The organism is Streptomyces sp. SJL17-4 (assembly GCF_036826855.1).
Lineage (GTDB): Bacteria > Actinomycetota > Actinomycetes > Streptomycetales > Streptomycetaceae > Streptomyces.
This window is the reverse complement of the sequence record NZ_CP104578.1, coordinates 3,217,377-3,273,151: the sequence shown is the minus strand read 5'-3', so window position 1 is coordinate 3,273,151 and position 55,775 is coordinate 3,217,377. Positions and strand designations below refer to the sequence as shown.

Here is a 55,775-nt window from a genome sequence, read left to right as displayed (position 1 = left end):
CAGCACCCTGCGGTGATGCCGTGAACGCGGTAAGTGATCCACGGCTCCCGGGACACCGGAGGCCGGAGGGGACGGGGGGTCCGACGTGCCGACAGCGATCGCGGTCACCAGTGCCGACCTGGCGCTGCCGCCGACCGACCCCGGGACCCCGCACGCCACCGTCCTCCCGGCCCCCGACACCCAGTCGCTCGACGCCTCGATCGCCGACATGCAGCAGCTCCTCGCGCGGTACGGACACGTGGTCGTCGTCTGCCCCACCTCCGCCCCGCCCGCCGTCGAGCAACGACTGCGCGCCGTCCGCGCCCTGCTCGAAAGCGACCGGATCGCCCTGGTCGGAACCGACCTGCCACCCCTCGGAGCGGCCGTACTCGTCCGCCAGCTCCGGCAGTTGGCGGGCTGCGACTTCAGCCCCGGCGTCCTCGCCTCCGCCGCCCGGCTGCTCGCCCACTACATCTACGCCGGCGCCGTCCTCGGCTCCGTCTCCCGGCTCGACCGCGTCCCCGTCAGCCTCGGCTCCCACCTCAAGGGCTGGCTGCCCGGCGCCCACTTCGCCGTACTCGCCGGACCCACCGCGCAGATCACCCGCGTCGGCAGCGGGGAGGTGGCCCTTCCGGGACCGGAGTTCACCACCGAGCTCCTGCTCGCCCGGGGCCAGCTCCAGACCGACTGGCCCACGACCACGCTCGTGCCCGGGTGGCGGATCCAGGGCGCCGTCCTGGAGACACCGCTGCCCGAGGCCTCGCCCCGCTGGTGGGGGACGGGGAAGCTCGTCGAGTTCGCCGCGTACCTGCCCGACCTGCCCGTCCTCTACCAGCTCGTCTCCTCCGTACGGCGCGAGACCTGCCACTGGTGCGCGATGGAACTCATCGGCGACCGCTGCGGCTTCTGCGGGGCACCCCTCCAGGTCGGATCGGTGCCGGAGCAGGGCGGTCGCGCGCTGACCGGCGGCTCGGGGGGCGGGGGCGGGGGCGGCGGGCGCGACGGCGGCACGCGCGTACTCGGGCCCGGAGCGCAGACGACCCCACAGGCGGGCGCGCACCCGGCCCACCCGGCCTCGTCGTACGCCCAGCTCACCCCGGTGAACGTGCAGGTGAACCCGACCCGTGCCCTGCCGTGAGCAGCCCCGCGCCCCCTCCGCCCCCCCGCCTCGCCCCCTCCGACCCCCCGCCTCGCCCCCTTCGTGAACACTCCTCCTCCCGCCTCCGACCGCCCGCTCCCGTCCGCCCCGGACCCACGTCTCCGATCGAGGTAGTACGGCCATGAACTCCCGCCAGCGCCGCGGCGTGATCCTGCTGCTGCTGTCCGTCCTGTGCGCGATCGGCGCCTTCGCCGGTGTGCTCGCCGTCATCAGCGACGTGAACTCCAAGGTCGGCCCGGAGACCACCGCGTACCGGATCAAGCGCAACGTGGAGCCGTACGCCCCCCTGAGGGCGGACCAGTTCGAGAAGATCTCGATGCCCGAGCGGTGGCTCTCGGAGACCGCCGTCACCGACCTCCGCCAGATCGAGGGCCGGATCGCCGTCACCCGGCTCAAGGCCGGTTCGCTCCTCCAGTCCGACATGATCGTCGAGCGGCCCGAACTCCAGCCGGGCCAGCAGGAGATCGCGATCATGGTCGACGCCGCCACCGGTGTCGCCGGGAAGATCACCGCGGGCGCCACCGTCAACATCTACGCCACCTTCGCGGGCGACAAGAAGGGCGAGCCCTCCCAGTCCCGCATGATCGTCGCAGGCGCCCGCGTCCTGGACGTCGGCAAACTCACGTCGATCCGGGACAGCTCCCAGGGCTCGGCGCGCGCCAACGACGCCGTGCCGATCTCCTTCGCCCTCTCCACCCTCGACGCCCAGCGCGTCGCGTACGCCGAGTCCTTCGCCGAGCACGTACGCCTCGCCCTGGTCGCCCCCACCACCGGCGGCGCCCCCGCCGACCAGCGCGACCGCACCTACACGCTCGAAAAGGACAATTGAATCCTCCCCTCCCTAGCGGGAGGGGATTCCTGGCTCACGTTGGCTGTGGACCGGCGGTCCAACAGCACTTGCACGATCGGCACCAGCCGGGTTGAGACCAGCCCGGATCAGCATGACGCGGGCGGAGTTCTTGTCCCTGGGGGACACGGCTCCGCACGTGATGCAGTGATAGGTACGTTCTGAGAGAGGTAGCGCGTGCTTGGTTCTCGCTCCGCACTGTGCGCAGTCCATGGTGGAGTGCGCGGGATGCACGAGGCGGATGTCTCGCCCGTGCTTGCGGCCCATCTCGATCAGGGCTGCCTTGGTGGCGCCGATCGCAGCGTCCGCCGCCTTGCGTGCCATGGTCGTCTTCGCGAGGAACTTCGGCTGGAAGTCCTCAATGGCCAGGATGTCATGGTCGGCTACCACGCGCTTGGCCCACTTGCGTCCGGTGTCCTGCCGCTGGCGGGAGACCTTCTTGTGTACCTTGGCGGCCTGGCGGCTGGCTTGCCGGTATCCCTTCGACGCCGATTGGCCATGCTTGGGCCGGCGGCGGGCCATCATGCGCTGATAGCGGGTAAGGCGCTGCGCGGCCGCCCTCCCATGCTGCGCGTGAGCGAGGTCGTGGGTGTCCGAGGTGGTGGTGGCCGTCTCCCGGACGCCCCAGTCGATCCCGATCACACGGCCGGTGGTCGGCAGTGCCTCGACGGGCGCGGTCACGACGAACGAGGCGTACCAGTGGCCAAGGCTGTCGCGGTGAACGCGGACGGAGGACGGCGGGCCGGGGAGGTCGCGAGACCACACAACCGTCAGGTCGATGCCGCCTGCGAGTCGCAGGCGCCCGTCCTTCAGTCGGAACCCACGTTGCGTGTAGTTCAGAGTCGGGGCGGCCGCGCGCTTCCTCTTGTGCTTCGGCATCCCGGCCCGATGTCGCTGCGGCAACCCAGCTTTGATGTCCTTCAGCGCCTTCGCACGGGACTTGGCGAAATCGCGGATGGTCTGCTGCTGCGGGACGGAACTACCCTCTCGAAGCCAGCTGTTCGCGGAGCGGGCCTCTGTCAGCATCTTGTCCAGCCGGGCCGGGCCGCACGGCTCTTTGTCGGCGTACGCCCTCTTCGAGCGGGCGCAGCTCTCGTTCCAGATCCATCGGCACCGCGCCCACTCCGCGAGGAGTGCGGTACGAGCAGTCGTCGAGACGCGAAGCCGGTAGGTGTACCGGGCACGTCCGGTATTTCCGCCCACTCCGCCTCGTGTCGCCATGGTGTCATTATGTCACCATCTAGGCGTCGCGGGGTCATTACAGTGGAGCCATGGATGAAGAGAAGCGCATCACCCTCCGCCTGCCTGCCGACCTCCACGCGTGGTTGGCAGTCGAGGCGAAGTCCGCTCGCAGGTCTCTCAATTCCGAGATCGTCCACCGGTTGGAGTCCGAGCGGGACGTCGCCTCGCCAGGAGGCGAGCAGCCCTGACGGCAGCTCTTCCGTGCCCGCCCTGCTTGGCTGGTGCCGCAATGCCTCTCAGCTCCCAGGGCACCTTCGGATGAACCAGGTGAGGCCGGTATGACCACCAGGATCCTGCCGGCCGTCGGCGACCCCGACGCGGCCCGGTCCGTCACCACCCTCATCGGCCAGCTCCCCGACGCCGAGCCCGCCCTTCCGGTCACCGACTCCACCCAGCTCGTCGACACCCTCGCGCGGCTCGCCGCCGCATCGCTCGACGAACTCCCCGAGGTCGTCCTGGTCCACGAGCGGATCGGACCCGTCCCCGCGCTCGAACTCGTCCGCGAGGTCGCCCTCCGCTTCCCCGCCGTCGGCGTCGTCCTCATCACCGCCGACGCGAGCCCCGTCCTCTTCTCCGCCGCCATGGACTCCGGCGCGCGGGGGCTCGTCACCCTGCCCCTCGGCTACGAGGAACTCGCCAGCCGCGTCCAGGCCGCCGCCCAGTGGTCCGTCGGCGTCCGCCGCCACCTCGGCGCGGGGGCCGACCAGGTCACCGGCCCCGGCGGCACCGTCGTCACCGTCAGCGGCGCCAAGGGCGGCGTCGGCGCCACCGTCACCGCCGTCCACCTCGCCCTCGCGGCCCGCGCCTCCGGGCGTACCGTCGCGCTCGTCGACATGGACCTCCAGAGCGGCGACATCGCCTCCTACCTGGACGTCCAGTTCCGGCGCTCCGTCGCCGACCTCGCCTCCATCGCCGACATCTCGCCGCGCGTCCTCCAGGACGCCGTGTACGTCCACGAGACCGGCCTCTCCCTGCTCCTCGCCCCGGCGGAGGGCGAGCGCGGTGAGGAGGTCACCGACCGCGCAGCCCGCCAGATCGTCAGCGCCCTGCGCGGCCGGCACGAGGTCGTCGTCGTCGACTGCGGCTCCCAGCTCAACAGCGCCAACGCCGCCGCGATCGAGATGGCCGACACCGCCGTCCTCGTCGCCACGCCGGACGTGGTCGCCGTCCGGGCGGCCAAGCGGACCGTACGCATGTGGGAACGGCTCCAGGTCCGCAAGGCCGAGGAGACGGTGACCCTGGTCAACCGCCACCACCGCGCCACCGAGATCCAGCCGCCCCTCGTCCAGAAGATCACCGGCACCCGGGTCGCGGGCGTCGCCGTCCCCGCCCACTTCAAGGAGCTCCAGGCGGTCGTCGACGCGGGCCGGCTGCACGAGCTCGACGCCAAGTCGACGGTCAAGCAGGCGCTGTGGGCTCTCGCGGGCGAACTGGGCCTGGTCCAGGCCCCGTCGGCGGCGACGGCGGCCGGGCAGCCCGGCAAGCAGCTCGCGCGGGCGGGCGACCGGGGCTCGCTGGGGCTGCGGCGCCGCGCCGGAGGGCGCTGAACCATGCGTATCCACCAGGGCTCGGGCAGGGACGACAGGGGGCAGGTGGCGGTCGAGTTCCTCGGCATGGTGCCGCTGATCCTGCTCACCCTCGCGCTGCTCTGGCAGATCGTCCTGGTCGGCTACACGTACACCCTCGCGGGGAACGCGGCGGACGAGGCGGCGCGGGCGTGCGCCGTCGGCGACGACGGGCCGGCGGCCGCCGGCCGGCACATCGACGGCGCCTGGAGCGTCCGCGGCGGGGACTGCGGAGACGTGAGCGGCGGCATGGTCCACGTCCGGGTCTCCGTCGAGGTTCCGGTCCTCGTCCCCGGGATGGGAGGCCTCTTCCCGGTGGTGGGCGAGGCGGGAGCCGTGGACGAGGAGGGCCTCACGCGATGAGGAGAGACCTGAGCGAGGGACGGGGCTCGCAGCGGCGCGACCGAGGCCGGGCTGTCATCGCCGCCGTGAGCGGCCGCGAGCGAGGCCCGGCCGCCGTCGCCGCCGTGAGAGGCCGCGACCGTGGCCGGACCGCCGTCGTCGTCGTGAGAGGCCGCGACCGAGGCCAGGCTCCTGTGAGAGGCCGCGAGCGAGGCCAGGCCCCTGTACGCGGCCGCGACCGTGGCCAGGCTGCCATCGAGTACCTCGGCTTCCTGCCCATCCTGCTGATCGTCGGCCTCGCCGGGCTTCAGCTCGGCATCGCCGCGTACGCCGCCCAGCAGGCGGGCACGGCGGCCCGTGCCGCGGCCCGCGCGGAGAGCAGCGACGCGGAGGACGGGCCGGACGCCGGGGCGGCCGCCACGGCCGCCGTGAGCGGCTGGATCGATCCTGTCGTCGTCAGCTACCCGGGGGCCGACGAGTTCACCGTCTCCGTCACCGTCACCATCCCCTCCGTCGTGCCGTTCGTGGACGACTTCGGCGAAGTGACGAAGACCGCCACCATGCCCCTGCCCGACGAGGAGGACGAGTGAGAAGGGACGACGAATCATGAGTCTGCGGGCCCGGATCAACGCCCCCGAGGATCACGGTGGCGGCGCGGCGGCCAGGGAGGACGGCCATCTGGTCGCCGCCTTCCGCGCCAAGCTCCTGGAGGAGATCGACCTCACCGAGATGTCCGCGCTCGCCGCCGCCGAGCGGCGCGCACGGCTCGAACGCGTCCTCGGCCACATCATCAGCCGCGAAGGCCCGGTCCTCTCCACCGCCGAGCGGGCCCAGCTGATCCGCCGGGTCGTCGACGAGGCCCTCGGGCTCGGCGTACTCGAACCGCTCCTCGAAGACGCCTCCATCACGGAGATCATGGTCAACGGCCCCGACCAGATCTTCATCGAGCGGGCCGGCCGCGTCGAACTGCTGCCGCTCCGCTTCGCCTCCCACGACCAGCTGATGCAGACCATCGAGCGGATCGTCTCCACCGTCAACCGGCGCGTCGACGAGTCGAACCCGATGGTCGACGCCCGGCTGCCGTCCGGCGAGCGTGTCAACGTCATCATCCCGCCGCTCTCGCTCACCGGGGCCACCCTCACCATCCGCCGCTTCCCCCGGGCGTACACGCTCCACGAGATGATCGGCCTCGGCTCGCTCGACGAGCAGATGCTGCTCCTGTTGTCCGGACTGGTTCAGGCCAAGTTCAATCTGATCGTCTCGGGCGCCACCGGCACCGGGAAGACCACCCTCCTCAACGCCCTCTCCGGTCTCGTCCCCGACGGCGAGCGGATCATCACCATCGAGGACTCGGCCGAACTCCAGCTCCAGCAGTCCCACGTGATCCGCCTGGAGGCCCGCCCGCCGAACATCGAGGGACGCGGAGCCATCTCCATCCGCGATCTCGTCCGCAACTCGCTCCGCATGCGGCCCGACCGGATCATCGTCGGTGAGGTCCGTGGCGGCGAGACCCTCGACATGCTCCAGGCGATGTCCACCGGCCACGACGGTTCGCTCGCCACCGTCCACGCCAACTCGGCCGAGGACGCACTGATGCGGCTCCAGACCCTGGCGTCGATGTCTGAGGTCAAGGTGCCGTTCGAGGCGCTCCGGGACCAGATCAACAGCGCCGTGGACGTCCTCGTCCAGCTCACGCGGCATCCCGACGGCACCCGCCGGATCACCGAGATCTCCGTCCTCGCCTCCCACGGGCGCGAGCGTTTCCTGCTCGCCACGGTGTGCCGCTTCCAGGCGCAGCCGGTGGCCGCGGACGGGCGGGTGTACGGGCAGTTCACGTACCACCCGCTGCCGAGGCGGGTCGCGGAGCGGCTCTACCTGGCAGGCCAGCCCATTCCGCAGGCCTTCGGCGTGGCCGTGACGGAAGCCCACCTCACCACCCGCGAAGCGAAGTGACGATGACCGACCCCTTCTGGCTGACCACGGGCGTGACACTGCTCGCCTGCGTGCTGGGCATCGTCGGCGTCCAGCTGTACGCGAGCGGGGCCCGCCGGCACGCGGCGCTCGTCGCCCGGCTCGACGAGTCGGGCGCGCCCGAGGCCACCGGCCGCCGCAGGCGCCGCTTCCAGAGCGTCGACCGGCGGGTCCGCCGGACGGCCCTCGGCCGGAAACTGGAGCTGCGGATCGCGGCCACCGGCCTCGACATCACCCCGGGCGAGTTCACGGTGGCCCTCGCGGCGACGGTGGCCGTCCTGTGGGTCGTCGGCCAGGCGGCGCTGTCGCCGTTCTTCGGCCCGATCTGCGGACTGCTGGGCATCTGGGTCGCCATGGGCTATCTCGGCTGGCAGCGCCAGAAGCGCATCGAGAGGTTCATCAACCAACTCCCCGAACTCTCCCGCATCCTGGCCAACGCCACCCAGGCGGGCCTCGCGCTGCGGATGGCCCTCAGCCTGGCCGCCGACGAGATGGAGGCGCCGGCCGGGGACGAACTGGAGAAGGTGGCGCAGCAGTTGGCCGTCGGTACGTCGCTCGACGACGCCCTGGGGGAACTCGCCGAGCGGCTGCCGTCCCGCGAACTCGTCGTCCTCGTCACCACCCTGGTCCTCGCCAACCGGGCCGGCGGCACCGTCGTCTCCTCCCTGCGGAACCTCACCGAGACGCTGGAGGAACGCAAGGAGACCCGGCGCGAGGTCCGTACCCAGCTCTCCCAGGTGAGCATGACCGCGTACTCCGTCCCGGTCATCGGCGTCGGTTCGCTCCTGCTCATCGACAACATGCAGCCCGGCGCGCTGGACCGGATGACGGGCTCGGCCCTCGGGCAGTTCGCCGTCGTCGCCGCGTTCGCCCTGTACGTGGTGGGCTTCATCGCCATCCGCCGCTTCTCGAAGATCGACGTGTAGGGACGGACTGCCACCGTGGACCTCCTCCTCGCCCTCCTCGCCGGGCTCGCCGTGGCCGGGGCCGCGTACGGCGTCCGGCTCTATCGCGCGGACGCCAAGCTCCCCGACGACCTCAGGCTCGCCCTGGAGGTCGGCGCCACCCGCACGGGGGCCGTCGACTCGGCCGTCGACCGCCTGGGCATGCGCTGGTCGCCGACCGTGCTCCGGCTGATGGGCCCCAAGCGGGTCAACACCGTCCGGCGCCGCATCGACCTGGCGGGCAACCCCGGAGGCCTCACCATCGACCGGTACGGGGCGAGGCGGGCGGTCTACGGCTTCCTGGGCGGCCTGGGCGGCCTGCTGATGCTGAGCAGGGGCTCCTTCCTGGTGGCCGTCCTCCTCTTCGCGTTCGGCGCGTTCTGGACGGAGGTCGGCATCTGGTCGGCGGTCCGCATCCGCAAGGACCAGATCGAACGGACGCTGCCGGACTTCCTGGACGTGCTGGCGGTGGTGGTCTCGGCGGGCCTGGGCTTCCGGCAGGCGCTGGAAAGGGTGGCGGAGAAGTACGAAGGTCCGTGGGCGGACGAACTCCGCATCACGCTCCGGCAGATGGACATGGGCGTCAGCCGCCGCCAGGCCTTCGACGAACTGCGCCGCAGGAACGACTCGGAGCAGGTGGCGCAGTTCGTGACGGCGTTGCAGCAGGGCGAGGAGCTGGGCGCGCCGATCGTGGACACGTTGATACAGATCGCCAACGACATGCGGCGCACGGACGCGCAGAACGCGCGGAGGAAGGCGGCGAAGGCGGTCCCGAAGGCGACGATGGTCATCACGACGCTGATGGTCCCGGCGACGATGATCCTGCTGGGCGCGGGCCTGTTCCTGGGCACGGGGACGGACTTCGGGTCGGTGACGGGCGAGTGAGTTTCCGCCGAGGCGGCCGGTGACATATTCGGGGGAAAGACCTTCGCGCGCGCAACAGGATGTGCCACAGTGCGGACTGAGTGTGAGGGAGGGGGAGTGATGGACGTGGTCGCGACGAGCCTCGACAACCGTCAAACCGCCCCCCGCGCACGCGCCGAGGCCATAGCCTCCTGGCTGGGCACCAGGCCCACCCGATGACCAGGGCCCACACGGCCCACGGGCCCTGTCCGCCGACCCACCCGTCGGCGAACCGCGCCCAAGCACAGGCGTCTGAACGCGGAGGGGACCACGATGAACGACGCGATGCTGAAGGCCCTGACGAGGGCCAAGGTGGGAGTGACTGTGCGTCTGCTGCGAGGGGATCGCGGGCAGACGGCGGTGGAGTACTTGGGGATCATTGTGGTGGTGGTGGCGATTGTTGTGGCGATCACCGGCACGGACATCGGGCAGTCGATCAAGGATGCGATCGCCACAAAAATCACCGAGCTGACGGGCGGCTAGCAGTCGCGCTTCGGGGGCGGAGTGATGCGGGGCAGGCGTTCCCGGTGTACATCGCCGCTATCGGGGGCTTGCTGTTCCTGGCGTTCGTCTACTTCGTGGTGGGGCAGGCCGCGGCTACGCGTAGCAGCGCCCAGACGGCAGCCGACGCGGCGGCACTCGCCGCCGCAGAGGATGCCCGGACCCAGCTCCGCGAGGGGTGGCTCGGCGTGATTCTCGCCCCTGAGCAGTGGGACGGGTTTCTCCAGGGGAAGGCGTATGACACTTCCCCTGCGTGTCAGCAGGCAGCGGTCTTCGCAGCCAAGAACGGCGGAGCGCTCCCAGTCGACTGTGTACCTCTTGCGGGACAACAGGGTTTCAGCGTCACCGTGCGTACGCAGAAAAGCGTCGGTCTCCCGGGAACGGAGGCGCGGCAGGCCACGGCAACCGCGAAGGCCCTGATCGAGCCGAAATGCTTCTTCACACCTCCGGAGGAGCCGGAACCGGAGCAAACCGAGCCGGATCCCGATCCCACGGAACCGGAGGAGGAACCTGAGCCGGAACCGGAACCGGAGCCGATCACCGGGCTCACCTGCGGTGAGGAGGACTGGACGATCGACCCCGGAGACCCGGTACTGCCCAGCGCTGTAGATCTCTTCACTGTCCGACTGGCCGGCGACGACGAGTAAAGGAAGCGCGCTTCATGGATGTTCGGTACGCACGAAAGGGGCTGGCCTCCTTCGCGGTCGCGTCGGTGGCCCTCCTCGTGGTCGGCTGCGGGGCCGAGGAGAAGCCGAAGGCGGACAAGCCGGCCGCGACCACTGCCTCGCCTCAGAAGACCTCAGCCGGTCAGGAGCAGCCGAGTGCCGAGGAGCCGACGGAAGTACTGGCCCTCCTCAAGGGGCAGAAGGGCCTTGAGCTGGCCATCAACTCGGTGGAACGAGACGCCGGCGGTTTCCTTACGGTCAAGGGGCAGCTGAAGAACACGTCCAGCACCCCAACCATCATTTCCTCACGCTTGAGTGGTGACGAGACAGAGGTCGTGAAGCACGGCAACTCCCTTGGTGGAGCTACGCTGATCGACTCGCTGGGGAAGAAGCGGTACTACGTGCTGAGAGATACGGATGGACGTCCGCTGACCACGTCCGGACTTTCCAATCTCGGCGCGGACCTGTCGATCCCGGTCTTCATGCAGTTCCCTGCACCGCCCCCGGCCACCACCGAAGTCAGCTTCCAGCTCCCCACCTTCGAACCCGCCACCCTCAAACTCTCCTGAGGCGACGCCATGACGACGACATCCCGCCGCCTCGCCGCCCTCCTGGTCGCCTCCGTCGCCCTGGGGCCCCTCGTCGTGCCCGTGGCGTACGCCGACGATCCCCCCGGGTCCGCCGCCACGGCCTCCCCGCCCCCGGCCATCGACCCCAACTCCCCTGGGCTCATGCTCCCCGACGGTGCCACCCTCGCCGCCGCCAAGGTGCTCGACATCAAGCAGATCGTCGAGGACGAGGGCGGTGAGCAGCGGCGGCAGGACACCAACGTGGACGTGACGTTCGCGCTGCAGGCCGAGGTGCTGTTCCCGAAGAACAGCGCCAAGCTCTCGCCCGCCGCCAACGCCCGTATCGCCGCCATCGCCGCAGAGATCAACAAGCTCGGTTCCGGTCGCGTCCGTGTCTTCGGGTTCACCGACAACCTCGGGACGTACGAGCACGGGCTCAAGCTGTCGAAGGAGCGTGCCGTCGCCGTGCAGCAGGTGCTCGCGCGGAGCCTCGACGCGGGCACGACCTTCGACATCCGCGGCTACAGCGAGGACTACCCGATCGCCGACAACGGCTCCGAGGAGGGCCGCAAGAAGAACCGTCGCGTCGAGATCTCCTTCCCCCGCACCACGCCTCCCGTCGCGCCCTGACCCCGAGACCTCCTTCCACGCCTGCTGCTCCGTGGGCGACGACCGCCTGTGGGGCGTCAACCGCCGTCGCAAGGGCACCGCCAACACCCTGGCCGCGCTCAAGTCGATCCGCGCCGTCGACCCGACGGCGCCCCGATCCACATCATCCTGGAAGGCATCCGCTGGGGCGGACGCCCCGTCAGCACTGCAGCCTGACCACCTGCGAACCGCAGCCCCCGAGCGCCGAAGGGCAAGTTCAGGAGAAGGACAGCGACAGAAGGATGACTCAGGAGGCTGACGGCTCGATCTCCCCCGCAAAGACGATGACCTGGTCGATGAGGCTCCGCCGCAGATGGACGACGTCCGTTCCCGCCAGGCGGGGGCCTCCATCCGGCGTGGTGAAGACCCACTTGTACCGGGCCCACTCGTCAGGCATGTCCACCGCTGAGCAGCGCACCATCGTGCCGGTCCCCGCTGGGTGGCGCCGGATGTCCAGTACGAACCGCTCGACCGCCGCGATTCCTTCGCTGCGGCCCAACGGCCCCCAGAAGACCACATCTGAGGTCAGGGCCTGGGAGAGCAGGGCAGTCACATAGCTGTCGTCCGAGGCGTTGAACGCGGAGATGAACGTGTCGATCGCGGAGCGTGCGGTCTCATCCTGCATGCCCCAGTAATACCAGCCGCTTCGCGTGCGCTCGTCCCGCGAGCCGCCTTCCGGCCACGGTGGACCATCCCGGTCACAGCACGCGGGCCCATGGGTCCCACATGCCCAACGGGCATACTGGCGTGTCATGAGCACCGCCGGATTCACTCTCCGCCACACCGACCCCGAGGCCGCGTCCAGATGGCTCGCCCCCGCTCCCTCCTGGGCCGGCACGATCCCCGGGCTCGGGTTCGTGGATCTGCGGTACGGGAACGCCGTCGGGCGGGGTGACAGCTTCGCGCAGTTCTCGGTCACCGGAGAGCGCCTGCCGCAGGGGGTCTTCAGCGGCATCAGGTTCGGGCGGGCGCCGCTGCCCTCGCGCGCCAGGCTCCAGGTCGGTGAGTACGTCGGCACCCTGAGCCGTCGCCGCAGCGGGCTGTCCCGCGACGGCCGCGCCCTGCGCATCGGCCTCGCCGGCCGGGCGTACCGGTACCGGCGGGGGCACGACAAGAGGGTCCACGAGCTGCTGCGGCAGGGGATCGTCGTCCGGGTCACCCGCGACGACTGGAACAGGCCGGTGACGCTCGACGTCAGGACCGAGGGCCAGGCCGACGCCGTGGACCTCTCCCTGGCCCTGCTCCTCCAGGGCGTCTACACCCGGCACCTCGCCCAGGGCGGCCGCTGGTACTCCCTGCCGGGCCGGTTCCTGAACCGTACGCCCGACATCTTCTGAACGCCTCCGACGGTCAGGCGCCCGGCTTCCAGAGGGTGACCTCCAGGGAGATCTGGGTGGGCGGTGCGACCGTGGACTGGGGGTTGCCGCCGATGAAGCCGGAGATCACGACCCGGGCGATGTTCCCCTTGTCGGTCAGGACACAGAGGACCGTCTTGGCGGGGAGCTCCCACGTGGCCATCTCGGACTCGGTGAAGCCGCCGACCCGGGCCGCGCGGGCGCAGTCCGCGGCCTTCTCCGACGCGTCCGTGGGCTGGAGCTGGGCCGCGTTGCGGCCGTTGCGCAGGGACAGGTAGCCCTCCAGGGTGTCCTGGTAGGTCAGATCGGCCTCGACGGGGACACCGCTCTGCTCGGCCTTCTCCTTCGCCTTGTTCCACTCGTCCTCGGTGTACCGGCGTGTGGCCGGCGCGTCGAAGTCGATGGTGCCGAGGTCGGAACCGGGCGGCAGGCCGAGGGACATGGCCTGCTTCGTGTAGAAGGGCTCGTACGACACGGTCGTCGGTGTCGTCGCCGTCGAGGAGTCATGGGGGGAGGGGGCGTCGCTCTCCTGCTCCGACGGCCCCGATGGCGTCGTCGGCGCCGTCGGCTCTCCCGACGGCGTCTCCTCGGAGGACACCGGGGGCGTCGTGTCCGCCTCGGTGGCCGTGGGCGGCTGCGTCGGTGCATTCGCGTTCGACGTGCTCTCCCCCTTGTCCGTCAGCGCGGTCGTCAGGACGGCGCCGGCCAGGGAGAAGACGCCGGCGATCACCGCACCGATGATGGTGATCCGGACGCCCTCGCTCTGTCTGCCGAACCAGCCCTGCCGTCGGGGCGGCTGCGGGGGAGGCGGCGGGAACGACCCGCCGGGCGAACCGGCGTTCTGGTGCGGGTGGTTGCTCGGAGGCATGGGGGCCGTGGACACCGAAACTCCCTGTTTCTCTCTGGTGTTGGTGGAGAGGGGCTCCTTCCGCCCCGCATTCCGATGGCGGGATGGCGCGGCAGGGGCGTGCTGCGGTGATGATCGCGTCGCAGCCAACGGACTTTATCGTGCGTCTCGTTGGTCCCTCTCGTCAGAGAGCCAGAGAGCCAGGGAGCCAGAGAGCCAGAGAGCCAGAGAGTCAGGGAGTCAGGGAGTCAGGGAGTCAGCGCCGCCCTGATCGTGGCCGTCATCCGGTCCGGGTGCCGGAAGACCTCGCCCGCCGTGAACCGCAGCACCCGGCGGATCTCCGGGCAGGACTGCAGTGCGTTGAAGCGGGCCACGTCCCGTTCGTGAGCGCGGCGGGTGCCGTGGAAGGCGTAGCCCTCCACCTCCACGGCCAGTCCCTCCGCGCGGAACAGGAAGTCCGGGCGCAGCGGCGGTCCCGCCGCCGGTCGCAGGATCGGCTGGGACTCGGGGAACAGGCCCGCGTCCCCCATCCGCAGCCTCGCCACGGTCTCCGCCGGTGAGCCCGACGCCGGCTCGGCGAGCCGCAGCCACGAACGGGCGCGGGGCGCTCCCCGTCGGGGCGCCGCGAGTTCGGCGGTGAGGTCCTCGTACCGGACGAGTGCCTCGCGCCGCACCCCCTCGACCGCCCGCCGCGCGAGTGCCGAGTCGGCGGCCACCACCGCCTCCTCCCGGCTGCCGGCGGCCCGTATCAGGTCGCCGACCGTCCGCACGGCGGTCGTCGTCCGCAGGCCCCGTCGTATCGACCCGTCCCCGGCCGTCAGGAACCTCGTGCCGTGGACCCGTATCCCCTCGCCGGACAGTGATCGGGCCGGTGCCGGGGCCGTGAACTCCAGGTGGTCGACCCGTCCCGTCGCCCCCAGTCGCTCGATGCGGTGCAGTCGCGCCGCCGTCCCGTGGCTGCACATCCACTCCGGGCGCAGGAACTGGACGGCCGTCGCCCGCACCCGCCAGTCCACCTCCTTCCCCGGGGCCGCCCACGCGCCCCGGCAGATCCGCTGCCAGCCGTCCCCGCGCAGACGGCCGGTCAGGCGGCCCGGCGGCCAGCCCGCCGCGACCGCCCAGACCGTCAGGAGGACCCCGCCCCTCGCGAGGATCGCCAACTCGTACATACGCCCAACGATCCACGGAAGAGGGATACTTCGCACCCCCTGTGGAAAACCTGCCGAAAGCCGTCGTCAGGAAAACGCAAAGGCGGGGGGACATCCCCGCCGGCCAGGAGCATTCTGGACAGATGACGACGACGGGCGACACTCCGGGCGCGGCCCCGAGTGTGCAGAGCGCGCAGAGTGTGCAGTTGGTCAGTGACCTCGTCACCCGGATCCCCGAGTTCCGGGACGTGTACGAGAACCATGTCTTCCATCAGGGCGGTGTGCAGCCGCACGTGTTCTTCTGGGACGTCGTCCAGGACACCGTCCGCTCCTTCCTCGGCGAGTCCCCGTGCGCGGCCGACTGGCGCCGCACCCTCGCCTTCCTGGAGGAGCAGAGCTGTCGTGGTGTCCTCGGCGTCGACGAGGTCATCGTCACCTCCTTCCTCGGAGACCTGCCCTCCCCGCACGAGCCGGGGCACGCCATCGTCCGGCAGCTCGGTCCCGTCATGGCCGCGAGGTTCGGCCGCATAAGGCCGCTGGGCTGAACAAGGCAACAAGGCCGCTGGGCCGGAGCCACGCGCGCCGCCGGGATAATCGGACGCATGTCCCCGCCGTCCCCGCCCGCACTCAGCAGTCCCACCCGTGTCATCCGTCCCCTCCGTACCCTCCGCACCGTCGACCCCGTGGTCCTCGCCGTCGGCGGGTACGCCGTCACCCGCCTCATCGGCCTCGCGGTCCTCGCGATCGCCTCCGCCGTCACCGGCGAGGACGGGCTGCACCGGCTCAAGGGCCGCTGGGACTCCGTCTGGTACGTGCGGATCGCCGAGAACGGCTACGGGTACCAGACCACCCTGCCGAACGGCGACGTCCACCCCGACCTGGCCTTCTTCCCGCTCTTCCCGGCCCTGGAGCGCGGCCTCTCCGCCGTCCTCCCGCTGGACGCGGCCACCGCGGGACTGCTCGTGTCCTGGACCGCCGGGCTCGCCGCCGCCTGGGGCATGTACAAGTGCGGCGAGCAGGCCTTCGGCGCACGCGCCGGCGTACTGCTCGCCGTTCTGTGGGGCGTGTACCCGACCGCGTTCGTCCAGTCGATGGCGTACACGGAGACGCTGTTCACCGCCCTCGCCGCCTGGTCGCTCCACGCCGTCCTGCGCGGGCGCTGGATCCTGGCCGGCGCCCTGTGCGTGGCCGCCGGGCTCACCCGGCCGACGGCCGTCGCGCTGATCGCCGCCCTCGGGATCACCGCCCTCGTCACGCTCGTACGGGACCGGCGACTGCCCCTGCGGACGCTCGTCGGGGTCCTGATCGCGCCGCTCGGCTGGCTCGCGTACATCGCGTACGTCGGTGTCCGTGAGGGGAGCCCGACCGCGTACTTCGAGGTTCAGGCCGCCTGGGGCAACTCCATCGACGGCGGTGTCGCCCTCGCCCGGTTCATCCTGGGCCTGCCGTGGCCCGCCGCCCTCGGCCTCTGCGTGGCCCTCGCGCTGCTCGGCGGGCTGGTCGTCCTCTGCGTACGGCAGCGGCAGCCGCTGCCCGTGCTCGTCCACACGATCGGGGTCGTGTTCGTCTCGCTCGTCGGCGCCGCGTACTTCGGCTCCCGGCCCCGGTTGATGATGCCCGCCTTCGGGCTGCTGCTCCCGCCCGCCGTGGCCCTCGCGCGGCTGCGGACCAGGACCGCCGTGCCGGTCCTCGCCGGACTCGCGCTCGCCTCCGCCGGGTACGGGGCCTTCACCCTGCTGGGTTCGGGCCCGCCGTGAGGTCCCCGTCCCCGTCCCCGTCCCCGATCACGTCCCCGCCCGTCTCCACGCGCACGCGTACCCCCGGCCGCAGCCCCCAGTCCGCCATCGCGCCCGCCTCCGCCTCCAGGACGTGCCGGCCGCGCGGCCGGATCATGCCGAGCCGCCCCGGCCGCATCGTCACGACGGAGCGGACCGTGAACGAGCCGTCCAGATAGGCCACGTCGATCGCGAACCGCATCCCGAAGGTGTGCACGCTGTTCGTCCGGACGATGAGCATCGCCCCCGCGATCCCGTCCCGCCCGAGCAGTCCCCGCCGCCGCGCGCGGTACGAGGCCGCCACCTCCAGCGGCACCGCCCGGACCGTGTCGGTCGCCAGCGTCCCCGTCCCGTCCGCCCATTTCCCCATGTGCCAGACCGTAGCGGCCCGCCGACCCTAGGGTCGGCTCCGTGTACGTCACGACGATCATCCTCGCCGTCCTCTGGGGCGCCGCCGTCGGGCTGCTCGTGCCGCGTGCCGCGTACCGGCTCTCCGTGGCACCCGAGGAGCCGTGGCGCGACCGCTGCCCCGCCGAGCACGTCCTCGCCGGGCCCGCGCGCGGCTGGCTCGGTGGGCCGGGGCGGCAGGACTGCGCGACGACCGGAAGTCCGCACACGGCACCGCTGCTCACCGCGCTCGCGTGCGCCGTGCTCGCCGCCGCGACCGGCGGACCCCGGCCCGAGCTGGCGGTCTGGCTGTTCGTCGCGCCCTTCGCCGTTCTCCTCGCCAGTGTCGACGCGCGCGTGCACCGGCTTCCGGACGTGCTCACCCTGTCGCTGGCCGCCGTCGTCCCGCTGCTCCTCGGGGTCGCCGAGCTCCTCCCGTACGACGCGGGCTCCTGGCGCCACGCCGTGCTGGGCGCGCTCGTCCTCGGCGGCGCCTATCTGGTGCTCCACAGGATCAGTCCGGGCGAGCTCGGCCTCGGTGACGTCAAGCTGGCGCTGCCGTTGGGCGCGGCGCTCGGCTGGTACGGCTGGGACATCCTCTTCTTCGGAGCCTTCGCCGGGTTCCTGCTCGGCGCGGTGTACGGCCTCGGTCTCGTCCTCCTCCGCCGCGCCGACCGCTCCTCGGCGATCCCCTTCGGCCCGTTCATGCTCGCGGGCGGGCTGCTGGGGCTCCTCCTCGGCGCGTTCACCGCCTTTCCGTGAACCCCGTGCCCGTCGGCCCGTCGCCCGCCCCCCCCCGTCAACGCGGCGCCCGGCCCGGACGGTCCCTCTTCGGAGGGACGGAAGTCCGCCGCCGCGCCGGGGCGCAAACCCGCCACAGGTCCCTGCATCCCTTGTGCCGACTGGGCTCCGGAGAATTCGCCGAGGTTCGTTCGGCGTACGTGGCGCGCAACACGACTATCGAAGGGTTATGGTGGAAACCCCCCCTCGGGCCGGTCCGTATCCCCCCCCACGGACCGGCCCGTTTTTCTTTCCCGGGTCTCGCCAGGGCCTCCCGGGATCCCGTCAGGGCCTGCCCTGGATCCCCTCAGGGCCTGCCCCCGGTCACTCCGGGAGCGTCAGCCCCGGCCGGCCCAGATGTTCGTGCCCTGGGTGTCCACGGCGAACGAGTCGATCTCCGCCAGCTCGTCCGAGGTCAGCGGCGCACCCGCGAGCGCGGCCACGTTCTCCTCCAGCTGGGCGACGCTGGACGCGCCGATCAGCGCCGAGGTCATCCGCTCGTCGCGCAGCACCCACGACAGCGCCAGCTGCGCCAGCGACTGCCCGCGCCGGCCCGCGATGTCCGCGAGGCCGCGCAGCCGCCGCAGCACCTCGTCGGAGAGCAGGTCCGGGTCGAGGGACTTGCCCTGGGTGGCCCGCGAGCCCTCCGGGATGCCCTTCAGGTACTTGTTGGTGAGCAGCCCCTGTGCCAGCGGCACGAAGGAGATGCAGCCCATGCCGGCGTCCTCCAGCGTGTCGAGGAGGCCGTCGTCCTCGGTCCAGCGGTTGATCATCGAGTACGAGGGCTGGTGGATGAGGGCCGGGACACCCAGCTCACGCAGGATCCGCGCGGCCTCGGCGGTCTGCTCGCTGTTGTACGAGGAGACACCGACGTACAGCGCCTTGCCCTGCTGGACGGCGGAGGCCAGGGCCCCCATCGTCTCCTCCAGCGGGGTGTGCGGGTCGAAGCGGTGCGAGTAGAAGATGTCGACGTAGTCGAGGCCCATCCGGTTCAGGGAGGCGTCGAGCGAGGACAGCAGGTACTTGCGGGAGCCCCACTCGCCGTACGGGCCGGGGTGCATCTCGTATCCGGCCTTGGTGGAGATGATCAGCTCGTCGCGGTAGGGCGCGAAGTCCTGGGCGAAGAGCTTGCCGAAGTTCAGCTCGGCGGAGCCGGGCGGCGGCCCGTAGTTGTTCGCCAGGTCGAAGTGGGTGACGCCGAGGTCGAAGGCGCGGCGCAGGATCGCGCGCTGGGTGTCGAGCGCGCGGTCGTCGCCGAAGTTGTGCCAGAGGCCGAGGGAGATCGCGGGGAGCTTGAGGCCGCTGCGGCCCGAGCGGCGGTACTCCATGGCGTCATAACGGTCCGCGGCGGCGCGGTACAGGCGGGAATCAGTCACGTATCTCTGCTTATCACGGACTTGTGACAGTCCCGGGCTGGGAGCCTGTCGCCCGTGCGCAGTAGTGTGGCGGCTTGCGGACCGCCGCTGCCGGGTGGACCGCCGCTGCATGGAGAGGTATAGAACAGTGAACCTGCGCGACCTGGTGTACGGGCTCTACGCACGCCGGGTGGAAGGCCGCCTCGACCATGACCAGGTGCCCAAGCACATCGGGGTCATCCTCGACGGGAACCGCCGCTGGGCCAAGGCCTCGGGCGGGACGCCCGAGCAGGGACACAAGGCGGGCGCGGACAAGATCCAGGAGCTGCTCGGCTGGTGTGCCGAGACCGACGTCGAGGTCGTCACGCTCTGGATGCTCTCCACGGACAACCTGAACCGGCCCGAGGAGCAGCTCGTCCCGCTGCTCGGCATCATCGAGAACGCCGTACGCGCGCTCGCCGCCGACGGCCGCTGGCGCGTCAACCACGTCGGCACGATGGACCTGCTGCCCGCCCGTACGCAGTCGGTGCTCAAGGAGGCCGAGCAGGCCACCCACGACAACACGGGGATACTCGTGAACGTGGCCGTGGGCTACGGCGGCCGGCAGGAGATCGCGGACGCGGTCCGCTCGCTGCTCCTGGAGCACGCGGAGCGCGGCACGAGCTTCGAGGAGCTCGCCGAGATCGTCGACGTCGAGCACATCTCGGAGCACCTCTACACGCGCGGTCAGCCCGACCCGGACCTGGTCATCCGCACCAGTGGCGAGCAGCGGCTGTCCGGATTCATGCTGTGGCAGAGCGCCCATTCCGAGTACTACTTCTGTGAAGTGCACTGGCCGGCCTTCCGCAAGGTCGACTTCCTGCGGGCGCTGCGCGACTACGCCGCCCGGCACCGGCGTTACGGAACCTGAGTCCCAAGGGCCCCGGAGGGGCCCGGGGACACCGATCGGAACCGATCACCTCGTGTTCATGAACACGTCGTCATATGCCATGGCATGGCAGAGCCTGTTCGAGGGCATATCCCTGGTGAAGTGAGCGGCACGGAGACCGCCACCCGGGAGGCCCGTTGCACCAGGACGACCGTGCGGGACACGTACGGGAGAAGCGGAGGGCCGTGGTTCGGCCCGCGCATCGCGGCCTGAACCCGGTCCCATTCCGTTGCGACACCGGTTCCGTCGCGCCCCGACCTCTATGGGGTCTTCAGAGGGGGTCTGTCCTTCCGTGGTGACAAGCACGAAGCGCCGCCTTAACGACCGGCGCACCTATGTTCTCGACACCAGCGTCCTGCTGGCCGACCCCAACGCCATGTCACGCTTCGAGGAGCACGAGGTAGTGCTCCCGATCGTCGTGGTGACGGAGCTCGAGGCCAAGCGGCACCATCCCGAACTCGGGTACTTCGCCCGGCAGGCCCTGCGCCTCCTGGACGACTTCCGGGTCAGGTACGGGCGCCTCGACGCCCCGCTCCCCATCGGGGAGCTGGGCGGCAGCCTGCGTGTCGAACTCAACCATTCCGACCCCGGCGTACTGCCCGCCGGCTACAGGTTGGGGGACAACGACTCACGGATCCTCGCGGTCGCGCGGAACCTCCAGGCGGAGGGGTACGACGTCACGGTCGTCTCCAAGGACCTGCCGCTGCGCATCAAGGCCTCCTCGGTCGGGCTCCTCGCCGAGGAGTACCGGGCCGAACTGGCCATCACGGACGCCAACGGCTGGACCGGTATGTCCGACCTGGCGCTCTCCGGCGAGCAGGTGGACCTGCTCTACGACCAGGAGTCGCTGTACGTGCCGGAGGCCGCCGGGCTTCCGGTCCACACGGGCCTGGTGCTCCAGTCCGAGCGGGGCAAGGCGCTCGGCCGGGTCACCTCCGAGGGGAACGTACGGCTGGTCCGCGGCGACCGGGAGGCCTTCGGGCTCCGCGGCCGCAGTGCCGAGCAGCGGATCGCGCTGGATCTGCTCCTCGACCCGGACGTCGGCATCATCTCCATGGGCGGACGGGCCGGCACCGGCAAGTCCGCGCTCGCGCTCTGCGCGGGCCTGGAGGCGGTCCTGGAGCGCCGTCAGCACCAGAAGGTGATGGTCTTCCGTCCGCTGTACGCGGTCGGGGGCCAGGAGCTCGGCTATCTGCCGGGCAGCGAGGCGGAGAAGATGAGCCCGTGGGCTCAGGCCGTCTTCGACACGCTGTCCTCGGTCGCGAGCCGTGAGGTGGTGGAGGAGGTGCTCGGCCGCGGGATGCTGGAGGTCCTGCCGCTCACCCACATCCGGGGCCGTTCGCTGCACGACGCGTTCGTCATCGTGGACGAGGCCCAGTCCCTGGAGCGGAACGTCCTGTTGACCGTTCTGTCACGAATCGGGGCGAATTCGCGGGTCGTTCTGACCCATGATGTCGCCCAGCGCGACAACCTCAGGGTCGGCCGGTACGACGGAGTCGTCGCCGTGGTCGAGAAACTGAAGGGGCATCCGCTCTTCGCCCATGTCACCCTCACCCGCTCCGAGCGCTCCCAGATCGCGGCGCTCGTGACGGAGATGCTGGAGGACGTTCAGATCTGACCCGTTTCGTACGCGTCCGTACGCGTACGGAAGTTGGCGCCGCCCGGCAGAGCGCAGGAGCTTAGCCGGGCGGCGCCCCCATGTCCGCCTTATCTTCAAAAACACCTGCCCCCGCCCAGGTGTGAGCTTTCACACGCAACGCAGAATTGCCTTGCGCGGTCGCCGTCCGGCAGAGTCTTGCTTCCGTCAGGCCCCGCATACGGCACCCGTGCACCTTCAGGCGCACAAGCACCACATAACTCCACAGTCGTTCGCCGTATGCCGCCCACAGCACCACGGGCCCGTGTCTTCTGTGACCCCGTATGTCGAAGACCAGCGCCAGGGGCACGATTTCGGCCGCGTGGTCACCTGTGCGGACGATGCTGGAAGGAAACCGTGTGAGCCGGATCTCGGTCCGGGGATTCGCGGTGGCTTCGGCCACTGCGGTCACCACCGTCGGCGCCGTCATGGGCGTTGCGTCGGGTAACGCCGCTCAGTCCTCGGACGACAACTTCGAGGCCGCCGCGGCCGACGCCACGCTGCTCGCGGACATTCCCGTGGGCGAGCAGGCCCAGGTACAGGTCTCGTCCCTCTCGGAGCAGGCCGACGTCCAGGCCGCCGCTGCCGACTCCATCGCCAAGAAGTCCGCGGAGGAGACGGCCCGTCTCCGCGCCGCCAAGGACGCCGAGGCGAAGAAGGAGGCGGCCGACAAGGCCGCCGCCGAGGAGAAGGCCGAGAAGGAGCGCAAGGAGGCGGAGGAGCGCGCCAGTCGTTCCGCGGTCCGCGACGCCTCGTCCTTCAGCGCGCAGGGCTCGTACTCCGTCTCCGAGGTCAAGGCGATCGCCCGCCAGATGATCCCGGCCTCGCAGTTCCAGTGCTTCAGCAACATCGTGGACCACGAGTCCACCTGGAACTACAAGGCGGTCAACCCGTCTTCGGGCGCCTACGGCCTCGTCCAGGCACTCCCGGGCAACAAGATGGCCAGCGCGGGCTCCGACTGGCAGACCAACCCGGCCACTCAGATCAAGTGGGGCCTCAACTACATGAACGACCGCTACGGCAGCCCGTGTGGCGCCTGGTCGTTCTGGCTGTCCCACCGCTGGTACTAGTACGGCGTGCTCAACCTTGGGGAGCCCCTCACCGTCCTACGGTGAGGGGCTTCGTGCGTGTAGTTTCGAAGGCCCGCGGTCTCCGGGGGAACGGTGGGAAACGGGTGGGGAACCGGTGGGGAAGAGCGAGCGGGGGATGAGGAAAGCGATGTCGAGAGTGCCGGAGTGGCTGGGTCGGCTGGGCGCAGGCCTGAGCAGCATGGGTGAGCGCCTCGACGCGCGCAGAGCCGAGGCGGAACGGGAGGATCCGATCCACCCGCCGTACGAGGACCCGCGCGAGGCCGCACACGAGGCCGCCGCGCCGCAGGGCCCGGCCGACGGAACGTCCGGAGCGGCAACGTCCGGAGCGGCAACGTCCGGAGCGGGAACCCCCGGAGCCGGGACCGCCGCCGAAGGTGTGCACGCGACTGTGCCCGCCCGCCCCGACGTGGCCCCGAACATCGCCGCACCCGTCCCGGAGCCGGCCGCCGTCACGGCCGGCGAGCCCGGCCGCTCCGTCCCCGCACCCCCCTCGTACGCACCGGCCGTCGCCGCCCGGCCCGACCCCGCCGCCGCGATCCCCTGGGGCATGCGGGTGGCCGCCGAGGCGAGTTGGCGCCTGCTCGTCTTCGCCGGCACCGTCTGGGTGCTGATGAAGGTGATCAGCTCCGTCCAGCTGGTCGTCCTCGCCTTCGTCGCCGCGCTCCTCATCACCGCCCTGCTCCAGCCCACCGTGGCCATGCTGCGCAGGAGCGGCCTGCCGCGCGGGCTCGCCACCGCCGTCACCGCCGTCTCCGGCTTCGTCGTGATGGGTCTGGTCGGCTGGTTCGTGGTCTGGCAGGTGATGGACAACATCGACAACCTGACCGACCGCGTCAAGGACGGCATCGAGGAGCTCAAGCGCTGGGCCCTGGACAGCCCGTTCCATGTGACCGAGCGCCAGATCAACGACATCGCGAAGAACCTCAACGACACCATCGGCGCCAACGCCGAGCAGATCACCTCCGTCGGACTGCAGGGCGTCGCCGTCTTCGTCGAGGCGATGACCGGCATCCTGCTCGCCATGTTCTCGACGCTCTTCCTGCTGTACGACGGGAAGAAGGTCTGGGAGTGGACGCTCAAGCTGGTGCCCGCCCAGGCCCGGCCCGGCGTCGCCGGCGCGGGACCCCGCGCCTGGCGCACCCTCACCGCCTATGTGCGCGGCACGGTGCTCGTCGCCCTCATCGACGCGGTCTTCATCGGCCTCGGACTCTGGTTCCTCGACGTGCCGATGGCCGTGCCGCTCGCCGTCTTCATCTTCCTCTTCGCCTTCATCCCGCTGGTCGGCGCGGTCGTCTCCGGCGCCCTCGCGGTCGTCGTCGCCCTCGTCACCAACGGGCCGTTCACCGCGCTCATGGTGCTGGTCGTCGTCCTCGCCGTACAGCAGATCGAGGGCCATGTGCTGCAGCCGTTCATCCTCGGCCGCGCGGTACGGGTCCACCCGCTGGCCGTCGTCCTCGCGGTCGCGGCCGGCGGTCTGACCGCGGGCATCGGCGGCGCCGTGGTCGCGGTCCCCCTGGTCGCCGTCGTCAACACGGTGGTCGGCTATCTCCGCGCCTACAGCACGGAGCAGGCGCTGCGCAGCACGCCGGAACCGCGCGGGGCGACCGCGTTCGAGGTGGCGCCGATCCCGGCACCGGGCGCGTCCGTCGCCGCGGGGGACGCCAAGTGATATCGGAACCCGAGCTCGTGGGCGCGGTGGAGTTCGACGACCCCGAGGTGCTCACCGAGACCCCGCCGCCGCGTCCACCCCGGGCGCGGCGGCCCTGGCTGTGGGCGCTCGGCGGCGCGGTGGTGGCGTCGGCGGTGTGGGGCGGGGGACTCTACGCCGTCCAGCGGGGCGAGGAACCCGGGCCGGACATGCGGGGGTACAAGGCCGTGGAAAATCTCTGCGAGACGGCCGAGCTGGGGGCGCTCAGCACCATCCTGGGCAAGCGGTCCTCGGACACCGAGGGGGAGGCGACCGCCGATCCGGCGTTGGAGACGCAGCACTGCCCGGTGCTGTTCGGGTCGTCCGAGACCGGATACAGCGGGGGCGTCGAGTACACGCGGCACCTGGTGACCGACCCGGGGCCCGAGTTCGACGCCCGGGCCAAGCGGTTCGACATGGAGCTGTACGAAGGGCTGGGGGAGAAGGCCTACCTGCAGATCGACGGCGAGTTCGGGGCACAGCTTCTGGTGCTCGACGGGCAGGTCGAGATCGAGATCAACTTCAGCTCGATGTCCAGCTGGGACGAGGACACGGGTGAGGTCGTCCGGGAGACGAAACCGATCGACCTCTCCGGGATCGAGATCCCGCTCGCGCAGGACATGCTGGCCCTCATGGCCGCGCTCAAGAAGTGACCCCGCTGAAGAAGTGACCCCGCTGAAGAAGTGACCGCGCTCGGGGGGTGACCTCCGGACGTGACGGAAGGGCCCCGGGGCGCGCAGCCCCGGGGCCCTTCTCGTGCGTGCTGTGACGTCCTACTCGGCGGAGGCGAGGACCGCTTCCGCGTCGAGGGTGACGCCGACCGCCTGGATCACCGCGGCGATCTTGACGGCCTCCTGGATGGTGGCACGGTCGACCCCGGCCTGACGCAGGACCTGCTCGTGCGAGTCGAGGCACTGGCCGCAGCCGTTGATCGCGGACACCGCGAGCGACCACAGCTCGAAGTCGACCTTCTCGACGCCCGGGTTGCCGATGACGTTCATCCGCAGACCGGCGCGCATCGTCCCGTACTCGGGGTCCGACAGCAGGTGCCGGGTCCGGTAGAAGACGTTGTTCATCGCCATGATCGCGGCGGCGGACTTGGCCGCCTGGTACGCCTCGGGCTTCAGGTTGGCCTGGGCCTCGGGCTCCAGCTCCTTGAGGACCTTCGGCGAGCGCGAGGCGATCGCGCAGGCGAGGACGGTGCCCCAGAGCTGCTGCTGCGGCAGCTCGCTGTTGCCGATGACCGAACCGAGGTTCAGCTTCAGGTCCTTGGCGAAGTCCGGTATGGCGGACTTCAGTTCGTCGAGAGCCATGTCAGATCACTCGCCCGACAGGAGCGCGGCGGCGTCGAGGGTGCCCTCGCCCTTGTTCCAGTTGCAGGGGCACAGCTCGTCGGTCTGCAGGGCGTCGAGGACCCGCAGGACCTCCTTGGGGTTACGGCCGACGGAGCCGGCGGTCACCATGGTGAACTGGATCTCGTTGTTCGGGTCCACGATGAAGACGGCGCGCTGGGCGAAGCCGTCCTCGCCACGGACGCCGCAGTCGCTCATGAGCTCGTGCTTGGAGTCGGCCAGCATCGGGAAGGGCAGGTCACGCAGGTCGGCGTGGTCCTTGCGCCAGGCGTGGTGCACGAACTCGGAGTCGCCGGAGACGCCGAGGATCTGGGCGTCGCGGTCCGCGAACTCGTCGTTCAGCTTGCCGAACGCGGCGATCTCGGTGGGGCAGACGAAGGTGAAGTCCTTCGGCCAGAAGAACACCACGCGCCACTTGCCCTCGTAGGCCTTGTGGTCGATCTGCTCGAACTCCTTGCCGCTCTCCAGCGACACGCAGGCGGTCAGGTCGTAGGCGGGGAACTTGTCACCGACAGTGAGCACGCGCTCTCCTTGCAGACAGGAAGGGTCCCTTTTGGGGCTTCCATGGGGGTTGGACGGCTCACAGCATGGCACGGAGTGCATTGATCAGTGAAATAGCTAGAGTGGGTCGTGTTGATCGAAGGTGGTTATCAGTGATCCCGGCACGACGTGTGAAACAACCCAGCCTGTCCCAGCTCAGAGCCTTCTCGGCGGTGGCCGAACATCTCCACTTCCGCGATGCGGCGGCCGCCATCGGCATGAGCCAGCCCGCACTCTCGGGCGCGGTGTCGGCACTCGAAGAGGCACTCGGTGTCCAGCTCCTCGAGCGTACGACGAGAAAGGTGCTGCTCTCGCCCGCGGGGGAGCGGCTCGCGGTCCGCGCCCGGGTGGTCCTCGACGCCGTGGCGGAGCTGATGGAGGAGGCGGAGGCGGCCCAGGCGCCGTTCACCGGGGTGCTGCGGCTCGGGGTGATCCCGACGGTCGCCCCGTACCTGCTGCCGACGGTGCTGCGGCTGGTACACCGCCGCTACCCGGACCTCGACCTCCAGGTCCACGAGGAGCAGACCTCCTCCCTGCTCGACGGGCTGGCGGCCGGGCGGCTCGACCTGCTGCTGCTCGCCGTGCCCCTCGGTGTGCCCGGGGTCACCGAACTTCCTCTCTTCGACGAGGACTTCGTGCTGGTCACGCCCCAGGGGCACCCGCTGGCCGGCCGGGACGACATTCCGCGCGAGGCCCTCAAGGAGCTGCGGCTGCTGCTCCTCGACGAGGGGCACTGCCTGCGTGACCAGGCCCTCGACATCTGCCGTGAGGCCGGGCGCACGGACGGCGCCGAGGTCACCACCACGGCGGCGGGGCTCGCCACCCTGGTGCAGCTGGTGGCCGGCGGTCTCGGGGTGACCCTGCTGCCCCGCACCGCCGTCACGGTCGAGACCGCCCGTAACAACGCCCTGTGGACCGGGCTCTTCACCGAACCGGCGCCCGCCCGGCGGATCGCCCTCGCGATGCGGACGGGCGCGGCCCGGCACGCCGAATTCGAGGAGCTGGCTGCGGAGTTGCGCGGCGCGATGCGGGGCCTGCCGGTACGGGTGCTCGACGGGGGCTCCTGAGCCCCGGGACGCGCCGGTACGGGTGGTGGGCGGCGGTTCCTGAGGCCCGGGACCCGCTGGTACGGGTGGTGGGTGGCGGTTCCTGAGGCCCGGGACCCGCTGGTACGGGTGGTGGGCGGCCGTTCCTGAGACCCCCCGGGTGTCAGGAACCGCCGCCCATCTCCTCGTACATCCGCCCGGAGGGTTACTCCGTGCGCAGCCCGTCCGCCCGCATCAGGCGCCAGAGGACGGGCATGCTCAGCAGGGTCACGGCCGCGATCAGGCCGAGCCCGATCCCGACGACGGGCAGGAACACCCACCAGTCCCGGACCTGTTGCCCGCCCATCTTCAGCAGGACGACCCCGAGGCCGAGGCCGCCCGCGACCGCGAGGACCAGACCGAGGGTGATCGGCACCGCCGTCTGCCACAGGACCGACCAGCTCAGGGTGGAGCGCCGGGTGCCGAAGGCGACCAGCGAGGAGAGCAGCCGCTTGCGGTCCCTGAGCTGTTCCAGGGTCGCGACCAGCAGCGAGGCCGCCACGAGCAGCATCGTCAGGGTGGAGCCGACCAGGATGCCGGTGCGGACGCTGCTGAACGCGGCGTCCCGCTCGGTGTCCGCGAGGGTGCGGACCCAGGACGTCGGATCGATGGCCTCCGCCGTGTTCCGTACGTACTCGGCGGCGTCGGGCACGGCGGGATCGAGCCGGACCATGGTCTGCGCGTCGGGCCGGTCGAGCCGGGCGGCGTCGATCGCCGACGGGGTGGCGAGGACGCCGTACTGGTACATGCCCGTGGGGTCGGGGCGGGAGTCCACGACCCGGGCGGTGGTGGGGATGCGCCACTGCGGCAGCGGGCCGCCCCCGGCGCGCTTCGGCTCGCTCGGGTGGGGATGCGGGTCGCGCAGGACGACCGTGGCGCCGGGCCGTGCCGACCTGGTGACGAAGGAGTCGTCCGGGTTGCCCTGCGCGCCGTGCGCGAGGAAGACGAACACGTCGCCGTCCGTGCAGGAGGGCAGCGTGGCGAACTCCCCGAGGGAGGCGCAGTCGCCGACCCTGAGCGAGGCCCCCGGGGCGAACTCCTCGCTCCCCTTCAGGGGTCCGGGACGCCACACCCGCGATTCGACGATGCCGATCACGCCGGTGACGCCCTTGGTCCGCTCGAAGCGGGAGATCATCTCGCGGGCTTCGCCGGAGTCCGCGGCATGGGCGCCGATCGCGATCTGGGCACGGGACACGTCCTCGCCCGTGAACTCGGTGAAGTCGTTCTCCATCGCCTGGAAGAGCATCTGGAGCGCGATCGCGCCCGTCGCCGCGACGACGATGCCGCTGACCGCGCGGGCCGCCGTGCCGCTGCTCAGCTGGAGCCGGCGGACGGCGAGCTGCCAGGCCACCGGGCCCGCGTGCAGCCGCTTCACCCCGGCCTCGACGAGCCACGGCAGCAGCGTGGTCAGACCGATCAGGGCGAGGGTGGTGCCGGTCGCCACGCCCACGGTGTCGAGGCTCGTCTCGGTCACCCGGACCTCGCCCATGAGCGGGACGAGCAGGGCCACCCCGGCCGCGAGGAGCAGCAGGCGCCACCACAGCCGGCGGCGGCGGGGGGTGGAGGTCCGGACGACCCCGAGCGGCTCGATCACCACGCCGCGCAGCGCGAAGAGGGTGACCACGACCGAGGAGACCGGGACGGCGACGAGGGCGAGCGCGGCGAGCGCGGGCATCGGCACGACGTCGGACGGGTAGGCGTTGACGTCCCAGATGGTGAACGCCCCGGCGAACTGCCGGGCCACCGCGAAGAGTCCGAGGCCCACAAGGAGGCCGAGCAGCGCGCTCGCGAGGGACTCGCCGGCCGCGATCCGCCGGGTCATGGCGGTGTCGGCGCCGACGAGACGGAGCGCGGCGAGCCGTCGGTCGCGCTGTTCGCCGCCGAAGCGGACGGCGGTCGCGATGAAGACGAGCACGGGCAGCAGCAGGACGACGCAGGCGACGACGACGAGGAGGATCAGGAACGCGTTCATCGGTTCCTCGGGCACCGACCAGCCGTACCGGGTGCCGCGCCCGTCGAAGTTGTCGGTGGTGAGGAAGTCGACGTGGGCGACGTACCGCAGCTCGGCGGGGCCGATGAGTCCGGCCGCGCCGATCGTCCCGGCGACCTTGTAGGGGAGGCGCTCCTTGAGCAGGGCGCCCTCGGGGGATGCGAGCAGCTCGCGGAGCGCGGGGGAGACCAGCATCTCGCCGGGTGCGGGGACGCCGGAGGTGCCCGGGGGCGCCGGGGGCGCGTCGCCCTCGGGGCGCAGCAGCAGGCCGCTGATGACGTCGTCCCGGTAGCCGGTGGTCCTGCCGAGGTGGAGGAAGGAGTCGGCCCGCGGCGCGGTGACCTGCTCGCTGCCGTCGACGGCGCGGACGGACTCGCGTACCTCCCGCTGGAAGAGCATGTTCGGCAGGGAGGAGGCGAGCAGCAGCAGGGCCACGCCGAAGCCGATCCCGGTCGCGGTCAGCAGGGTGCGGAGGAGGCCCGAGCGGCCTCCGGTGACCGCGAACCGGGCGCCGAGCGCCAGGTCGCGGGTCCAGGTGCGGAGCGTCATGCCACCCACTCCGCGTCGCGCACGGCTCCGTCGCGTACGACGATCTCGCGGTCCGAGTAGGCGGCGACGCGGGCCTCGTGGGTGACGAGGACGACGGCGGCGCCGGTGTCCCGGGAGGCGTCGGTGAGCAGCCGCATGACCCGCTCGCCGTTGAGGGAGTCGAGTGCGCCGGTCGGCTCGTCGGCGAAGATCACCCGCGGGGCGGTGACGAGCGCGCGGGCGACGGCGACGCGCTGGCCCTGGCCGCCGGATATCTCGCCGGGGCGCTTGTGGGCGGTGTCGTCGACCTCCAGGCGGGCCAGCCACTCGGCGGCCCGGCCCTCGGCGGCCTTCCGCTTCTCGCCGTTGAGGCGGAGCGGGAGGGCCACGTTCTCGACGCAGGTCAGCTCGGGGACGAGCTGGCCGAACTGGAAGACGAAACCGAAGTCGGTACGGCGCAGGGCGCTGCGCGCGGTGTCGGAGAGCGCGGTCAGCTCGCGTCCGTCGTAGGTGATCGTGCCCGCGTCGGGGCGCACGATTCCGGCCAGGCAGTGCAGCAGGGTCGACTTGCCGGAGCCGGAGGGTCCCATGATGGCGACGACCTCGCCGGCCCGGAGGGCGAAGGAGGCGCGGGCGAGCGCCGTGGTCGGGCCGTAGGCCTTGTCGAGGCCGGTGGCGGTCAGGAGCGGGGTGGAGCTCATCGGCGGATCTCCTCGGCGAGCCGGTCGAGGCGGGCGGCGGTCAGTTCCAGCCAGCGCAGGTCCGCTTCCAGGTGGAAGAGGGCGTGGTCGCAGATGAGCTGGTCGGCGAGGTCGCCGTCCTTCTTGCGCCGGGTGAGTTCGCGCATCAGGCGCAGGTGCTCGGCGCGCTGGGCGTCGAGGAGTTCGGCGGCGCCGCGGCCGGTGAGCAGGGCCAGGACGACCTTGGTGTAGAGCGTGGACTGGAGGTACGGCTCGGGCTTCTCGGGGGTGGTGAGCCACTGGGCGACATCGGTGATGCCCGCCTCGGTGATGGCGTACCGCTTCCGTTCCGGGCCGCCGCCCGCCTCGATGCCGTCGACGACGACGAGACCGTTCTTCAGGAGCCGGGACATGGTCGAGTAGACCTGACCGTAGTGCAGCGGCCGGTCGTGGCCGAACTTCTCGTCGAAGGCGCGCTTGAGGTCGTAACCGTGGCGCGGGCCGGACTCCAGGAGTCCCAGGAGGGTGTGACCGATGGACATACGCGTCACTGTACATGGTGTGTATACCTACGATGTATAGCTTCCCTTGCGGGGCCGACGAGACCCTGCCGCAAAGCGGAAGGGCTCCTTCGCGCAACCATCGGCCCCGCCCGGGCGTCGGTTCCTCTGGGCATGGGTGCTGATTCTCACGTCCGGAAAAGGCGTGATCGGTTGTCCTTTGTCTGCATCGTCGGTGTTAGCTGACTAGCTGAGCCGATCCGGCGCGGGGACACGGGCCGAGGCACGCCGGGACACACGACGAGCGGAGCGACAGGACACATGGGCCGACCGGACAAGAGCAAGGTGAAGAAACGCGGCCTGCGCCGCTTCTTCTCCTGGAAGAAGCTCCTGGGCACCTTCTTCGTGGCCTGCCTGCTCGCCATGGGCGCCCTGTACGTCGTCTACCTCCTGGTCCCGGTCCCGACGGCCAACGCCGAGGCGACCATGCAGAGCAACATCTACAAGTACGCCGACGGCAAGGTCCTCGCCCGCACCGGCAAGATCAACCGCGAGATCGTCGGCCTCGACAAGATCCCCCTGAAGGTCCAGAAGGCGTTCGTCGCCGCGGAGAACAAGACCTTCTACAAGGACAACGGCGTCGACATCAAGGGCACCACCCGCGCCGCCTGGTCCACCATCACCGGCAAGGGCAAGCAGGGTGGTTCGACCATCACCCAGCAGTACGTCAAGAACTACTACCTGAGCCAGGACCAGACCGCGACGCGCAAGCTCAAGGAAATGGTCATCGCCATCAAGGTCGACCAGGAGTCGACCAAGAGCGAGATCCTCGCCGGGTACATGAACACCAGCTACTACGGCCGCAGCGCCTACGGCATACAGGCCGCCGCCCGCTCGTACTACGGCGTCGACGCCACCCAGCTCACCACCGCCCAGGGCGCCTACCTCGCCTCGCTGCTCCAGGCGCCCAACCAGTACGACTGGACCTCCGCGAGCCCCACCGGCCGCAAGCTCGTCGAGGAGCGGTGGAACTACGTCCTCGACAACATGGTCGGCGAGGGCTGGCTCCCCGAGGCCGAGCGCGCCGCCATGAAGTTCCCCGTCCCGCAGAAGCCCAAGCCGCTCCCCGGCATGGAGGGCCAGACCGGCTACATCGTCGAGGCCGCCAACCAGGAGCTGATGCGCCAGGGCGTCAGCGAGGAGGACATCAAGGCCGGCGGCTGGACGATCACCCTCTCCATCGACGAGAAGCGGCAGAAGGACCTCGTCAAGGCCGTCGACCGGCAGCTGGAGGCCAAGCTCGACCGCAAGGGCGACAAGAAGGACGCCACCGTCCAGGCGGGCGCCACCTCCGTCGACCCCAAGACCGGCGAGGTCGTCGCGCTGTACGGCGGCGTCGGCGCCACCGAGCACTGGACGTCCAACGCGACCCGCCGTGACTACCAGCCCGCCTCCACCTTCAAGCCGATCGTCCTCGCCTCCGCCCTCGACAACCGCTCGGTCACCCAGGACGGGCGGGAGATCGGCCTCGGCACGATCTACGACGGCACCAGCAAGCGCAAGGTCGTCGGCAGCGACATCCCCTTCGCACCCGAGAACGAGGACGACGAGAGCTACGGCTCCGTCACCGTCCAGAAGGCCACCAACAGCTCCATCAACTCCGTCTACGCCCAGATGATCGTGGACGTCGGACCCGCCAGGACCAAGGAGACCGCCCTCGCCCTCGGCATGAAGGACGGAGCCGACTTCGGCGAGACCCCCGCCATGTCCCTCGGCACCATGGGCGCCTCCACCATGGACATGGCCGGCGTCTATGCCACCCTCGACAACCACGGCAAGAAGGTCACCCCGACCCTCGTGAAGGGCGCCGTCCACAAGGACCGCACGCTCTCCGCCACCAAGGGGATCGGCGGGCAGGTCATCAGCCGCGAGGCCGCCGACACCGTCACCCAGGCCATGACGGGCGTCGTGCGGAACGGTTCCGGCTTCCGCGCCGCCGGCGAGTACGAGGCCGCCGGCAAGACCGGCACCTCCGAGAACAACCGCTCCGCCTGGTTCGTGGGCTACACCCCCGAACTCGTCACCGCCGTCGGCCTCTTCGGCGAGGACGCCAAGGGCAACCAGGTCACCCTCACCGACACCATCAACCCGGGCCGCGCCAACGGTGGCCGTACGCCGGCCCAGATCTGGGGCGACTACACCACCGGCGCCCTCGACGGCGGCTCCGACGCCTCCTTCGACCTGGAGACGGACCGCTGGACCCCCTACGACCCGGACCCGACGCCCACCGGCAGCAGCAGCAGCGAGCCGACCGAGGAGCCGACGGACGAGCCGACCGAGGAGCCGACCACGCGGTCCCCGGACCCGACGACCCCGCCGACCTCCACGACCACCACGCCGCGGGAGCCGACGCGCGACCCGGTCACCACGCCGCCGACGCACACGACCCCGCCGCCGGTCACCGACGAGCCGTCACCGCCGCCGTCGATCGAGCCGCCCGACCCGGGCACGAGCCAGGGCAGCACCGACCGCCCGCTGCAGTAGCGAGCGGCCGCCGCGCCGACGACGCGAAAGGGCCGGACCCCACCGGGGGTCCGGCCCTTCTCACTGCTTCCATGACCTCGCTGCGGCTACGACCTCGCTGCGGCTACGACCTCGCTGCGGCTACGACCTCGCTCCGGCTATGGCCTCGCCGCGGCTACGGGTGGCTCGGCGTGGCCAGTTCGAACCAGACCACCTTGCCGCCCGAGAGCCGGGTCGCCCCCCACCGCCGTGCCAGCCGGTTCACCAGGAAGAGACCTCGCCCGCCCTCGTCGGTGTCGCGCGCCCGCCGCTGCCGGGGCAGCTGCGGCGAGTCGTCGCCGACCTCGCAGCGCAGCACGTCCGTCCGCAGCAGCCGCAGCGTCACCGGCCGCTCCGCGTACCGCACGGCGTTGGTCACGACCTCGCTGATCAGCAGCTCGACCGAGTCCGTCAGCTCCTCCAGGTCCCAGCGGACGAGCGCCCGCCGGGCGAGCCGCCTGGCCCGCCCCGGAGCCGCGTCCTCCGGCTCCAGGAACCAGTACGCCACGTCGCTCGGCGCGATGCCGTCGAACCGCGCCGCGAGCAGCGCGATGTCGTCGTCCCGGTCCCCGGGACCCAGCATGTCCAGGACGTCGTCGCAGAGCGCCTCCAGGGGCGGCGAGTGGTCCGGCCCGGTCAGCTGCGCCGTCGCCGCGAGGCGCTCCCGCAGCTGCTCGATGCCGGTCCACACGTCCCGCAGCCGGGACTCGACCAGACCGTCCGTGTAGAGCAGCAGCGTGGCACCGGCCGGGGCGTCCAGCTCGACCGCCTCGAAGTCCACCCCGCCGACCCCGATCGGGGCGCCCGGCGGCACCCGCAGCACCTCGGCACGGCCGCCCAGGTGGAGGAGTATCGGCGGCGGATGACCGGCGTTGGCCACGGTGATCCGGTGCGAGACCGGGTCGTACACCGCGTACATACAGGTCGCCATCCGGTTCTCGCCGAGCCGCTGCGCCTGCTCGTCCAGATGGTGCAGGACCTCCTGCGGCGGCAGGTCGAGCCCGGCCAGGGTCTGCGCGGTCGTGCGCAGCTGGCCCATGATCGCCGCCGAGGTCATCGAGTGGCCCATGACGTCACCGACGACCAGCGCGACCCGGCTGCCGGGCAGCGGGATCGCGTCGTACCAGTCGCCGCCCACCCGGGCCGTCTCGGCCGCCGGCAGATAGCGCGAGGCGAGCTTGACGCCGGTCGGCTGCGGCAGCGAGTCCGGCAGCATCGTCCGCTGGAGCTCGTCCGCGATGTACGCCTCACGGCCGTACAGGACGGCCTTGTCGATGCCGAGCGCCGTGTGCGTGGCCAACTGCGCCGCGACGAGCAGGTCGTTCGGCTCGAAACCGGCCCGCTCCGGGCGGCGCAGGAACACGGCGGCGCCGATCACCCGGCGCCGGCCGCGCAGCGGCGCGAGAACGGCCCGCAGCCCGCCGGGCAGCGGATGGTCCGGGCCGAGCAGTTCGGTCAGCGCGGTCCTGGCGGCGGCGGAGTCGCCGAACACCGGCCGCACCCCCCGCAGTACCTCGGCCAGTGCCCCACCGGACCGCACCTCGCAGAGTTCGGCCGCGGGGGTCGGATCCGGATCGGGTACGAGGACGAGCTCCTCGCCCTCCAGATCGCTTAACCGGAGCCGGTCCGTGCGGCGCAGCCGCAACACGAACGGCGCGACCGGCCGCTCGTCGCCCACCGGCAGCGGATCGCGGAGATAGACCAGGATCTCGTCGGAGAAGGTCGGCACGGTCGCCCGGCACAGACCGAGCACGATCTCGTCCAGGTCGATGCCGCGCGCGATGCGCCGCGTCGCCGCCCCGACGAACCGGAGCTTCTCGCCCTCGCGCCGTGCGACGGTGTCCCCGCCGCGGCCGCCGCCCGGGAGCTGCGCCGACACGGCGACGGCCATGGTTCCCGGGCCGCCGGGGGCCGTGGGCGGCGGGGGCGTGGGCGCTTCCGCGCCCGGGGTCGCGGTGGCCGCCGGCCCGCCCGGCTGTGCGGGCACGTCGGAGGGCAGGCCGGCTGCCGCCTCCTGGCGAGGGCGCGCGCGTTCCTGCGACCGGGCAGCCAGGGGCTGCCGGCCTTCGTGGGAGGTGGGATGCTCCGTCACGCGTGGGATTCCGTCCGTCCGGGCCGGTGGTGCGATGCACTCGCTCTTCTCGCCGATGCCGCGCCTTCGGCGGGGCTAAACCCCTTGTGTGCGGTGGATGTGAGGGCTCCGCGAGCGGCGGCACCGGCGGGCGTCGGAACACCCGGGCAGACGTCCGGCACTGCTCTCCCCCTCGTGGATGACTTCTGGTCAGGTCCTGTGCTGCGTTCGGTCGTTGACGTGCTGCTCGATCGGTCTGACGTGCCGTTCGGTCCGCCTCTGCCGTGCGGAGGACGATCCTACGTTTGAACCCCGGGGGCGCATCAAGGGTCTCACGGTGCCGTGTGCGCCGGAGTGCGGTCCCAGTCGGCCGGCAGCTCCGGAACCCGCCATGCCGGATCCGGCCGCCAGTTCTCCCAGCCGTCCGAGAACGGCGCCCCCCACGCCGTGATGCGGTCCACCGCCAGCTGCCCGGCGCCACGCACGCGTGCGGCCTGTTCCGGACCCATCAGGCCGGACCGCTGCGCCTGCGCGAACTCGTCCTCGTCCCGCCACAGCCAGCTGCGGTCGGGGTAGACGGAGATGTCGAGGAAATGGTCCTCGGAGTCGAAGCCGCCGGACCACCGGACCCGCGGCTCCTCCAGGTTCACGTACCAGCTGCGGAAGCGCCAGCCGCGCTCCCAGAACAGCCACACCGACCACGGGTCTCCGGGTCTCGCCAGCTTCAGGACGCCGCTGCCGGACCACCGCGCGCGTTCCGTGGTGCGCGGCGCGGTGTAGCGGGTGGCGAGCGGCTCCTCGTGCACCGGCGTGCCGTCGGCGAGCACCGGGCGGACGCATTCCGTGCCGGGTGCCATCCAGACGGCGAGGAGGTCCGGCGTGTCCTGGACGACCGTCACCGGTCGGCAGATGTGCACGTCTCCGGTGCCGTTGCCGCGGTAGCGCCAGAGGATGTGCTCCCCCGGCGCCCAATGCTGAGAGCCGCCCGATCCTGTCATGCGCAGATCTTAGGGGCGCGCTCCCACGACCGCAGCGGCATGGATCACGGTTGAGTCATCCGAGCACGTCTCTCACGGGTGCGTCGTCCGAGCGCATCCGCGGCACATCCGCAGCGCATCCGCGGCACGTTCTCTCACGGGCGCGTCATCCGCAGCACGTCCAGCGCCTCGTCCAGCTGCTCGACCGTCAGGTCGCCGCGCTCCACGTACCCGGACTCCAGGACCACCTCGCGGATGGTCTTCCGCTCGGCCAGCGACTTCTTCGCGACCTTGGCGGCCTCCTCGTAGCCGATGTACTTGTTCAGCGGGGTGACCACGGACGGCGAGGACTCGGCGTACTCGCGGGCCCGCTCGACGTTGGCCGTGACCCCGTCGACCGTGCGGTCGGCGAGCAGCCGGGACGCGTTGGCCAGGAGTCGTACGGACTCCAGGAGGTTCTTGGCCATCACCGGGAGCATCACGTTGAGCTCGAAGTTCCCGGCCGCGCCCGCCACCGCCACCGTGGTGTCGTTTCCGGTCACCTGCGCGGCGACCATGAGGACCGCCTCGGGGATCACCGGGTTCACCTTGCCCGGCATGATCGACGAGCCGGGCTGGAGGTCGGGGAGGTTGATCTCGGCGAGTCCCGTGCGGGGCCCGCTGGCCATCCAGCGCAGATCGTTGGCGATCTTGGTGAGGGAGACCGCGATCGTGCGGAGCTGCCCGGACGTCTCCACCAGGGCGTCCCGGGCGCCCTGCGCCTCGAAGTGGTCGCGGGCCTCGGTCAGCGGCAGGCCGGTCGCGCGGGCGACCTCCGCGATGACGGCCGCGGAGAAGCCGGCCGGGGTGTTGATGCCGGTGCCCACCGCCGTACCGCCGAGGGGGAGTTCGGCGAGCCGGGGGAGTGCCGAGCGCAGCCGCTCGACGCCGTACCTGACCTGCGCCGCGTAGCCGCCGAACTCCTGGCCGAGGGTGACCGGGGTGGCGTCCATGAGGTGCGTACGGCCGGACTTCACCACCGACGCGAATTCGGCCGATTTTCGCTCAAGGGAAGCGGCCAGGTGGTCGAGGGCGGGGATCAGGTCGCGGGTGACGGCTCCGGTGGCCGCGATGTGGATCGAGGACGGGAAGACGTCGTTGGAGGACTGGGAGGCGTTCACATGGTCGTTGGGGTGGACCTCGCGGCCCTCGGGGAGTCGCTCGGTGGCGAGGGTGGCGATCACCTCGTTGGTGTTCATGTTGGACGAGGTGCCGGAGCCGGTCTGGAAGACGTCCACCGGGAAGTGCTCGTCCCAGCGCCCCTCGGCGACCTCGGCGGCCGCCGCGGCGATGGCCTCGGCGCGGTCCTTGTCGATCACGCCGAGCTCGGCGTTGACCTGGGCGGCGGCGGCCTTGATCCGGGCGAGGGCCTCGATGTGGGCGCGCTCCAGGCGCTGCCCGGAGACCGGGAAGTTCTCCACGGCCCGCTGGGTCTGGGCCCGCCACTTGGCGTGCGCGGGGACCCGCACCTCACCCATGGAGTCGTGCTCGATCCGGTGACCGTCGGCCTGGTCTGTGTCGTTCATGTTCCTCAACCTCCTGTAAAAGATGAGCACTTGTCTTGTTCGATGTATTCCCATCGGGCGTACCGGCCAGTAAAAACCGTGGGTAACCCCACTTCCAGGAGGCGCAATGAGGCGCACCAGGTACAGACTCCGCTGGCCCATCGCCGTCGTCGCCGCGGCCGCCGCCGCGCTCGGCACGATGACCGCCGCCGCCCCCGCCGGAGCGGCCGGCACCCTCACAGCATCGGTCGCCGCTTCCGTACCGCTCCCGCCGGAGCTGGAGGCGATCCGGGCCGCCGAGGCCACCAAGATCTACGGCAGCCCCGAGGAGCGCCCGCTCGCCCAGCGCAAGACCGGTCTGATCTCGCTCGGCGACAGCGAGATCTCCGGCGAGGGCGTCGGTACCTACGAGCCCCCCACCAACGGTCCCACCAACTGGTGCCACCGCTCGCCCGACGCCGCCATCCACCGCACCGGAATCCCCGCGGACCTCACGTTCAACGTGTCCTGCTCCGGCGCGTACACCGGCAACATCCGGATCGGCGGCTCGAAGCAGTACGCCGACGAGCTCGTCCAGAGCGACAACCTGGCCGTCAAGGCGCGCAACACCCGCATCAAGATGATCACGCTCGTCGCCGGCGCCAACGACGACCTGCAGTTCGGGCCCGTCATGACCGACTGCGTAACGCGCTACCTCCTCCTCCAGGGCGCCTGCGAGCCCAAGTACGCGGGTGGCTGGCAGGCCCGCGTCGACGCGCTCGTCCCCAAGGTCGAGCAGACCGTGCGCGACCTCAAGACCGTGATGCGCGACGCCGGTTACGCCGACGGCGACTACAAGCTCGTCGTCATGGGCTACCCCAGCCCCATCGGCCCCGACTTCCACGACAACCCCGACTTCCCCGGGAAGCTGATCTGCGGCGGACTCGGCTACGACTCCGACACCGTCTGGGGCCGCAACACCGCCGTCCCCGCGTTCGAGCGCGGGATGCGCGCGGCGGCCGCCTCCACCGGCGCCGTCTACCTCGACAACTCGCGGCTCTTCCACGGCCACGAGGTCTGCATGGAGGACGCCTGGGCCCGCGGCCTCTACATCGACCTCTCCAAGCCCGGGACCCCGGACGAGAACTCCGTACGGCAGTCCTTCCACCCCAACGCGCGCGGGCACGCCGCCTTCGCGTCCTGCCTCACCCAGATCTACGACTCGGGGGCGCGTGAGGCCAGTTGCGCCGACGTGAACTCCTCGGGCACGCCGACGCTCTTCCCGCTCGCCTGGGACGACGCGTACAAGCCGCTGAAGAACCAGGCGACGGGCAACTGTCTGGACGTCGACGCGGCCACCTCGTCCAACGGCACCGCCGTCCTCGGCTGGGACTGCCACGGCGGCCGCAACCAGGGCTGGTGGTACGACTCCACCCGTCGCACCGTCCACACCGAGCTGACCCAGGACCGCTGCCTGGACGTCCCCGCGTCCGGCTACCAGGCGGGCAAGGCGCTCGTCCTGTGGAACTGCCACGGCGGCGGCAACCAGAAGTTCGTCCGCGACGGCGCCACGATCCGCCCGGCCGAGGCGACCGGCCTCTGCCTCACCCAGAGCGCGGCGAAGCAGCCGATCAGGCTCCAGACCTGCGACGGCTCGGCGAACCAGAAGTTCGCGTAGCCGACGTACCGTCCCTTCAGGAAACGTGGCCCCCGTCCGGGATCGGACGGGGGCCACGGCCGTGCTCGGCACGGGGGGCGGGCTCACAGTGTCTTGAGCGTGCTCCTGGCCAGTTCGTAGGCCGGGATCATCGCCCGGTGCTCCGCGGTGTCGAGCCCGCCGAGGTGCACGATCACCGTCCCCTTCGGCGTCGAGACGGCGAAGGCGCGCTCCTCCTTCGACTCCTCCATCAGCTCGTTGTAGACGGTGTACGTCACCTCGGTGACGGGCCCCGCGCCGGACGCGCCCTCCTTGTAGGTGACCTCGGAGGTGTTCTGCTCGGCCTTCACGAACCCTTCGAGTGCCGTCCTGGCCGAGCCCTTCCCGGACGTCCAGACCCGCAGGAAGCCGACGTGACCGGCCGGCTTGGCGTCCACCTCGCAGCGCATGGTGGCCGGCCCCCGCCGGGTGAACGCCGCGAACTCCGGGTTCTCGGGGTCCTCGATCGCCTTGGGCGTCCACTTCTCCGCCACACCGAAGGAGACGGGCAGTGCGCAGGCCGTCCCCGGACCGCCGACGGTCAGGTGCGACGCGGCGGCCGCGGGCGCCTTCGTGGCGGGTGCCGCCGCCTCTGTGGCGGGTGCCGCCGTGGGGCGTGCGCCCTGCGTGACCTCGGGCATCGGCTCGACGTCGCCGCAGCCGGCGAGCAGCAGCCCCGCCGCCAGGGCGGCGGCGGCCGGGGCCAGGGTCCGTATGGGGTGTCTCATGCGCGTCAGCGTAGTGCGGGGCCGGCGTCCCCCGGACGGGCGTATCCAGGGCGGGCATCGCACAATGTGAAGCAGGTCCGAAGCAGGTCCGCAGCAGGTCCGAAGATCCCGAGGGGGGCTCCCCGCAGGAGGCAGGACATGTTCCGCAGCTTCAGGAGGATCGGCGTTCTCGGAGTCACCGCGGTCGCCGCAGGTGCCTTTTCCGCCGTCGCCGCCGTCCCGGCCTCGGCTGCCGACGGGTTCGAGTTCACGGTCTACGCCAAGGAGATCCCGACCGGTCAGGGTGACGACGACGCGACCGGGCCGCCGCCCGAGCTCGGGACCTCGTTCGCCTTCGCCGACGACCTCTTCAAGTCCAAGGGCGGAGAGAAGGTCGGCCGGGACGGCGTGGCCTGCACCGTCGTACGCACCGGGAATCCCAACGACATCATGTGCGTGGGCACCTTCGTGCTGAACGGTGGTCCCGGTGGGCAACTGACGGGGCAGACCCTGCTGTCGGTCGACCCGGCTTCCGAGGAACGGGCCGCGTTCGACATCGCCGTCACCGGCGGGACCGGTGACTTCAAGGACGCGCGCGGCACCATCCGCTCGACCCCGGACGGGGACTACTCACGACTGGAGTTCCACATCACCAGGTGAGCCGTGTTCGCGTGTTCAGGAGAGCTTGCCGCCGTAGTCCGGGAGCTTGAACGTCCGCTCGGCGTGGCCGCCGACCAGGTCGGTGGTGTTGTTGCCGATGTTCGCGATGATCGTGTAGCCCTTGCCCTCGATCTTGGCGCGCTGCTCCGTCTTGTACGCGCTGACCTCGGCGAACAGGTCGGGAAGCGAGCGCACGTACAGCCCGTCGACCGGGTAGCCGGCCTGCTTCAGGTTCCAGTCGGTGAGGGAGTGGATGATCCCCGGGCGGGCGGTGACGAAGAAGACGTCGACCCCGCGGTCGTGGGCGTCGCGGACGAGGGCGCGCACATCGGCGATGGCCGGGGTGGGCAGCTCCCAGAAGGGGTGGAAGTCCGTCTCCAGCGAGCTGTTGTCGATGTCGAGGACGATCGCCTGCTTCTCGGTGCCGGCGTTCTTGGAACGCTCCTCGATGTACGGGCGGGCCTGCGCGACCACGGCCGCCACGTCACGGCGCCAGGTCGTGTAGTCGACGTCCTTGAAGGCGGCGGTCGACGTGCTGTGGCCGTCCGGGTCGGAGGCGGAGGCGGTGGGGGCGGGGCCGACGACGAGGAAGGCGGTCAGCGCGAGCGTGGCGGTGGTTCCGGCGGCGGCGCGCCTGCGGAAGGGCGTGACGGGCATGGGGGGCTCCTTGGTCGACCAGCTCAGGACTTTGGCATGCTCGCGCTCAATACTGGACAGTAGGCAACGAATTGGCTACCGGTCGGTAGCGACTTTCTGAGCGGAGATCGACGAAGCCGCAGCCCCGGTCCCATGCGGTGAGGCTCACCAAGGACCGGGGCCGCGCCGTTGTGGAGTGTCCGTCAGGAGACGGTGGCCGTCAGCGTGTACGGGTTCGCCCACAGCGGGGACGTGCGCCGGGACTCCACGACCAGCTCCCAGACACCCGCGGCGGGCTTGTCGTACGTCCGGGACTTCGGGTCGCAGCCGTAGCCGTCGAGGTAGCCGTTGTAGCAGTAGATCGTGCCGCCGGCGGAGGTCTCACCGGAGACGCCGGTCGGCTTGAAGGCCCACCAGCGGGTCTGGCTGCCCTCGTCCAGGCCGTCCATCGAGACGGTCAGCGTGCTCGCCCCGGCCGGCACGGCCACCGTGTAGTGCACCGTGTCGTTGCGGTACGTGACGCCGGTGACGGTCAGCGGGGTCCCGCCGATCTCCAGCGGGACGGCGGCCTCGACCGCGAGCATCGTGTGCTGCTCGACGGCCCGGGTGTTCCCGTCGTCGAGGACGAGGACCGCGGAGTGGACGCCCTGGGTGGGCGGCTTCGCCGTCACCATCAGCGTGGTCGGCACGTTCTTGGCGAGGACCACGGAGGACGGCACGGAGTAGGTGTCGTCGCCGCCCTTCAGCCCGACCTCGTACCGTACGGGAAGGTCGGAGCCGGTGGTGCGGGTCACGGTCAGCGCGTACGCGCGCTCCTCACCGACGGCCTGGCCGCCCGCCCCGGGGGCGCAGCTGTTGAAGAGGCCGCTGCCCCGGTGCGGGGTGACGAGCTGGCCGGAGAGCGGGGTGCACACGGGAGCCGAGACGGTGACGGTGTCGGAGGTCGCCGCCTTGCCCTGACCGAGGACGGACCAGGCCTTCGGCACGTCGAACTGGCCGCGGCCCTGGGCGACCGCGTCGGCCTTGCCGTTCCAGCGGGCGGTGGAGTAGATCGCGGCCCGCAGCTCGGCGGGCGAGGCGGAGACCCCGGACTGCTTCGCGGCCGAGAGCAGCAGGGCACCGGCGCCGGCGGCCTGCGGGGACGACATCGAGGTGCCGTTCAGCATCGAGTAGCCGGGCGGCAGCTCGTAGCCGGTCTCGGGGACGGAGGAGGGAGCGATCCAGTCGGGGGTGGTGGAGACGGCCGAGCCGGGCGCGGTGACGTCCGGCTTGAAGCCGCCGTCCTCGCGCGGGCCGCGCGAGGAGAACGGGAACATGGCGCGGGCGTCCTTCGTCCGCGAGCCGTAGTTCGCCCACCAGGTGGCGTCCGAGACGGCCGCGCCGACGCTGACGACCTTGTCGCCGCCGGTCGGGTCGCCGACCGTGTTCGTCCCCGCGCCGGAGTTGCCGGCGGAGATGAAGAGCTGGACGCCGGTGGTGTCGATCAGCCGGTTGTAGACGAGCGCGCGGGCGCTCTGGCCGTCGTTGAGCTCGGGGCTCGACCCGATCGACATGTTGATGACGTCGACGCCGTACCGCGTGGCGAGGTCGATCATGCCGTCGGTGAGCGCGGCCGAGGAGCAGCCGGCCGCGTGGCAGGCCTTCATCGAGACGAGCTTCGCGCCCGGCGCCTGCCCGTCCATGGCGCCGCCGTACAGGCCGTGCGCGGCGGTGATGCCGGCGACGTGGGTGCCGTGCGCCTCGGTGATGACGTTGACGTTCACACCGATGGTGGTGGCGTTGACCTTCTTCCACTGGACGGTGAAGGGGACGCGCTCGTTGACCGGCGTCGCGGGGTCGTCCGTGCCGAGGTACCCGATCTGGCGGTCGACGCCGAACTGCCGCATCGCCTCCTCGTCGGTGAAGTCGAAGTCGCCGTCCGTGTCGACCCGGATCGAACCGTCCCCGTCACGGAAGAGGACACCGATCCTCCGCTGCTTGCCGCCGGGCATCGACAGCAGGCGGTTCTGCACCCGCAGGTCGGAGCCGGACGGACCGGTCCAGGCCTGTCCGTCGGGGGTGACGACGGTCGGACCGGACTGCTGCCGGCCCATCAGGAACCAGCTGGAGTCGAAGATCAGGTCGATGAAGTTGTTCGGGTCGGTGCCCGTCACCGACTCGACCAGCTTGTTCTCGCCGGTCGTCGTCCGCGCGAGCGCCGGGTGCGTCGGGTCGACACCGGTGTCCATGATCCCGATGGTCACCCCCCGCCCGTCGAAGGTCGGGTGGTCGCCCTTGAAGTCCGTGGACCCGGTCTCACGGGTCGGCATGTACGGATTGGCGTCCGGCGTGGCGGCGGAGGGGGCGGCGGGCAGCGCGGCACCGGGCGTGCGGGCGGCCGTGGCGCCCGCCGCGGCCGCGCCGTCCACACGTGTGTCCTCGATCTCGAGGAGCTCGTCGAGGTCGACGGCGGCGACGGAGTCGAGGGCGGCGACCTGCTCGACGAGACCGAAGGGGACATTGGCCTTGAGGTAGCCGACGGAATCGTCGGTACGGACCGTCTTCACGCCCGCGCCCAGCTCGGCGAGCGCGGCCTCCGCCTCGGCGGTACGGCCTTCGGCGACGGCGACGATCAGGGTGGCGAAGCCGGGCGCGGCGGCCGCGCTCCGGGCGGTGGCGTGCTGCCGCTCGTACCGCGCGAGCAGGGCGCGGTCGTGGGCGCCCAGCTTGTCGGCCACGGGGGCGGGGGCGGGGTCGGCGTCTGCCGCTGCGGGGCCCACGGTGAGGGCGAGAGAGGCGGCGGCCAGTGCGAGGGCGGTGGATATCGCGGTCGATCTGCGACGGGACATGGATGTCCTTCCGGCGGCGTCCTGTTGTGCGAACGGCGGACACGTTGCCACGCGTCCGCCGTCCCAACAGGCCCTCGCCCCTGTCGCCTTACCGCCGTGTCGTGAACCCGACACCGCCGCCGTCCCGTCGTGCCCTGCGGCCAGGGCCGGTGTACGCCGCACTCGGCCGGGCGGGCGCGGCCCGTACGGGCTACAGGCCGGCGCGGCACGCGCGGTGTGGGCGGTTCGCAGGGGGTCAGAGCCAGTGGTGACGGGCCGCGTGCCAGCCGAGCTGCAGCCGACTCCGAACCCCCGCCAGCGCCAGCAGCCTCCGCACCCGCCGCTGCACCGTCCGTTCCGACACGCCCAGTTGGGACCCGATCGCCTGGTCCGTGTACCCGTTGAGCAGCAGTGTCAGCAGCCGTCGGTCCTCCGCGGTCAACGGCCCGTCGACCGCCGCCGCGAGCGCCACAGGCACCGGCAGCGCGCTGTCCCAGACCCGGTCGAAGATCCAGCCGAGCGCATCGATCAGCGGTCGCGACCGCAGCACCGTGGCGGTCGGCTCGTCGTCCTTCCCCGGGGCGCCCTCCCGCTCGTCGTCCACCAGCGGGACGACGAGCGCCCGCGCCCGGTCCACGAGCACCACCTTCAGCGGCAGTCCGAACGCGACCCGCATCTCCTCGCCCAGCGAAGCCCAGTGTTCGAGCAGCGGCGGGGTGTCGGAGTGGGTGAGCGTGTCCCGCTCGTACACCACCCGGTACCGCACCCCCGCCCGCATCGCCTCCCGCTGCCCGGAGTTGGCCGCCGCCGGCACCGCGACGGCGGGCCCGGCGGAGAGCGCGAGGATCTCGCGCCGGGCCGAGCGCTGGAGCGCCGCGTACCGTTCGGCGATGGCCGGCGCCCCGGTGACGACCTCCACGTCGGTCCCGGCGAGGGTCCCCGGAGGCGGCGGTCCGGTCTCGGCGCACCGCAGCGCCTGCCGGATCTCGTCCAGGCGTCTGAGGACGAGCCCCTCGAAGGGGTCGGGGCCCTCCCCGCACCGGTTCTGGACATCCGTCATGTGCGTCACGTCCGCCACCCCTCCCGCCTGCCCGCCCCGTGCCCATCCTGGCGGAGGGCCGACGCGTCGGAGCGTTTGCGGAACGGCGGGTTCCCGCCGCGACGCATCTCGCCACCCACGGGCCCGCCCCCGGCGGGGCGCCGGGGGCTCTGGTGGTTCTGGGGGCGTCTCAGCCGAGGCCGGGGCCCCGCACCGGGATGTGGGTGAACGTCGGCTCCGGGGCCGGGTTCTGGAAGAAGTCGTTGCCCTTGTCGTCCACCACGATGAACGCCGGGAAGTCCTCGACCTCGATCTTCCAGACCGCCTCCATGCCGAGCTCCTCGTACTCGACGACCTCGACCTTCTTGATGCAGTCCTGCGCGAGCCGCGCCGCCGGGCCGCCGATCGAGCCGAGGTAGAAGCCGCCGTGGCTGCCACAGGCGTTCGTGACCTGCTGCGAGCGGTTGCCCTTGGCCAGCATGACCTTGGAGCCGCCCGCCGCCTGGAACTGCTCGACGTACGAGTCCATCCGGCCGGCCGTCGTCGGACCGAAGGAACCGGAGGCGTACCCCCCGGGGGTCTTCGCCGGGCCCGCGTAGTAGACCGGGTGGTCCTTCAGGTACTGCGGCATCTCCTCGCCCGCGTCCAGGCGCTCCTTGATCTTGGCGTGCGCGATGTCGCGCGCCACGACCAGCGGGCCGTTGAGGGAGAGGCGGGTCTTGACCGGGTACTTGGTCAGCTCGGCGAGGATGTCGTCCATCGGCTGGTTGAGGTCGATGGTGACGACATCGCTCTCCTCGGAGAGGTGCGCGTCGGTCGTCTCGGGCAGGAAGCGCGCCGGGTCGGTCTCCAGCTGCTCCAGGAAGACGCCCTCGGCGGTGATCTTCGCGACGGCCTGGCGGTCGGCCGAGCAGGAGACGGCGATCGCGACGGGCAGCGAGGCGCCGTGGCGGGGGAGGCGGACGACGCGGACGTCGTGGCAGAAGTACTTGCCGCCGAACTGCGCGCCGATGCCGATCTTCTGCGTCAGCTCGAAGACCTTCTCCTCGAGCTCCTTGTCGCGGAAGCCGTGGCCGGTCTCGGCCGAGCCCTCGGTGGGCAGCTCGTCCAGGTAGTGCGCGGAGGCGTACTTCGCGGTCTTCAGCGCGAACTCGGCGGACGTGCCGCCGACGACGATCGCCAGGTGGTACGGCGGGCAGGCCGCCGTGCCGAGCGAGCGGATCTTCTCCTCCAGGAACTTCATCATGCTCGCCTCGTTGAGGACGGCCTTCGTCTCCTGGTAGAGGAAGGACTTGTTGGCGGAGCCGCCGCCCTTGGCCATGAAGAGGAACTTGTACGCGCCGCCGTCGGTCGCGTACAGCTCGATCTGCGCGGGCAGGTTCGAGCCGGTGTTCTTCTCCTCCCACATGGTGACCGGGGCCATCTGCGAGTACCGCAGGTTGAGCTTGGTGTACGCGTCGTAGACGCCCTTGGACAGGGCCTCCTCGTCGCGGCCGGAGGTCAGCACGTTCTGCCCGCGCTTGCCCATGACGATCGCGGTGCCGGTGTCCTGGCACATGGGCAGGACACCCGCGGCGGCGATGTTCGCGTTCTTGAGGAGGTCGAGCGCGACGAACTTGTCGTTGCTCGACGCCTCCGGGTCGTCGATGATCCGGCGCAGCTGGGCCAGGTGGGCCGGCCGCAGGAAGTGCTGGATGTCGTGGATCGCCTCGGCGGCCAGCGTGCGCAGCGCCTCCGGCTCGACCTTGAGGAACGTACGGCCGTCGGCCTCGAAGGTGGAGACACCTTCGGAGGTCACCAGGCGGTAGGGCGTGGTGTCCTCTCCCAGGGGGAGCAGATCGGAGTACGCAAACTCTGGCATGGGGGCCATTCCTCACTCGGCAAGACGGCGCACCGCCTCCGTTGGCAGTGCGCCCTCCAGCGTAGAACGCGGGCCCGGGCGCGGTCCTGTGAGGTAAGGCTCACTTGGGGCGGGGACCGTGCCGGAGTGGCGTGTTTCGGCTTCCGGTTCGAGACCTTGTCCACAGGGCCCGGCCCGCCCCCTGGTCGCGATCTATCGCGTTTCGCTAGGCTGGCGACGTGGACCTCGAAAAGAAGCCCGAACCCGAAATGCAGCCGGAGCCGCAGCGGCAGGCCGCGCCCGCCAAGCCTGCCGAGCCCGCCTCCGCGGAGACCGTCTTCGCCGACCCACAGGGCTCGTTGCGGGCCTCGGACGCGGACCGGGACCGGATCGCGGACATCCTCAGGGACGCCCTGGCCGAGGGGCGGATCGACGCCGAGGAGCACTCGGACCGGATCGACGCGGTGTACCGGGCGAAGACCGTCGGGGAGCTGGAGCCGATCGTCCGTGACCTGCCGGGCGCCCGGACCCGCCAGGAGCCCGCGCCGGACTACGGCTACGGCCCGGAGGGAGCCGACGGCCCCCCGGCCAACCTCGTCGCGATCTTCTCCAGCACCACCCGCAAGGGGCGGTGGCGCGTGAGCCGCCGGACGAACGCGTTCGCGCTCTTCGGGAACATCGAGATCGACCTGACCGAGGCGATCTTCGCGCAGCGGCTGACCACCATCAATGCCACGTCGATCTTCGGCAACGTGGAGGTGCGGGTCCCGGAGAACATCAGCCTGCGTGGCAACGGCAGCGGGATCTTCGGCAACTTCGAGGTCGTGACCCTGGAGGGCGTCGACCCGCAGGCCCCGGTCGTCGTCATCAACGGCTACTCGGTCTTCGGGAACGTCGAGGCGAGACCCAAGCGCGGCAAGTGGATCACCGACCTCCAGGACAAGCTGCGCAAGCATCTCGGTCACTGACGCGGCGACGGCGACGCGGCGACGGTGACGCGCGAGGCGGCGTGGGAGTGACCGGAATTCGCCCTGGGGTATCCGCAGTGCGGAACGGCGCGGCACGCAGTGCATAGGCGCGCGCACAGCGGGTAGGGCTGGTGCATCGCCGCTCGCTCGCGAAGCCGTCGTCAGGAGTAGACCGTGCTGCAACTGCCGCATCAGCCCCTCCAGGTCGCCGCCGTGCCCTCTCAGCGCGCCCCTGCACGGGAGGACGAGGCCGGTCCTTGGCATGCGGAGGCGGTGTGCCGCCGGGACGAGGCCGGACTGTTCTTCGCCCCCTCCAAGGAGCCGACCGCCGCCCGGCTCGCGCGTGAGGCGGCGGCCAAGCGGGTCTGCGGCCGCTGTCCCGTGATGGTCGAATGCCGGGAGCACGCGCTCCTCCAGCCCGAGCCGTACGGGGTGTGGGGCGGGCTCACGGCGGCGGAGCGCCGCGTCGCCCTGGCCCGCCGCCGGCGGCGCGAGGTGGAGCTGCGGAAGGCGGCCGCGACCGACCGCATCGCCCAGGCGGGCTGACGGGAGCGCGGTCCACCACCGTCGTTCCGTACGGGAAGGGGCGCCCCCACCGCACATGGGGGCGCCCCTCTTCGTGCCGTCCGACGGACGGCTTCCGCGTGGACGACCGCGCGGACCACTTCGCGCGGACCACTTCGCGCGGACTACTTCGCGCGGATCACTTCGCGTGGATCACTTCGCGCGGTCGAAGTCGATCTTGCTGTACGCGCGCAGCTTCGAGAGCCGGTGCGTGGAGTCGATCTGGCGGATCGTGCCGGACTTCGAACGCATGACGAGCGACTGCGTGGTCGCGGTCTCGGCGCGGTACCGCACCCCGCGGAGCAGTTCGCCGTCGGTGATGCCGGTCGCGACGAAGAACACGTTGTCGCCGCCGACCAGGTCGTTCGTGGAGAGCACCCGGTCCAGGTCGTGGCCGGCGTCGAGGGCCTTCTGGCGCTCGGCCTCGTCCTTCGGCCACAGCTTGCCCTGGATCACACCGCCGAGGCACTTGATGGCGCAGGCGGAGATGATGCCCTCGGGGGTGCCGCCGACGCCCATGAGCATGTCGACGCCGGTGCCCTCGCGGACGGCCATGATCGAACCGGCGACGTCGCCGTCCGAGATGAACTTGATGCGGGCGCCGGTCTCGCGGATCTCCTTGACGATGCCCTCGTGACGGGGGCGGTCCAGGATGACGACCGTGATGTCCTCGGGCGAGGAGTTCTTCGCCTTGGCGACCCGGCGGATGTTGACCGAGACGGGGGCGTTGATGTCGACGAAGTCGGCGGCCTCGGGGCCGGTGACCAGCTTGTCCATGTAGAAGACCGCGGAGGGGTCGAACATGGTGCCGCGGTCGGCGGCGGCGAGGACGGCGATCGCGTTGGGCATGCCCTTGGCGTTCAGCGTGGTGCCGTCGATCGGGTCGACGGCGATGTCGACCTCGGCGCCGGTGCCGTCGCCGACCCGCTCGCCGTTGAAGAGCATGGGCGCTTCGTCCTTCTCGCCCTCGCCGATGACGACCACGCCGTTCATCGAGACGGTGGAGATCAGGGTGCGCATGGCGTTGACCGCCGCGCCGTCCGCGCCGATCTTGTCGCCGCGGCCGACCCAGCGGCCGGCGGCCATGGCGGCGGCCTCGGTGACGCGGACCAGCTCAAGGGCGAGGTTGCGGTCGGGAGCCTCGGGGGAGACCACGAGCTCGGGCGGCAGATTCTGCTGCTCGGTCATCGGAACGCACCTTTCTGTACGGCGACGGCCGGTTAAGGGAGGGTGCTGCGACTCTATCGGTACGTCGACAAAATGAGCAGAGGGGCCCACGTATGAGCACGGACCCTTGATGCGACCATGGTGCGCGTGGCAGGTATGCGAGGCAGGCAGACGGTACGCGGAATGTTCCAGTCGCTCGCGGTGATCTTGGTCGCCGCGGGAGTGATGTATCTCTTCATTCCGCATGATGAGAGCGCCGAACCGGTCAAGGCGAAGGACTACCGGGTCGAGCTCCTGACGGCTCAGCGGGCGGCACCGTATCCGGTGCTTGCCCCCGAGGGCCTCGGCGAGGGGTGGAAGGCGACGGTCGTCTCGTACAAGCGCGAGAACTCCAACGCCTGGCAGCTCGGTTTCCTCTCGCCGGACACCCAGTACGTGGCGATCCACCAGTCGACGGCGGCGCCGAAGACCTTCGTGCCGGACGTCACCCAGCGGGCGAAGAACACCGGGAGGACCGAGACGGTGGCGGGCCAGGTCTGGCAGCGCTGGGAGGGCCCGAAGTACGACGCGCTCGTCCGGGTGGACGGCGGGGCGACGACGGTGGTGACCGGCACGGCGTCGTTCGAGCGGCTCACCGAGATGGTGGGCTCGCTCCAGTCGAAGAAGGTCTGAGCCGCGGAGTCCGAACCGCGGAGTCCGAGTCGCGGAGTCCGAGCCGTGGGGAACGCGAAACCGCGGAGAACGCGAAGAAGGCCCCGCACTCATGGAGTGCGGGGCCTTCTTCGCGTCATTGTCGCGTCAGCGGACTCAGACGGTGGTGACGACCTCGTCGAAGGAGAGGCGCGGGGAGCGCGGGAACCAGGCGTCCTCGCCCGGCTTGCCGATGTTGATGACCATCAGCGGGGTGTGGTCGGCGTCCAGGAACTCCTTCTGGACGCCGGCGAAGTCCAGGCCGGTCATCGGGCCGGCGGCCAGGCCGGCGGCGCGGACGCCCACGATGAAGTACGCGGCCTGGAGGGCGGCGTTCAGGACGGCGGACTGCTCGCGGACCGGACGCTCGGCGAAGAACATGTCCTTGGCCTGCGGGAAGTGCGGAAGCAGGGCCGGGAGCTCCTCGTGGAACTCGTTGTCGGCCGAGAGGATCGCGACGAGCGGGGCGGCGGCGGTCTTGGGCTGGTTGCCCTCGGCCATGTGCTTGACCAGGCGCTCGCGGGCCTCGGGGGAGCGGACCAGGGTGATGCGCAGCGGGGTCTGGTTGAAGGCGGTCGGGCCGTACTTCACCAGGTCGTAGATCGCCTGGACCTGCTCGTCGGTCACCGGCTCGTCGGTGAACGTGTTGGCGGTGCGGGCCTCACGGAAAAGGAGATCCTGAGCGGCGGCGTCAAGGGCGAGAGACATGCTGCGTACCTTCCGGACTGCAAAGGGGGTTCGCTCGTACGGGGTTCAAGCGATGTCCTCGACAGTACGCCGAGGATTGGTGAAAGTTCAACCAATCCATCCGGATAGTGATCCGCTTCACTCGCCAGTCTACGCCGCCCCGATGAGTCGCCGCACGGCGGCGGCGCGGGCGGCCCGTGGCGGACCGGCGGCCCGTGCGGACCGGCGGCCCGTGCGGCCCGTGCGGACCGCGCGGGGGCTAGGCGTCCCCGTCGTCGCCGCCCGAGGCGCCCTCCGCCTCCTCCGCCGCACGCTCGGCGGCGAGCGAGGCGTCCAGTCGGGCCCGCGCCCCTTCGAGGCGGCGCCGGCAGACCTTCGCCAGCTCCTCGCCGCGCTCCCAGAGCGCGAGGGACTCCTCCAGGGACGTTCCGCCCGCTTCGAGCCGCCGAACGACCTCGATCAGCTCGTCCCGCGCCTGCTCGTACCCGAGCGCCGCCTCGTCCGTACCCGTTCCCGCTGCCATGTGCTGCTCCACCCTCCGTAACCGGTTCTTATGCGTCTTGCGTGGTCCCGCTCAGGCCGGGTCGGCCACGCGCCGTACCGCGAACTCGCCCTCCGCGACCCGGGCACGCAGCTCCTCGCCCGCCGCGACCTCCTCGGGGGAGCGGACCACCGAGCCGTCGGCCCGCTGGAGCACCGCGTACCCCCGCTCCATCGTCGCGGCGGGCGACAGCGCCCGGACCCGCGCCCGGGTGTGCGACAGCTCGGAGTCCGCCCGGTCCAGGAGGTGCCCGAGGACCCGACGGCTGCGGGCGAGCAGTGCGACGAGCTCGTCCTCGCGGACCTCGACCATGCGCTGCGGATGCTCCATGACGGGCCGGGCGAGCGTGTGCGCGAGGCCGCGCTCCTCCCGGTCGAGCAGGCCGCGTACGGTCCGCAGGGCGCGGTCCCGCAGCCCGCGCACCCGGTCCAGCTCCTCACCGACGTCCGGGACGACCTTCTTGGCCGCGTCCGTCGGCGTCGAGGCGCGCAGGTCGGCCACCAGGTCGAGGAGCGGCGAGTCGGGTTCGTGCCCGATGGCCGAGACCACCGGCGTACGGCAGTCGGCGACGGCCCGGACGAGCTGCTCGTCCGAGAACGGCAGCAGGTCCTCGACGCTGCCGCCGCCCCGGGCGACGATGATCACGTCGACGTCCTCGTGGGCGTCGAGCTCCTTGACCGCCTGGACGACCTGCGGGACGGCCTTCACGCCCTGCACCGCGACGTTCCGCACCTCGAAGGCGACGGCGGGCCAGCGCCGGCGCGCGTTCTCCAGGACGTCCCGCTCCGCCGCGGAGGCGCGGCCGCAGACGAGCCCGATGCGGTGCGGCAGGAACGGCAGCGGCTTCTTCCGGTCGAGCGCGAAGAGTCCCTCGGAGGCCAGGCTCCGCTTCAGCTGCTCAAGGCGGGCGAGCAGCTCGCCGATCCCGACCGGCTTGATCTCCACCGCCCGCAGGGACAGCTGGCCGCGCGGCGCGTACCACTCGGGCTTGGCGCGCACGACGACCCGGGCGCCCTCCGACACGACGTCCGCGACGGCGTCGAAGACCTGGCGGTAGCAGGTGACGCCGATGGAGATGTCGTACGAGGGGTCCCGCAGCGTCAGGAACACGACCCCGGCGCCGGGGCGCCGGGACAGCTGCGTGATCTGCCCCTCGACCCAGATCGCCCCGAGCCGGTCGATCCAACCCCCGATCAGGCGGGAGACCTCACCGACGGGAAGCGGTGCTTCGGCGGACGTAGTCAGAGCCATGGACCGAGCGTAACCGCGCGGTACGACAACGTCAGGGGCACGCGCGCGTGCCCCGCGCCGAGGACCGGTCGCCCCGGCCGTGTGCCCCGGCCCCCGGCCCTGCGGCCAGGCCCCGGCCCCGTACGCCTCGCCCGGTCCCGTACGCCTCTGCCCCGAGGCCTGGCTTCGGCCCCGGCCGCGTACGCCTGCCCCCTCGTCCCGAGTACCGGGTTCCGGCACGGGCTGCGCGTGTACCCGGGGCCCCAGGGGCCGCGGGCACGCTCGCGCGCCCAAACCCGTCCCGCACCCGGCCTCGGCCTGGTAGCCCAAGCCCGACGCGGCCCGCCCCGCGGCCCGTAACCAGACGCCGCGCGCGAAGTTCCGGGCGGCTCGGCGGCTCGGCGGCTCGGCGGCTCGGCGGCTCGGCGGCTCGGCGGCTCGGCGGCTCGGCGGCTCGGCGGCTCGGCGCGGCTCAGTCGCGCGCCGGGGTTCTCGTCGCTCCCTGTACGGCCAGGACGATCAGGCCCACGCCCAGCCACACCACGCCCACCACCTGCGCCGACACCGAGGCCTCCACGATGACCGCGATCAGGATCGCCGCGCCCACCACCGGGAGGACGATGTGCTTCAGCCAGTGCGGCGGGCCCTCCGCCCGCCGTACCGCGAACCAGCCCACCACGCTCGCGTGCAGCAGGACGAAGGCCGTCAGCGCGCCCACGTCCACGACCGACACCAGGTGGTCGAGGCCGTCGTCCCGCCGGGCCGCCCACACCGCCGCGATCATCGTCACCGTCGCCGACACCAGGAGCGCCACCCGCGGCACGCCCCCGTCCGTCCGGGCGAGCACGTGCGGCAGGCGCCGGTCGCGGCCCATCGCGAAGAGGAGACGGCCACCGGCCGCCTGCCCCGCGAGCGCCGCGAAGGCCGCGCCGATCGCCTTCGAGACGGCCACGAGGTCGTGCAGCCAGCCGCCGACCGCGCTCTCGACGGCGTCGTAGAAGGCCGACCCCTGCTTTCCCGGATCGGCGGCGAGCTCGGCCGACGAGACCGGTTCGAGCAGCGCGACCAGCCAGGTCTGCGCGATGAACAGGACACCCGCGAGGGCCAGGCAGAACAGCACCGCGCGGGCCACCTTCGCCGAGCCGCCCGTGACCTCCTCCGCGAAGGAGGCGATCGCGTCGAAGCCCAGGTAGGACAGGACGGCCACGGACACCGCGCCGATGACGGCGGCCGGCGAGAACGAGGCGTCACCGGCGAGCGGCGACCACCAGTCGCGCCGCGCCCCGTCCTGCGCGAGCACCACGATCGCGGCGACGACGAAGACGAGCAGGACGACGATCTCCATCGCGAGCACCGCGAAGCCGACCCGGGCGGCCGCCCGTACGCCCCAGAGGTTGAGCAGGGTCGTGACGACGACGGCGATCCCGGTCCACACCCACCGGTCGACCTCCGGGACCAGCGCCTCCATCGCGATGCCCGCGAAGAGATAGGCGACCGCCGGGATCAGCAGGTAGTCGAGCATCGCCATCCAGCCGGCGATGAATCCCGGCCCTTCGCCGAGGCCCTTGCGCGCGTACGTGAAGACGGAGCCGGCCTGCGGGGCGACCCGGACCATCTGCGCGTAGCTGAAGGCCGTGAACGCCATGGCCACCGTGGCCACGACGTACACGAGTGCGACCGCGCCGCCGGACTTCGCGTCGAGCGTGCCGAAGACACCGACGGGCGCCATGGGAGCGATGAAGAGGAGCCCGTAGACGACCAGGTCCCGGAACCCGAGGTTCCGTCGAAGTCCCGTATGTTCCGCGTCTTTCCCGCGCGCCGCCACCTGAGATTCCTCGGCCATGGCCACAGTTTCGGCCACGGCGCCGATCAAACCGCTCACCGACGCGGCCTTACGATGGGACGCATGACTGCAACGCCCGCGTCGACGCCCGATTCCGCCTCCGCGACGAACCGCCCGAAGCGTGTCCTGCTCGCCGCCCCCCGCGGCTACTGCGCGGGCGTGGACCGTGCCGTGATCGCGGTGGAGAAGGCCCTGGAGCAGTACGGGGCCCCGATCTACGTCCGGCACGAGATCGTCCACAACAAGTACGTCGTCCAGACCCTGGAGCGGAAGGGCGCCATCTTCGTCGACCAGGCGACCGAGGTGCCGCCGGGCAACATCGTGATGTTCTCCGCGCACGGCGTCGCCCCGACCGTCCACGAGGAGGCCCGCGAGGGCCGGCTCGCGACCATCGACGCCACCTGCCCGCTGGTCACCAAGGTCCACAAGGAAGCCGTCCGCTTCGCCAACGAGGACTTCGACATCCTCCTCATCGGCCACGAGGGCCACGAGGAGGTCATCGGTACGTCCGGCGAGGCCCCCGACCACATCCAGCTGGTCGACGGCCCCGGCGACGTCGCCAAGATCG

At 71.3% G+C, this 55,775-nt stretch carries 53 protein-coding genes and 2 pseudogenes (1 of these 55 only partly in view); 31 read left to right on the top strand and 24 right to left on the bottom strand.

Annotated features, from left to right (window positions below; genetic code table 11):
* Window positions 1-85 precede the first annotated feature (85 nt).
* A complete protein-coding gene (locus N5875_RS14225) occupies window positions 86-1,117 on the top strand; it encodes a hypothetical protein (RefSeq protein ID WP_338494084.1) in 1,032 nt (343 codons plus the stop codon).
* Between the two features lie 142 nt (window positions 1,118-1,259).
* Window positions 1,260-1,967, top strand: a complete 708-nt coding sequence (gene cpaB / locus N5875_RS14220; protein WP_318208959.1) for a Flp pilus assembly protein CpaB — start codon at window positions 1,260-1,262, stop codon at window positions 1,965-1,967.
* Between the two features lie 12 nt (window positions 1,968-1,979).
* Here the strand turns inward: cpaB and N5875_RS14215 are convergent, their stop codons facing one another.
* Window positions 1,980-3,206, bottom strand: a complete 1,227-nt coding sequence (locus N5875_RS14215) for a transposase (RefSeq protein WP_318208960.1) — start codon at window positions 3,204-3,206, stop codon at window positions 1,980-1,982.
* A 50-nt stretch (window positions 3,207-3,256) separates the two neighbouring features.
* On the opposite strand from N5875_RS14215, the gene N5875_RS14210 reads away from it, so the two are divergent.
* The 12 genes and pseudogenes from N5875_RS14210 to N5875_RS14155 form a co-directional block, all read left to right on the top strand.
* Entirely contained in the window at window positions 3,257-3,415 is a 159-nt protein-coding gene (locus N5875_RS14210) for a toxin-antitoxin system HicB family antitoxin (RefSeq protein ID WP_318208961.1), read from the top strand.
* A gap of 90 nt (window positions 3,416-3,505) precedes the next feature.
* On the top strand, window positions 3,506-4,774 hold the full coding sequence (locus N5875_RS14205; RefSeq protein ID WP_338494078.1) for a P-loop NTPase: 1,269 nt from the start codon (window positions 3,506-3,508) through the stop codon (window positions 4,772-4,774).
* A gap of 3 nt (window positions 4,775-4,777) precedes the next feature.
* The gene (locus N5875_RS14200; protein ID WP_318208963.1) at window positions 4,778-5,155 is read left to right on the top strand and encodes a TadE/TadG family type IV pilus assembly protein; all 378 of its coding nucleotides are present in this window, start codon (window positions 4,778-4,780) and stop codon (window positions 5,153-5,155) included.
* Window positions 5,152-5,724 carry a TadE/TadG family type IV pilus assembly protein gene (locus N5875_RS14195; RefSeq protein ID WP_318208964.1) on the top strand — a complete coding sequence of 191 codons (573 nt, stop codon included), beginning with the start codon at window positions 5,152-5,154 and terminating at the stop codon, window positions 5,722-5,724. Before N5875_RS14200 ends, N5875_RS14195 begins: the two co-directional genes overlap by 4 nt.
* A 16-nt stretch (window positions 5,725-5,740) precedes the next feature.
* Window positions 5,741-7,087, top strand: coding sequence for a CpaF family protein (locus tag N5875_RS14190; protein WP_318208965.1), 1,347 nt, complete (start codon window positions 5,741-5,743; stop codon window positions 7,085-7,087).
* Window positions 7,088-7,089: 2 nt separating this feature from the next.
* Window positions 7,090-8,031: a type II secretion system F family protein gene (locus N5875_RS14185; protein WP_318208966.1), complete on the top strand. Its 942-nt coding sequence runs from the start codon at window positions 7,090-7,092 to the stop codon at window positions 8,029-8,031.
* Between the two features lie 15 nt (window positions 8,032-8,046).
* Entirely contained in the window at window positions 8,047-8,934 is an 888-nt protein-coding gene (locus N5875_RS14180; RefSeq protein WP_318208967.1) for a DUF5936 domain-containing protein, read from the top strand.
* 303 nt (window positions 8,935-9,237) lie between these two features.
* Window positions 9,238-9,435 (top strand): Flp family type IVb pilin, encoded by a 198-nt coding sequence (locus N5875_RS14175; RefSeq protein ID WP_318209234.1) that lies wholly within the window; start codon window positions 9,238-9,240, stop codon window positions 9,433-9,435.
* Window positions 9,436-9,476: 41 nt separating this feature from the next.
* Window positions 9,477-10,100, top strand: a pseudogene (locus N5875_RS14170) (pilus assembly protein TadG-related protein); the annotation flags it as partial.
* A gap of 14 nt (window positions 10,101-10,114) precedes the next feature.
* A complete protein-coding gene (locus N5875_RS14165; RefSeq protein WP_318208968.1) occupies window positions 10,115-10,687 on the top strand; it encodes a hypothetical protein in 573 nt (190 codons plus the stop codon).
* A gap of 9 nt (window positions 10,688-10,696) precedes the next feature.
* A complete protein-coding gene (locus N5875_RS14160) occupies window positions 10,697-11,317 on the top strand; it encodes an OmpA family protein (protein ID WP_318208969.1) in 621 nt (206 codons plus the stop codon).
* 13 nt (window positions 11,318-11,330) lie between these two features.
* Window positions 11,331-11,476: pseudogene (locus N5875_RS14155) on the top strand (IS630 family transposase); the annotation flags it as partial.
* Window positions 11,477-11,582: 106 nt separating this feature from the next.
* On the opposite strand, the gene N5875_RS14150 reads toward N5875_RS14155, so the two are convergent.
* Complete coding sequence (locus tag N5875_RS14150; protein WP_338494069.1) at window positions 11,583-11,960, bottom strand: nuclear transport factor 2 family protein; 378 nt, start codon at window positions 11,958-11,960, stop codon at window positions 11,583-11,585.
* Window positions 11,961-12,087: 127 nt separating this feature from the next.
* Here N5875_RS14150 and N5875_RS14145 point away from each other — a divergent pair, with 127 nt between their 5' ends.
* Window positions 12,088-12,672: a hypothetical protein gene (locus N5875_RS14145; RefSeq protein ID WP_318208971.1), complete on the top strand. Its 585-nt coding sequence runs from the start codon at window positions 12,088-12,090 to the stop codon at window positions 12,670-12,672.
* A 13-nt stretch (window positions 12,673-12,685) separates the two neighbouring features.
* On the opposite strand, the gene N5875_RS14140 is transcribed toward N5875_RS14145, so the two are convergent.
* A complete protein-coding gene (locus N5875_RS14140; RefSeq protein ID WP_338494065.1) occupies window positions 12,686-13,573 on the bottom strand; it encodes a hypothetical protein in 888 nt (295 codons plus the stop codon).
* 212 nt (window positions 13,574-13,785) lie between these two features.
* Entirely contained in the window at window positions 13,786-14,706 is a 921-nt protein-coding gene (locus N5875_RS14135) for a hypothetical protein (protein ID WP_338494062.1), read from the bottom strand.
* Between the two features lie 122 nt (window positions 14,707-14,828).
* Between N5875_RS14135 and N5875_RS14130 the strand changes: the two genes are divergently transcribed.
* On the top strand, window positions 14,829-15,230 hold the full coding sequence (locus tag N5875_RS14130; RefSeq protein ID WP_318208974.1) for a hypothetical protein: 402 nt from the start codon (window positions 14,829-14,831) through the stop codon (window positions 15,228-15,230).
* Window positions 15,231-15,287: 57 nt separating this feature from the next.
* Window positions 15,288-16,442: a hypothetical protein gene (locus N5875_RS14125; protein ID WP_338494060.1), complete on the top strand. Its 1,155-nt coding sequence runs from the start codon at window positions 15,288-15,290 to the stop codon at window positions 16,440-16,442.
* Here the strand turns inward: N5875_RS14125 and N5875_RS14120 are convergent.
* Window positions 16,414-16,830 carry a DUF192 domain-containing protein gene (locus N5875_RS14120; protein WP_318208976.1) on the bottom strand — a complete coding sequence of 139 codons (417 nt, stop codon included), beginning with the start codon at window positions 16,828-16,830 and terminating at the stop codon, window positions 16,414-16,416. The two genes, N5875_RS14125 and N5875_RS14120, sit on opposite strands and share 29 nt — an antisense overlap.
* Window positions 16,831-16,871: 41 nt before the next feature.
* Here N5875_RS14120 and N5875_RS14115 point away from each other — a divergent pair, with 41 nt between their 5' ends.
* Window positions 16,872-17,609: an A24 family peptidase gene (locus N5875_RS14115; RefSeq protein ID WP_318208977.1), complete on the top strand. Its 738-nt coding sequence runs from the start codon at window positions 16,872-16,874 to the stop codon at window positions 17,607-17,609.
* 356 nt (window positions 17,610-17,965) lie between these two features.
* Here N5875_RS14115 and mgrA read toward each other — a convergent pair whose 3' ends face one another.
* Window positions 17,966-19,003 (bottom strand): L-glyceraldehyde 3-phosphate reductase, encoded by a 1,038-nt coding sequence (gene mgrA, locus N5875_RS14110; RefSeq protein WP_318208978.1) that lies wholly within the window; start codon window positions 19,001-19,003, stop codon window positions 17,966-17,968.
* 127 nt (window positions 19,004-19,130) lie between these two features.
* On the opposite strand from mgrA, the gene N5875_RS14105 reads away from it, so the two are divergent.
* The 5 genes from N5875_RS14105 to N5875_RS14085 all read left to right on the top strand — a co-directional run bounded on the left by N5875_RS14105 (window position 19,131) and on the right by N5875_RS14085 (window position 24,977).
* On the top strand, window positions 19,131-19,892 hold the full coding sequence (locus N5875_RS14105; protein ID WP_318208979.1) for an isoprenyl transferase: 762 nt from the start codon (window positions 19,131-19,133) through the stop codon (window positions 19,890-19,892).
* Between the two features lie 310 nt (window positions 19,893-20,202).
* Window positions 20,203-21,528 carry a PhoH family protein gene (locus N5875_RS14100; RefSeq protein WP_338494055.1) on the top strand — a complete coding sequence of 442 codons (1,326 nt, stop codon included), beginning with the start codon at window positions 20,203-20,205 and terminating at the stop codon, window positions 21,526-21,528.
* Between the two features lie 377 nt (window positions 21,529-21,905).
* Window positions 21,906-22,616 (top strand): transglycosylase SLT domain-containing protein, encoded by a 711-nt coding sequence (locus tag N5875_RS14095; RefSeq protein WP_318208981.1) that lies wholly within the window; start codon window positions 21,906-21,908, stop codon window positions 22,614-22,616.
* Between the two features lie 148 nt (window positions 22,617-22,764).
* A complete protein-coding gene (locus tag N5875_RS14090) occupies window positions 22,765-24,306 on the top strand; it encodes an AI-2E family transporter (protein WP_338494052.1) in 1,542 nt (513 codons plus the stop codon).
* On the top strand, window positions 24,303-24,977 hold the full coding sequence (locus tag N5875_RS14085; protein WP_318208983.1) for a hypothetical protein: 675 nt from the start codon (window positions 24,303-24,305) through the stop codon (window positions 24,975-24,977). Before N5875_RS14090 ends, N5875_RS14085 begins: the two co-directional genes overlap by 4 nt.
* Before the next feature lie 120 nt (window positions 24,978-25,097).
* On the opposite strand, the gene N5875_RS14080 is transcribed toward N5875_RS14085, so the two are convergent.
* Window positions 25,098-25,637 (bottom strand): alkyl hydroperoxide reductase, encoded by a 540-nt coding sequence (locus tag N5875_RS14080; RefSeq protein ID WP_015035886.1) that lies wholly within the window; start codon window positions 25,635-25,637, stop codon window positions 25,098-25,100.
* 6 nt (window positions 25,638-25,643) lie between these two features.
* Window positions 25,644-26,198 carry a peroxiredoxin gene (locus N5875_RS14075; protein WP_073809243.1) on the bottom strand — a complete coding sequence of 185 codons (555 nt, stop codon included), beginning with the start codon at window positions 26,196-26,198 and terminating at the stop codon, window positions 25,644-25,646.
* A gap of 131 nt (window positions 26,199-26,329) precedes the next feature.
* Here N5875_RS14075 and N5875_RS14070 point away from each other — a divergent pair, with 131 nt between their 5' ends.
* Entirely contained in the window at window positions 26,330-27,283 is a 954-nt protein-coding gene (locus tag N5875_RS14070; RefSeq protein ID WP_318208984.1) for a hydrogen peroxide-inducible genes activator, read from the top strand.
* Window positions 27,284-27,467: 184 nt separating this feature from the next.
* Here the strand turns inward: N5875_RS14070 and N5875_RS14065 are convergent, their stop codons facing one another.
* Genes N5875_RS14065 through N5875_RS14055 form a run of 3 tightly spaced genes read right to left on the bottom strand, consistent with a single transcriptional unit; the run spans window position 27,468 to window position 31,041 of the window.
* Window positions 27,468-29,840 carry an FtsX-like permease family protein gene (locus N5875_RS14065; RefSeq protein ID WP_338494043.1) on the bottom strand — a complete coding sequence of 791 codons (2,373 nt, stop codon included), beginning with the start codon at window positions 29,838-29,840 and terminating at the stop codon, window positions 27,468-27,470.
* The gene (locus N5875_RS14060; protein ID WP_318208986.1) at window positions 29,837-30,520 is read right to left on the bottom strand and encodes an ABC transporter ATP-binding protein; all 684 of its coding nucleotides are present in this window, start codon (window positions 30,518-30,520) and stop codon (window positions 29,837-29,839) included. Before N5875_RS14060 ends, N5875_RS14065 begins: the two co-directional genes overlap by 4 nt.
* Complete coding sequence (locus tag N5875_RS14055; protein WP_318208987.1) at window positions 30,517-31,041, bottom strand: PadR family transcriptional regulator; 525 nt, start codon at window positions 31,039-31,041, stop codon at window positions 30,517-30,519. Before N5875_RS14055 ends, N5875_RS14060 begins: the two co-directional genes overlap by 4 nt.
* A 279-nt stretch (window positions 31,042-31,320) precedes the next feature.
* Here N5875_RS14055 and N5875_RS14050 point away from each other — a divergent pair, with 279 nt between their 5' ends.
* Window positions 31,321-33,543 carry a transglycosylase domain-containing protein gene (locus N5875_RS14050; protein ID WP_338494040.1) on the top strand — a complete coding sequence of 741 codons (2,223 nt, stop codon included), beginning with the start codon at window positions 31,321-31,323 and terminating at the stop codon, window positions 33,541-33,543.
* A gap of 154 nt (window positions 33,544-33,697) precedes the next feature.
* Here the strand turns inward: N5875_RS14050 and N5875_RS14045 are convergent, their stop codons facing one another.
* The 3 genes from N5875_RS14045 to N5875_RS14035 all read right to left on the bottom strand — a co-directional run bounded on the left by N5875_RS14045 (window position 33,698) and on the right by N5875_RS14035 (window position 38,174).
* Window positions 33,698-35,653, bottom strand: coding sequence for an ATP-binding SpoIIE family protein phosphatase (locus N5875_RS14045; protein WP_338494038.1), 1,956 nt, complete (start codon window positions 35,651-35,653; stop codon window positions 33,698-33,700).
* Between the two features lie 311 nt (window positions 35,654-35,964).
* On the bottom strand, window positions 35,965-36,630 hold the full coding sequence (locus N5875_RS14040) for a DUF402 domain-containing protein (RefSeq protein WP_318208990.1): 666 nt from the start codon (window positions 36,628-36,630) through the stop codon (window positions 35,965-35,967).
* A gap of 134 nt (window positions 36,631-36,764) precedes the next feature.
* Window positions 36,765-38,174, bottom strand: a complete 1,410-nt coding sequence (locus tag N5875_RS14035) for a class II fumarate hydratase (protein WP_318208991.1) — start codon at window positions 38,172-38,174, stop codon at window positions 36,765-36,767.
* Window positions 38,175-38,280: 106 nt separating this feature from the next.
* Between N5875_RS14035 and N5875_RS14030 the strand changes: the two genes are divergently transcribed.
* Window positions 38,281-39,810 (top strand): ricin-type beta-trefoil lectin domain protein, encoded by a 1,530-nt coding sequence (locus tag N5875_RS14030; protein ID WP_338494035.1) that lies wholly within the window; start codon window positions 38,281-38,283, stop codon window positions 39,808-39,810.
* A gap of 83 nt (window positions 39,811-39,893) precedes the next feature.
* Here the strand turns inward: N5875_RS14030 and N5875_RS14025 are convergent, their stop codons facing one another.
* Window positions 39,894-40,556: a lipoprotein gene (locus N5875_RS14025; protein WP_338494032.1), complete on the bottom strand. Its 663-nt coding sequence runs from the start codon at window positions 40,554-40,556 to the stop codon at window positions 39,894-39,896.
* Between the two features lie 138 nt (window positions 40,557-40,694).
* Here N5875_RS14025 and N5875_RS14020 point away from each other — a divergent pair, with 138 nt between their 5' ends.
* Window positions 40,695-41,195 (top strand): hypothetical protein, encoded by a 501-nt coding sequence (locus N5875_RS14020; protein ID WP_338494031.1) that lies wholly within the window; start codon window positions 40,695-40,697, stop codon window positions 41,193-41,195.
* A gap of 15 nt (window positions 41,196-41,210) precedes the next feature.
* On the opposite strand, the gene N5875_RS14015 is transcribed toward N5875_RS14020, so the two are convergent.
* The 4 genes from N5875_RS14015 to N5875_RS14000 all read right to left on the bottom strand — a co-directional run bounded on the left by N5875_RS14015 (window position 41,211) and on the right by N5875_RS14000 (window position 47,538).
* Window positions 41,211-41,852, bottom strand: a complete 642-nt coding sequence (locus N5875_RS14015) for an HAD family acid phosphatase (RefSeq protein ID WP_318208995.1) — start codon at window positions 41,850-41,852, stop codon at window positions 41,211-41,213.
* Between the two features lie 182 nt (window positions 41,853-42,034).
* On the bottom strand, window positions 42,035-44,659 hold the full coding sequence (locus N5875_RS14010; protein ID WP_338494028.1) for a S8 family serine peptidase: 2,625 nt from the start codon (window positions 44,657-44,659) through the stop codon (window positions 42,035-42,037).
* A gap of 235 nt (window positions 44,660-44,894) precedes the next feature.
* Window positions 44,895-45,698: a helix-turn-helix transcriptional regulator gene (locus tag N5875_RS14005; RefSeq protein ID WP_338494025.1), complete on the bottom strand. Its 804-nt coding sequence runs from the start codon at window positions 45,696-45,698 to the stop codon at window positions 44,895-44,897.
* Between the two features lie 169 nt (window positions 45,699-45,867).
* Window positions 45,868-47,538, bottom strand: coding sequence for a fumarate hydratase (locus tag N5875_RS14000; RefSeq protein ID WP_338494022.1), 1,671 nt, complete (start codon window positions 47,536-47,538; stop codon window positions 45,868-45,870).
* Between the two features lie 218 nt (window positions 47,539-47,756).
* Here N5875_RS14000 and N5875_RS13995 point away from each other — a divergent pair, with 218 nt between their 5' ends.
* On the top strand, window positions 47,757-48,485 hold the full coding sequence (locus N5875_RS13995) for a DUF1707 domain-containing protein (protein ID WP_318208997.1): 729 nt from the start codon (window positions 47,757-47,759) through the stop codon (window positions 48,483-48,485).
* Between the two features lie 174 nt (window positions 48,486-48,659).
* Window positions 48,660-49,031, top strand: coding sequence for a WhiB family transcriptional regulator (locus N5875_RS13990; protein ID WP_338494019.1), 372 nt, complete (start codon window positions 48,660-48,662; stop codon window positions 49,029-49,031).
* 171 nt (window positions 49,032-49,202) lie between these two features.
* Here the strand turns inward: N5875_RS13990 and glpX are convergent, their stop codons facing one another.
* Window positions 49,203-50,237, bottom strand: a complete 1,035-nt coding sequence (glpX, locus tag N5875_RS13985) for a class II fructose-bisphosphatase (RefSeq protein WP_030320583.1) — start codon at window positions 50,235-50,237, stop codon at window positions 49,203-49,205.
* A gap of 117 nt (window positions 50,238-50,354) precedes the next feature.
* Here glpX and N5875_RS13980 point away from each other — a divergent pair, with 117 nt between their 5' ends.
* Complete coding sequence (locus tag N5875_RS13980) at window positions 50,355-50,888, top strand: DUF4245 domain-containing protein (RefSeq protein WP_338494015.1); 534 nt, start codon at window positions 50,355-50,357, stop codon at window positions 50,886-50,888.
* Between the two features lie 135 nt (window positions 50,889-51,023).
* On the opposite strand, the gene N5875_RS13975 is transcribed toward N5875_RS13980, so the two are convergent.
* The 4 genes from N5875_RS13975 to N5875_RS13960 all read right to left on the bottom strand — a co-directional run bounded on the left by N5875_RS13975 (window position 51,024) and on the right by N5875_RS13960 (window position 55,207).
* Window positions 51,024-51,614: a malonic semialdehyde reductase gene (locus tag N5875_RS13975; protein ID WP_338494014.1), complete on the bottom strand. Its 591-nt coding sequence runs from the start codon at window positions 51,612-51,614 to the stop codon at window positions 51,024-51,026.
* 238 nt (window positions 51,615-51,852) lie between these two features.
* Entirely contained in the window at window positions 51,853-52,116 is a 264-nt protein-coding gene (locus N5875_RS13970; protein ID WP_318209001.1) for an exodeoxyribonuclease VII small subunit, read from the bottom strand.
* 51 nt (window positions 52,117-52,167) lie between these two features.
* Window positions 52,168-53,385 carry an exodeoxyribonuclease VII large subunit gene (gene xseA, locus N5875_RS13965; protein ID WP_318209002.1) on the bottom strand — a complete coding sequence of 406 codons (1,218 nt, stop codon included), beginning with the start codon at window positions 53,383-53,385 and terminating at the stop codon, window positions 52,168-52,170.
* A 451-nt stretch (window positions 53,386-53,836) separates the two neighbouring features.
* A complete protein-coding gene (locus N5875_RS13960) occupies window positions 53,837-55,207 on the bottom strand; it encodes an APC family permease (RefSeq protein ID WP_318209003.1) in 1,371 nt (456 codons plus the stop codon).
* Between the two features lie 63 nt (window positions 55,208-55,270).
* Between N5875_RS13960 and N5875_RS13955 the strand changes: the two genes are divergently transcribed.
* A protein-coding gene (locus N5875_RS13955) for a 4-hydroxy-3-methylbut-2-enyl diphosphate reductase (protein ID WP_338494011.1) crosses the window boundary here: on the top strand, window positions 55,271-55,775 show its 5' portion. Its footprint extends 548 nt past the window's final position; the window shows 505 of its 1,053 coding nt (coding positions 1-505); its start codon is at window positions 55,271-55,273; its stop codon lies beyond the right edge, outside the window.

What these genes read in the sequence shown, in the direction of transcription:
- cpaB (WP_318208959.1), top strand. Translation starts at nt 1,260, where the DNA reads ATGAACTCCCGCCAGCGCCGCGGCGTGATCCTGCTGCTGCTGTCCGTC.
- N5875_RS14215 (WP_318208960.1), bottom strand. Translation starts at nt 3,206, where the DNA reads ATGGCGACACGAGGCGGAGTGGGCGGAAATACCGGACGTGCCCGGTAC.
- N5875_RS14210 (WP_318208961.1), top strand. Translation starts at nt 3,257, where the DNA reads ATGGATGAAGAGAAGCGCATCACCCTCCGCCTGCCTGCCGACCTCCAC.
- N5875_RS14205 (WP_338494078.1), top strand. Translation starts at nt 3,506, where the DNA reads ATGACCACCAGGATCCTGCCGGCCGTCGGCGACCCCGACGCGGCCCGG.
- N5875_RS14200 (WP_318208963.1), top strand. Translation starts at nt 4,778, where the DNA reads ATGCGTATCCACCAGGGCTCGGGCAGGGACGACAGGGGGCAGGTGGCG.
- N5875_RS14195 (WP_318208964.1), top strand. Translation starts at nt 5,152, where the DNA reads ATGAGGAGAGACCTGAGCGAGGGACGGGGCTCGCAGCGGCGCGACCGA.
- N5875_RS14190 (WP_318208965.1), top strand. Translation starts at nt 5,741, where the DNA reads ATGAGTCTGCGGGCCCGGATCAACGCCCCCGAGGATCACGGTGGCGGC.
- N5875_RS14185 (WP_318208966.1), top strand. Translation starts at nt 7,090, where the DNA reads ATGACCGACCCCTTCTGGCTGACCACGGGCGTGACACTGCTCGCCTGC.
- N5875_RS14175 (WP_318209234.1), top strand. Translation starts at nt 9,238, where the DNA reads ATGCTGAAGGCCCTGACGAGGGCCAAGGTGGGAGTGACTGTGCGTCTG.
- N5875_RS14165 (WP_318208968.1), top strand. Translation starts at nt 10,115, where the DNA reads ATGGATGTTCGGTACGCACGAAAGGGGCTGGCCTCCTTCGCGGTCGCG.
- N5875_RS14160 (WP_318208969.1), top strand. Translation starts at nt 10,697, where the DNA reads ATGACGACGACATCCCGCCGCCTCGCCGCCCTCCTGGTCGCCTCCGTC.
- N5875_RS14150 (WP_338494069.1), bottom strand. Translation starts at nt 11,960, where the DNA reads ATGCAGGATGAGACCGCACGCTCCGCGATCGACACGTTCATCTCCGCG.
- N5875_RS14145 (WP_318208971.1), top strand. Translation starts at nt 12,088, where the DNA reads ATGAGCACCGCCGGATTCACTCTCCGCCACACCGACCCCGAGGCCGCG.
- N5875_RS14135 (WP_338494062.1), bottom strand. Translation starts at nt 14,706, where the DNA reads ATGTACGAGTTGGCGATCCTCGCGAGGGGCGGGGTCCTCCTGACGGTC.
- N5875_RS14130 (WP_318208974.1), top strand. Translation starts at nt 14,829, where the DNA reads ATGACGACGACGGGCGACACTCCGGGCGCGGCCCCGAGTGTGCAGAGC.
- N5875_RS14125 (WP_338494060.1), top strand. Translation starts at nt 15,288, where the DNA reads ATGTCCCCGCCGTCCCCGCCCGCACTCAGCAGTCCCACCCGTGTCATC.
- N5875_RS14120 (WP_318208976.1), bottom strand. Translation starts at nt 16,830, where the DNA reads ATGGGGAAATGGGCGGACGGGACGGGGACGCTGGCGACCGACACGGTC.
- N5875_RS14090 (WP_338494052.1), top strand. Translation starts at nt 22,765, where the DNA reads ATGTCGAGAGTGCCGGAGTGGCTGGGTCGGCTGGGCGCAGGCCTGAGC.
- N5875_RS14080 (WP_015035886.1), bottom strand. Translation starts at nt 25,637, where the DNA reads ATGGCTCTCGACGAACTGAAGTCCGCCATACCGGACTTCGCCAAGGAC.
- N5875_RS14065 (WP_338494043.1), bottom strand. Translation starts at nt 29,840, where the DNA reads ATGACGCTCCGCACCTGGACCCGCGACCTGGCGCTCGGCGCCCGGTTC.
- N5875_RS14060 (WP_318208986.1), bottom strand. Translation starts at nt 30,520, where the DNA reads ATGAGCTCCACCCCGCTCCTGACCGCCACCGGCCTCGACAAGGCCTAC.
- N5875_RS14055 (WP_318208987.1), bottom strand. Translation starts at nt 31,041, where the DNA reads ATGTCCATCGGTCACACCCTCCTGGGACTCCTGGAGTCCGGCCCGCGC.
- N5875_RS14050 (WP_338494040.1), top strand. Translation starts at nt 31,321, where the DNA reads ATGGGCCGACCGGACAAGAGCAAGGTGAAGAAACGCGGCCTGCGCCGC.
- N5875_RS14040 (WP_318208990.1), bottom strand. Translation starts at nt 36,630, where the DNA reads ATGACAGGATCGGGCGGCTCTCAGCATTGGGCGCCGGGGGAGCACATC.
- N5875_RS14035 (WP_318208991.1), bottom strand. Translation starts at nt 38,174, where the DNA reads ATGAACGACACAGACCAGGCCGACGGTCACCGGATCGAGCACGACTCC.
- N5875_RS14030 (WP_338494035.1), top strand. Translation starts at nt 38,281, where the DNA reads ATGAGGCGCACCAGGTACAGACTCCGCTGGCCCATCGCCGTCGTCGCC.
- N5875_RS14025 (WP_338494032.1), bottom strand. Translation starts at nt 40,556, where the DNA reads ATGAGACACCCCATACGGACCCTGGCCCCGGCCGCCGCCGCCCTGGCG.
- N5875_RS14020 (WP_338494031.1), top strand. Translation starts at nt 40,695, where the DNA reads ATGTTCCGCAGCTTCAGGAGGATCGGCGTTCTCGGAGTCACCGCGGTC.
- N5875_RS14015 (WP_318208995.1), bottom strand. Translation starts at nt 41,852, where the DNA reads ATGCCCGTCACGCCCTTCCGCAGGCGCGCCGCCGCCGGAACCACCGCC.
- N5875_RS14010 (WP_338494028.1), bottom strand. Translation starts at nt 44,659, where the DNA reads ATGTCCCGTCGCAGATCGACCGCGATATCCACCGCCCTCGCACTGGCC.
- N5875_RS14005 (WP_338494025.1), bottom strand. Translation starts at nt 45,698, where the DNA reads ATGACGGATGTCCAGAACCGGTGCGGGGAGGGCCCCGACCCCTTCGAG.
- N5875_RS14000 (WP_338494022.1), bottom strand. Translation starts at nt 47,538, where the DNA reads ATGCCAGAGTTTGCGTACTCCGATCTGCTCCCCCTGGGAGAGGACACC.
- glpX (WP_030320583.1), bottom strand. Translation starts at nt 50,237, where the DNA reads ATGACCGAGCAGCAGAATCTGCCGCCCGAGCTCGTGGTCTCCCCCGAG.
- N5875_RS13980 (WP_338494015.1), top strand. Translation starts at nt 50,355, where the DNA reads ATGGTGCGCGTGGCAGGTATGCGAGGCAGGCAGACGGTACGCGGAATG.
- N5875_RS13975 (WP_338494014.1), bottom strand. Translation starts at nt 51,614, where the DNA reads ATGTCTCTCGCCCTTGACGCCGCCGCTCAGGATCTCCTTTTCCGTGAG.
- N5875_RS13970 (WP_318209001.1), bottom strand. Translation starts at nt 52,116, where the DNA reads ATGGCAGCGGGAACGGGTACGGACGAGGCGGCGCTCGGGTACGAGCAG.
- xseA (WP_318209002.1), bottom strand. Translation starts at nt 53,385, where the DNA reads ATGGCTCTGACTACGTCCGCCGAAGCACCGCTTCCCGTCGGTGAGGTC.
- N5875_RS13960 (WP_318209003.1), bottom strand. Translation starts at nt 55,207, where the DNA reads ATGGCCGAGGAATCTCAGGTGGCGGCGCGCGGGAAAGACGCGGAACAT.